Below are 57,671 nucleotides of genomic sequence, written 5' to 3'. Positions count from 1 at the left end.
AGAGATTGGTATAATTCCAAAAGAAATGGTGGAAGTTGATTTAGTATTAAAAAATGATTTTAAAGAAACTTCTTTTTATAAATCTGGTTTTATAATGCTAAATAAACGAGTTGAGAACAACCCAAATCAATTATTTGAGTACCATGAACCGCATATTAAGAAAAACCACTCATATAGCCTTAAAACATCTGTATCGCAGGAAACCATCATCTTTGATGAAGAAAAAATTAAGTATTTGCAACCAGTCGATAGGAAACTTCAAAACTATCAGCTTAAGACATGGGATACTACTTTATTAAAAAAAGCTTTAAATGCGTTTCCCTTTTATTACTTTGCCAATTTAAGAAGATTTTTCCCTTCTATAAAGTCAGTTGATGATTTTATAACTGATAAAAAGTATTTAGGAGAAGTTACTGTAACAGTATCAGGACTGGTAGATGATGTTCAAAAGTTATCATTACATAACCAATTTCAAATTGCGAAAAGTGTTGTTGGAGATATTGCAAATGAGATTAATATCAAGTTTGGAGATTATATTGGAACTAAGGTGTTCCATCGAGAACCCATAAGAAAATATTTTACGGATAAAAAGCTTTCATTTGCTCTTAATGAAGGTGATGCCGAAACTGGAAAAGCTACAATGCGCCCCGGTATAGCGGATAAGTTTTATGTTAATTTATCAGCTAAAGATTGGTATGTCTACAATGAGAACTATGGTTCTTCAGAAGAGAAATTTTTGATCAAATTTTTAGATGCAGAAATTGATAGTTTGCAGGAAAAATTTAAAGAGGTTTATTTACTTAGAAATGAACGCTTTTTTAAATTATATAGGTTTAGTGATGGTAAAGCTATGGAACCAGATTATGTATTATTTATGACCGATAAAGAAACAGAAGAAAACCTTATCTATCAATTATTTATTGAGCCCAAAGGAGAGCATCTACTTCAAAAAGATAGTTGGAAAGAAGATTTCTTAAAAGAGATTGAGAATGAAGCAAAAGTTGAATTATTTCAAAACGAGACGTTCAGATTAATTGGTATGCCTTTCTACAATGAAAGTTTAGGTAAAACAGATTTTAAAGATAAACTACAAATACTTTATAGTTAATTATATGGCACAAACGAAACCCAAATATCCGTTTATGACTTCTTCCGTAAATGAACTTTTTATAAGCCCACTTGTTAAAAAATACGGTGAAGAAAATGTGGTATGGCCAATTGTACTAATAAAAAATAAAACAAGTAATTCGTATTTATACGAAAAGTCAGAGCATTGTTCAATCAACTCACCTGATGATAATAGACCAACAAGTGCCTCTGGAAAAAAATCAATTTTTTTAGATTATTCGGTTAAAGAAAACAGACATATAATTCCTGATACTCCGGAATTAAATGTGTTAACTGGAAAGGAATTTAGTTGTAGCTATGATTGTATATTAAATAATGAAGAAATTGTTTCGGTTGATATAGATTATGTTTGGAATACTGGCGATAAGTGGAAAGCGATTGAGCTTACAACTTTATGGATGCCACTTAAGAGTGAAGAAGAGGCTATTCGGTTAGTAAAGATGTTTACAAGGAGACCATCTTGGAACGGGCCTCATGGTCCTCATGGAATTAGAACTCTAATAGACGCATCAAATGATTTAGGTCTCGAGTATTGGATGATTTGCGTTAATAGTGAAAAAGGTGTGTCAAATAATCTGGTTGTAGATGGTAATGCCTGTGGCTTTCCGCTTACACATGATAATATAGATAGAATTTTACGCCAAAACACTCCAGAGGATTTTCGTTTTGGGTCATTTAATAAATTAATAGAGTGGTTATAAAGAACAAAATTGTCAACTAAATAAGCCCCGCATATCAATAGATAGCGGGGCTTTTCGCGGAGAAAGAGGGAATTGTCTTCCATTTCTAACCGTTTGATATTGTTGAGTTTTAAAAACTTTTATAATCCTAGGTTCTCGCTTTTGCTCCTCTATTTTGACTTGCAAAATTTGAAATCTTATAAAACAAATATAATCAAATAAAATTTACTTGCAAAAACGATTGAAAATTAGATGTTCGATGATTGAACACGATTGTTTATGATTAACAATTAATATTCCATTAGTGGAACTGATTAATTCAAAACGATTTTGGTTTTTGTAGACTTGTTTTCGCCTTTAGGAAAAATTAAAACGAATGCATTATAAGTGTTATCAAAATAATGGTAAGTAAAGTCTACATTACCGTTCAAAGTTTTGAGATTAATTAAACCATTAGTCTTCCACTTCTTCTTTAAGAAAAGATGGTCTTTGATGAATTCCCATTTATAGCCAAAATTTTCAGGCCATTCAATTGAACCAAAATTGTTTAGAAAAGATTCTGAATGAAACGCATTCCTAAAATCTCCATTAGCAACTTTTCCTTTTTCCGATAAATTTTTAAGAATGAGTAAAGCGCATCTAAATTTTGATTCCTCAACATAACGTCTAAAAGTAGCATGTACAGATGCTCCAAAATGATTAGACAACTGTATTACAGAAGGCATACCTAATTCAAATTTTTTCACATGGTTTTCAAAGCGATCATTTTGAAAAAGTGTTACAGAGGCAAAATAGTTTGCTTCTTGTTCAAATTCTTCTTGTGTATCAGGGTCTAAAGTTTCATCATCATCTAAAAACTCTAAAGTTTTACTTTGCCATGGAAGTACATTATGGCCGGTTTCATGAAGTGTAACAAAGTTCTTTCTGCTACTTATCTGATCCATATCAAGATAAATAACTTTTTCGCGGCGGTCTAAAAATCCACGGATTTTTGATAACCCCGACTTTAATGCGTCGGAAAAATAAGAACTTTTGTATTTTTTTTCTAACGATTTTAAATCAATGCCTCCTGCAATATAAAGCTCTGAATGCTGAACAATTTTTTCGACTGGAGTCGGAAAAACATCAAGCGACTTAGATGATTTTAAAATGTCATAAGAAATATTGTCTATGTCTTTTTTAGAGTGTAGAATCATTAGCTTTCTTGTATCTTAAGAATTTAATAAAATCAACAACGTCTTGTGCTTCTTCATCTGTGAGTTTATCTTTATAAAAAGCTATCTCTTTTTCGAAAAATGTTTGCTTTGGAGGCTCAGTATCATCACTTTTTTCAATAATACCAGCTGCATGAAGTAATACGTTTAGATCAATTTTATAAACATTCGCTAACTTATATAGTATACTAGCGGATGGTTTTTTAATTTTTTCATTTTCTAACTGACTTAGATAAGCATTAGATATACCGGTTGCGTTTTCAACGTCCTTAAGGGTTAGGGAAACGTTTTCACGCGTACTTTTCAAGGTTTTGCCTAAAGTTTCCATGGTTATATTTTTTACAAAGTTATTAAAGATATTAATTATATCAAAGACTATGTTAATTTTTTTTAGAAAATTTTATCAAGCTACTTGTTTGATAAAATTAGATTGCATATATTTGCAACGTAATAAGTACTCAATCTAAAATTAGTTATGTCAAATGATAACAAAATAAATTAAAAAAACCCAGAACCGTTTGCACCGGTGCTGGGTTACATACGAGGGATAAAGTTTTTGCGGACTTCTTATTGACAGGCTTATCACCTAAGTCAACCCTTTTTTCGTGGTTACAAAGTTAGAAGTTTATTTAAACTATACAAGTCACCCCGATTTTTTTAGCACTTTGATGGCATAAAGTACTCCGCCACCACAGTAAAAGGAGGTAAACTTAAATATTCACTAAAAGTCGGGAGACGGTAAATCTAGCGAATTATGAAAAATAGCTTTAAATTAAACGACAAATTGTTTGAATCCAAGAATTCAAAAATTACAGGAAAAGAAGTTCTGTTAGCAGGAGGTCTTGAGCCAGTAGAAGATTATGAATTGCTGATTAAAGTCAATGAAAATGGCTATGAGCCAATTGAATTGACAGAAGTTACCGATCTGCACGGCGCGGGTCTTGAAGGCTTTTATGCAAAGCCATACGGAAAGTTGACCATCTTTGTAAATGAGAAGCCGGTTGATATGTCTGAAGCGTTCTCGACACCGAACAAAATTCTGGCTGCTGCCGGAAAAGTAGTTAAAGACTTTTATCTGGTACAGCAGGATGGCGAAGTGGAAATAGGCTACAAAAATGATAGGGAGCACAAAGTAGCCATAAAGAATGGCGCCAGATTTGTCTCTTATGAAGTTGAGATTATCGATGTTCATGAGCATTGCCAAAATGGGGTACCCGTTCCGCCTGACTGCAAGTATAAAATCCTGATTGATCGTGAACCGTACATTGTTGATGAGGAATGCCTGACAGGAAAGGAAATCCTTATGCTAACGCACAAGACACCTCCGGACAGGTTTCAATTGCGTCAGAAGTTTAAAGACGGCCGCGTCGTGACAATCAAGAACGACCAAAAGGTTTGTTTTACTGACCCGGGCGTTGAGAAATTCAAGACCATTCCTCTTGACCAAACAGAAGGTGAGGAAGCCGTCCTTAGGCGTGAATTTGACCTGTTGGAAGAGGATGAAACCTATCTGAATAGTTTGCAATTGCCTTGGGAAGCTGCGATGTTGGCGAACCAAAATTGGGTGATTGTGCATAACTATCCAATTGCTCCGGGTTATAATGTTGAAAGTGCGTCGATGGCCATCAGGATGACTGGTGGTTATCCGACAGCAGGATTGGATATGGTTTATTTCTACCCAGCATTGAGCAGAGCAGATCAGCAGCCTATCGGTGCTTTAACCCCGCATGTGCTTGACGGAAAGTCTTATCAGCAGTGGTCACGTCATAGGACATCAGCGAATCCGTGGCGCGCAGATGTTGATAATTTGAGTACCCATATTCCTTTGGCGGATTTTTGGTTGTTGAATGAATTTGAAAAAAGACCAAGCCGTGCATTATCAGCTTAGGATTGCGGGTAAGCACTATGAAAGTCTTCAGCAGCATCTCTTTCCCGGAGACGGGAAAGAGGCCGTTGCCGTCGCTTTGTGTGGACGGTATGAAAGAGATGGTATATCTGTCTTGCTTACGCATAAAATTGAACTCATACCCCATGATGAATGTGAACGTGATGCCCTTTTCGTTAACTGGAAGACGGAGCGCATCATTCCATTTTTAGAGGAAGCCGAAAAACACAACTTGGCAATATTGAAAATCCATAGCCACCCAACGGGTTATCCACAGTTTTCAAAAACTGATGATCAATCGGACAGCGAATTATTTACCTCCGTCTTTGGCTGGTGTGATTATGATGGTGTGCATGCTTCTGCTGTGATGGTTCCTGATGGCAGCATTTTTGGCAGGGTGTTCACGCATGATTTAAGAACATTTCCTATTGAAAAAATATCGGTTGCCGGTAACGTCATCAAAATCTTTGAAAACAAAAAGGCGGTTGAAGATGATTTTTCGTTGCGGACCAGGCAGGCATTTGGTGATGAGACGTATAATAAACTACGTCAGATGAAGATTGGTATAATTGGCTGTTCGGGTACCGGTAGTCCTACGATCGAACAACTCGTGCGTTTGGGGGTGGGCACGATAGTTATCGTTGATCCCGATACCGTGGAGAAAAAAAATCTCAACCGCATTTTAAACACCACTATGGAAGATGCTGAAAACAGCCGATTTAAAACTGATGTCCTTTATGATTCAATCGGTAAAATTGGATTGGGTACCGTTGTAGAGCGATACAATGTAAATCTCTATGATAGCCGTGAAGCGTTGGAAACGTTGATTGGCTGTGACGTGATTTGCGGTTGTGTGGATAGTGTGGATGGTAGGCACTTGATGTCACAGCTGAGCAATTTTTATCTTGTTCCATATTTTGACCTTGGCGTGCGACTTGATGCTGACGGAGCCGGAGGAATTAAGGCGATCAATGCTAGTATCCATTATATTCAACCCGGATGTTCGACTTTGTTCAGCAGGGGGCTTTACAATTCGCAAAGGTTGGCCGATGAAGCTTTACGCCGACAGAGTCCTGAAGACTTTGCGGCGCTTGAGAAGCAAGGCTATGTGCATAATGCCAATGTTGACCGGCCTGCGGTTATCAGCATCAATATGCAGATCAGCAGCATGGCTGTTAATGAGCTCTTGAACCGACTTCATCCCTTTAAAGATGAAGATCCGGAAAACTATGCAAGGATTATGATGGATTATACCGGTGGATGTATCATCAATCAGGCAGAGGATGAATTTGAGCAAGACAGCGCTGCTGCCAAATGGGTTGGCCGTGGCGACTGCCGTCCGTTTTTGAGAATGATGGAACTACGATGAAACTGCTGTCTAAAATATCGGGATGGTTAAGCAGTTTGTGGCACTTTGTGTTGGGCAGCAAGCCCCAGACAATACAGCCGCCGGAAGCTACCTCATTTTATCATGTTGATGTTGCAGAGGATTTACCGGAAATCATAGCGGATAACTCTATTTTTGTGATACAAGATGGCAATGAGCCAGAACTTTTAGCCTTTAAATGCCCATGTGGATGCAAAGAAAATATCCTGCTCAACCTTTTGGGCGATGCTTCTCCAAAATGGCATTTTAGAGTAACTGACAACGGAATCATAAATGTTCATCCGTCAATATGGAGAACTGTTGGGTGTAAAAGCCATTTTTGGATAATCGACGGAAACGTTAAGTGGGTCTAATAGAAAAGCCACTGTAAAAGTGGCTTTTTAAATTACTATATTTGAAAGTGCAACCAATTATGACTGAAAGAAATAAGATGGAAAACCAGCGACAAAAGGAAGACCAGAACGAATATGCCAAAAACATCAAGGGCGATATTAAATTCATACTTGATGTTGAGAGTGGCCGTAAGGGGTATTGGTGCCTGGGATGCGATGAAGAAATGCAGGCCGTGCATTTTAAGGTGGAACATTACCGATCTTATTTCAGGCACGATGCTAAGGATGTGAAGATTGAAAGGAAATGTACGTTCAGCAACCAAGATTTCAGGCACCGCTTGGCGATGGACATCCTGGCGAGAACCAAACGGATCAAGGTTCCGAACCTTTATAAATTTTCGCCGGATGGCAGTTCAAAGATCCTGCTGGAGGAGTCGAAATTCGTGGAAAGCCATTCTGTTAAGGCGGAGCTTAGTTTTTATGAGGATGACAACGGTCAGGTGCAATGGGGCAAAAATCTGGAGATTGATGAAAAGTATTTGCTGATACGACCAGATATTACTTTTTTTGACGTGCATGGAAAGCCCATACTGCTGATAGAGATTGTCGTCAATCACAAAATAAATGATGAAAAAAGGGTGAAGCTGAAACGCTTGGGAATTGATACAATCCAGATCACGGTACCAAAAGATTCTCCCGAAAATATTGCCAAGAGCCTAGAAATTACACAACACACCAAATGGGTTTATAATCATGTCGAACAAACCACCAATTATTTACACCTTTCCAAAGCAGATCGAGAAGGAATTTCATCAACTGATGCAGTCGAGATGGGATTTTTCAGAGAAACTTTCGCCTGCAGAGAAAGCCAAATTAAAAATCTTATACGAGCGATTACAAGGTGCTTGGAATCTCAATACTACCGAGGTACTGAGCAAGAATTTAGATCTGAGCTATCAAGAGTTGCGGGAAACACAAGCCGAGATCTCGCAAGACTGGAAGCGCTACGAGCTGAGCATCGAGGACGAGTTGAAAGACGATATTCAGAGCAGATTGCAGCGATTGAAGAAGACGAAAGACAATTCAACGTCGAACTTGGAGCAACTGAAGCAGAAGTTAGGCGAAAAGACTCAGAACTGGAGCAACGATATCTTGCAGAGAAAGGAAGCATTGAAGATCGAAGAAGAGAAATTGAAGAACTTAGCGAAGAATTCGGAAACGTTGAAGGAAAACAGAGAGCGCTTGACGCAGAGTCGAAAGCAATTGGAGATAAAATCCGAACAACTGATGAAAGAATCGAGACTGTTATCAGAGACAGAGGAAATATTTCAATCAAATTTGAACGACTTCATAACAAAGAACAATCAAGATTTGAAGATCTTGCAGCAGGATTTAGAAAAGCAACAGAAAATAGTCCAAACGACATTATCGGAGGAAAGCGAGCGCTTGAATCAAAATTTGAAGCAGATCGAGAAAGAACAATTGAAGCTATTAAGAACACGGATAGCCGAGGAAATTCCGAATTGTCCGAAGGAATTAAAAGAATATTTGCTGCAAGGGGAATTATCCTTAATTTCAATGAAAGAGAAATCGCTTATAAGAGAAACCGAACAGCTTATGACTGCTTTATGGACGGGACTTACAAAAGTTGGTTTAAATTATGATTTATACTTTGAAAAAGTAGATGAGTTTATAATGGGTAGGGATAATGAATAATTGTTTTCTTATGTGCCCATAAAGCCTTAATTAAAAATCTTGTGTTAAAAAAGCCGTTCTACATTTCTGCAACACGGCTTTCCCAACCAAACAATTAAACTACTTTTTCGCTTTCGCTTTCACAACTCTACCGCCTTTGACATAGCGATAACCTTTCTTCAATGTTCCGTCTTTTTTCACACCTTCTCGCTTGATTACACTACTGCATAGCCTTTTTTTGCGGAGATTCTTTTTTTGCTTTTCGATTTTGCTTTTTTACTTACCATGATTTTGAATTTAATTATTTGACTTTAAAGGATAATTTTCTTTTTTTGGGCTCGTTGACTACCTTCTTGTAGTACATCGAGTATTTCAAAGTGAGGTCATTGCCCCGGTTTTTCTCCAGTGTTGCAAAACGTTCTTTAGGGTCAGGATGCGAGGAACAATGAATTACAGAGGTCGGATTGTGTGCCATTTTATTACCGCCATACATTGCTCCATTTTCTTTTACCTGTGAAATGAAGCACCATATTATTTTCGGATAAGTAGTTCTTAAATAGTTGAGTTGGTCGGCAGTAATTTTTAAATCAGTAACCGAATCCGCTATTATGACCTTGACTATTTTGCAGAAATCCTGCAATTCCTCAAATGGTTTTTCCAAATAACCTTTTATGGCTACATACCGTCTTCCTTTCTCAGTTGTATTCCTGTTTATACTGTCTAAATTATCTTTGCTTTCGATACCGCCTTGCTCATAATCAATGTAGGCAACAGGTATTTCTTCTTCTCCAAAAGCATTGGCAATCTGCATGGCCAGTTGCGATTTTGAACTATGCTTATTACCTTTAATCAGAATGAGGGCTTTATGTGGCTGTTGCTTTTGCAGGAACTTCCCAATTTCGCCACCCAATACGAAAACACAATAGGAAGCAATTTACCTTCTCCAATACATTGCGGATGATTTTCATATTTATCAATTACCATTTGAGTAACTGGCAGGATAGTAATTTTTGAAGCACTTTCCGTTTTCTGACGATGCGTAAAAATCCATTTATCGCCATCAATGCCAATGCTTATTTAAGTTCTTTACATCGATATAAGCAAGATCTGTAAAACAGCTAAAAAGGAATATATCACGAACTAATGAAAGCCTGTCATTTTCCAAATCTTTCTCGATGATTTCCTGTATTTCTTCTTCTGTTAAATAAACCCGTTCAACCTCTTTAACTTTTGCTTTATAGTTTGCAAATGGATTTTTCTCAAGCCAATCGCTAGCTAAACAAATCTTGATTATTTTGCTGAAATTTTTAATGTACTTGACCGCCTTATTATTGGAACAATTTCTAACGCTTCTTAAATAAAATTCGTAATCAGTAATGAATGCATGGTTTATTTTAAAAATCTCAATATCTGAAACATTGTACTTCCATTCCAAAAACTCGATAGTGTGCTTTAAAGAAGTGGTGTAGCGTTCTAATGTTCCGGGAGCATATTCTTTACCTACCAATTCTTTTATCTTATTATTATGGTCTTGAAAAATTGGTACAAGCATACGCTGTTTCTCATCAGAGCCAAAAAGCAATTCTTTAAAGTTCTCAATGCTTAGATTTTCATTCTTATGGATTAATTCCATTTGAATATCCAATACTTTGGATTTTATAACATCAAGATAACTATTTATTAAACGGGCTTCCTCTGTCGTGCCTTTCGCTTTCGATGCTTCAGATGACCATCGCGGGAAGGCTCAATAAATTTCTTAGTGCTGAATTCGGTTCTATTTCCATCTACGGTTAGACGGACATAAATTGGAAATTGCCCTTTGGTATTCGCTTTGGTGGATTTTGCATAGAAATGCAGGCTTACTTTCGCTTTCATTTTACTGACTGATTAATTATTTATCAATTTAAATTCCTAATCCAAGCCAAACAAGATGTTTGCTGAATGAACTAGCTATTTAATTTATTCGCAAACCCAATGTTTGCATGGGTTAAGGGATTTTAGCGAGACCCTAATTTCTTAGTTTTTGTTAGGGCCTTGATTTAGTCCCTTTAGCGATAAGATTTGATGATAAATTTTGAAAGTCTGTAAAAGCAAAAAACCTCGAAAATCATAGGATTTTCGAGGTTTTGATACCATTTAGGATTTTATTCAGCGGAGAAAGAGGGATTCGAACCCCCGGACCTGTTACAGTCAACAGTTTTCAAGACTGCCGCAATCGACCACTCTGCCATTTCTCCAATATGTTGCTATCATTTCCTGATTGCGAGTGCAAATATAGAAACCTTTTTTGAGTTTCAAAACATTTTGGATGTAAAATTCAAAACATTTTTTAGCAACATTTTTAATTATTTCATTTTCTAGTGTTTACACCAAAAATAAAATTCTTTTATTTTTCTAGAATTCGACGTATTCCATAATTTCCAAACCATATCCAATCATTCCAACACGTTTTGTCTGCTCAGAATTGGATAATAATCGGATGTTGGTGATGTCGATATCATGCAGGATTTGTGCACCAATACCAAAATCTTTGTTGTCCATTTTTAATTGTGGCGCCTTAAAAACTCCTTTTTCTTGCAATCCCTTTAGTTCTGTAATGCGATTTAGGAGCTCGATAGGCTGGATTTCCTGATTAATAAATAAAATAGCACCTTTGCCTTCTTCATTGATCTTTTCGAACATTTTTTCCAGTTTCTGATCCGGATCGTTTGTAAGCGTGCCTAATATATCATTATTGACCTGAGTTGAATTGATACGGGTTAATATTGATTCTCCAATATTCCAACTTCCTTTGGTAAGGGCCAGGTGAACCTGCTTGTTTGTGGTTTGTAGATAAGCTCTTAAACGGAATGTACCAAAACGGGTCTCAATCTCGAAATCTTCTTTCTTTTGGATAAGACTGTCATGCTGCATTCTGTAAGCCACTAAATCTTCGATAGAAATGATTTTCAGGTCGAATTTTTTAGCTACTTCAAACAGTTGTGGCAAACGCGCCATAGAACCATCTTCATTTAGGATTTCTACAAGGATTCCGGCTGGTTTTAGTCCGGCAAGACGTGCCAGGTCAATAGCAGCTTCAGTATGGCCTGTTCTTCTTAAAACACCGCCTTGTTTTGCTCTTAGAGGGAAAATATGTCCTGGTCGGCCCAAATCTTCCGGTTTGGTATTATCGTCAACTAAAAACTGTATGGTTTTAGCGCGGTCATGAACGGAAATACCTGTTGTACAACCATGACCTATAAGGTCAACAGAAACTGTAAATTGGGTTTCATGCAGTACCGTGTTATTGGTAACCATCAGGTTGAGGTCTAATTCCTTGCAACGAGCTTCGGTTAGGGGAGCGCATATAAGTCCGCGGCCGTGAGTTGCCATGAAATTAATCATTTCAGGAGTCACTTTTTCTGCAGCGGCAATAAAGTCACCTTCGTTTTCGCGATCTTCATCATCAACGACAATGATGATTTTTCCTTGACGGATATCTTCAATCGCTTCTTCTATAGTATTAAGCTTTGTAATTTTATTCTCGGACATTATTTTGGTGTGTTGTTGTTTTTAATTCTGAATAGTTTCTGGAATACTCTCTGAATAGGTGAGAGGATGATATCCATGTTGATCAATCCAATGTCATTTGTAGCTCTGTAGGTCAGCAAGATAGCTAAAGGTGACAAAATAAACGAGGACATCCACGAGCCTAAAAAGGGCGAGATTCCGTTTTCCTGGGCCAGTTTTCGCCCAAAAGTATTGATAAAATGGAACGTAATAAAAATAAGGACAGCGAATACAATAGGTAATCCCAATCCTCCTTTTCGGATAATAGCGCCTAATGGAGCTCCAATAAAAAACATGAGCATGCAGGAGAAAGCAATGACAAATTTTTCATACAAAGCCAACCAATGGTTATTGATATTTTTTTGTTTGAATTCCATTTCTTGCTTTGTTCCTTCAATTGAGAATTTTGCACTCTCCAGGTTACCTACAGCAATTTCTAGTACCCTTGATTTTTCGGCTGTTGATAAAACACTTAATAAGTCTGTTACAACAGAATCCTTTTTAGGTTTAGTTACGGCAGCAACAGCATTATGATCTTTATAATTAATAATTCCGCTTCTTTGGTAGATATTTTCTGCAAAAGAAACCAAATCTTTGTTGAAGTTTTTGTGAAGCGAATCCAGAGTATAAGTAAGTTCGCTTACATTAAGCATAGTGTTGGTGTTTGTAATACTAGATTCGTCTCCAACAGTAGTCAATTTGGATAGGTCGATGTTGATAATGTCCTTCTTAAAAGAAGCCTTGATAAAAGGTACTCTATTGCGTTCTTCGTATTTTTTTGGAATAATATTTTCGTAATAATTACCATCAAATAATATCATCTGAAGCATAGAAGACTCTTCCTGATTTACCAATAAACCCTTTTTAGCCTTGATGACAATATTATTCCCTATACCGTTGGCTGCTTTTTTATGAATAGTAACTCCGCTTAGTTTTTCACCTTTGTCTCCTGATTTTTTGTTGACTTTAATGTTATATTCACCCACATCGCTAAATTGTCCTTCTGCAATAGCCATAGCGGGTTTGGTCTGGGCAATGTCTTTTCGAAGATTTAGGAATTTATATTCTGCTGCCGGGATAATATTGTTAGCAAAAAAGAAAGCTATGATACTTAAAAAAACGATAAATACCATTAGGCTTTTCATGGCTCTCTGAAGTGAGATTCCAGAGGATTTCATGGCCGCAAATTCGTAGTTCTCAGCAAGATTTCCAAAAGTCATAATAGAAGCCAGCAATATGGAAAGCGGCAAAACCAGAGGAATCATCTTTGGAGAGTAAAACAAAAGAAATTTTACAATCAGAAGTACATCCAGATCTTTTCCGGCCAAATCAGCGATAAAAAGCCATACAGCCTGAAGGATGAAAATGAAAAAAAGAATTACAAAAACCGTAGCTAATGTCTTCAGGAATGTCGTTAGAATGTATCTGTCAAGAATTTTCACCGATGTATCAATCTAGTTTGTTGATATAGTAATTAGGGTATTTACTTTCCGCAAAGGTAAATTGATTTTTTGATAATGGCTGATTGGTTTTAAAAGAATTAACAGTGATTGTAGTTTTTGATCCATTCTTTCCTACTTCCATAAGGTTATAGATGTGTTTTGTCTGTACATCTATGCCCAGATAGATTTCTTTTCTTTCGTCTTTAGAGCTGGTAGGAACTAATTTCACATATTGAATTTTTCTACCACGTACGTTTTGCAGTATATCCCAGGAATATTTGAATCCGTGGTTAAAAAATGTCAGCATTTTTGAAGGCGTTACTGCATCTTCTTCATTTTCGTCAAATTTTGAAATGCTTATTTCTTCGTCTTCAGGAACAATATTATATATTTTTTTTCCGTCGTAAATTTTAGTTACTCCCATGAAGTTCAATACATATTTATTGCCTTGCATGATAACATTTCCTTTGCTTTCCTGATTCAGATTTTCCTTCGGATTCGTCAAGGAATATTTGAAATCAATAGAAATATTATCATAGCTTTTTACTTTGGCAGATACTTCGTCCAGCAGAGTTCTCGCTTTTTGGCTGTTCTGTGCCTGGATAGTAATGGAGATAAAAAATAATGCAATAATGGGTAATAACCTTTTCATTTTAAAAATCATTTTGCTCATTGTTAAAGAATTGGTCAAGAGAATTCAAGTCCGGGATGTTAACGCTTCTGGCTTTGCTTCCCTCAAAAGGGCCCACAATTCCAGCGGCTTCCAACTGATCAATTAATCTTCCGGCACGGTTGTAACCTAGCTTTAGCTTGCGTTGTAGCAATGAGGCTGAACCTTGCTGTGCTGTAACAATGATTTCGGCAGCTTCCCTGAACATAGAATCTCTTTCGGATATATCCACATCAAGTTTAATGCCATTTTCTTCCCCAACATACTCAGGAAGGAGATATGCGTTAGGATAGGCTTTTTGCGAGCCTATAAATTCGGTGATTTTTTCTACTTCTGGTGTGTCTACAAAGGCGCACTGTACGCGGATTACATCGTTACCATTGGTGTATAATAAATCCCCGCGTCCAATAAGCTGATCGGCACCCTGCGTATCTAAAATAGTTCTGGAATCTATTTTTGAAGTAACGCGGAAAGCAATCCTTGCAGGGAAGTTCGCTTTGATTATACCTGTAATAACATTAACCGATGGTCTTTGCGTTGCAATAATCAAATGAATACCAATTGCTCTTGCTAACTGCGCTAGCCTTGCAATAGGAGTTTCGACTTCTTTACCAGCAGTCATGATAAGATCCGCAAATTCATCCACTACCAAAACGATATAAGGCAAGAATCGGTGTCCGTTTTCCGGATTTAGTTTTCTTAGCTTAAACTTTTCGTTATATTCTTTAATGTTACGCACCATGGCGTCTTTTAATAAAGAATAACGGTTGTCCATTTCAACGCAAAGCGAATTCAATGTATTGATTACTTTAGCATTATCTGTAATAATAGCCTCTTCCGTATCAGGAAGTTTGGCAAGATAATGGCGTTCTATTTTGTTGAACAATGTAAGTTCTACTTTTTTAGGGTCGACCAAGACAAATTTTACTTCGGCCGGGTGTTTTTTGTAAAGCAATGAAGTCAATACGGCATTCAATCCGACTGATTTTCCTTGTCCGGTAGCACCCGCCATCAAAAGGTGAGGCATTTTGGCCAAATCAACAACAAACGTTTCGTTAGAAATTGTTTTACCAAGCGCAATTGGAAGTTCCATTTCTGCCTCCTGGAATTTTGCAGCTCCGATAACACTTTTCATAGAAACCATTGTTGGAGTCTTGTTTGGTACTTCAATACCAATGGTTCCTTTTCCAGGAATTGGTGCAATGATACGAATTCCTAAAGCGGATAATGACAAGGCGATATCGTCCTCCAGGCTCTTGATTTTTGAAATTCGGATACCGGCTTCCGGAACAATTTCATATAATGTTACAGAAGGACCAACTGTAGCCTTGATTTGGGCAATTTCAATTTTATAGTTTCGTAATGTTTCAACAATCCTGTTTTTGTTTTCCTCAAGTTCTTCCTGATTGATTGTAATTCCTCCATTGGAATATTCCTTTAAAAGATCCAGGGTTGGGAATTTATAATTCGATAAATCCAGTGTTGGATCAAATTCTCCAAAGTCAGCAACTAATTTTGATGCCAGGTTCTCAATAACCGTGTCTTCATCGGCAAATTTCTCGATTACGAAAGCATCATCATTTGTTTCGATAATTTCCGGTTCGTGCGAATGTACGGGAGCTACCGGAGGTTTAACAATAGGTTCGATTGTTATATGCGATGGATTATTAATTGTAGGTTTTAATGCTTCCTTATTGATTTCAAACTGGGAAACAGGTTTTAGAGTAGGCTCTTCAATTTCCTCTTCATCCTCTTCTTCAATAATATCTTCTTCCAGAATTTCGTCTGTCAATTCTTTTACTGCAACTGGAGCGACAACAGATTCTGCTATAGCTTCTTCTTCGGCTTTTCTCTTTTTGGCTTCGAAATAGTTCTTGATGCTGTCCGGCGAAACTTTCATCTTAAAGATCAAATAAACAAGAAGCCCAAAAACCAATAGTAGCAAGGTACCTGCTTTTCCAAGATAATCCTGAATAAAAAGATTCATTTCGAAACCAATCACACCACCTAATTCAGGCAGAAAATCGGCAAAAAATCCAAATAATATTGAGATAATGATAATGGCAAACAAATCCCAAAACCAGGTATTTTTAAGTTTTTTTACCGGCAAATCCAATATGAGATACATTCCGGTTATAAAAAATAATCGTACCAAAAGAAATGAAGCGACACCAAATCCTTGGTATAAGAATAAATTAGCAAGGTAAGCACCAAATTTTCCTAACCAATTTTGGACTTCTATTGATCGGTCAGCCAAAGCATCTACAGCACTTTGGTCGTATTGACCATATAAGAAGAAGGATATAAAAGCAAGCAATAGGGCAATGGAAAACAAGACTAATAAAGCTCCAAAGATTACTTTGTGCTGTCTAGTCAGTTTCCATGTTTTTTTCTCAGAAGATTGAGAATCCGTCTTGCCAGCTGTTTCTTTTTTTGTCGTTTTAGCCATTAAAAGAGGAGATGATTAGATGTAAAAATAAATAAATTTTCTACAAATTTTGAAATTTCGGTATATATATGATTAGGCCAACAGCAATGGCGGCGACCGCAGCAAAAAATACGGCTCCGGCAGCGACATCCTTTATAAAACCAATTTTGTCATGAAAATTGGGATGAATAAAATCGGCTATTTTTTCTACAGCCGTATTCAGTCCCTCGATACTTAAGACCAGTCCAATTGCCATCGTCTGGAACAGCCATTCCGTTTTAGAAATATTAAAATAAAATCCCGCAACTGTTATTGCAATTCCCAGAAAAAACTGAACCATAATACTATGCTCGGTCGAAACTAGTTTGTATGCACCACGAATGGCATACTTAAAGCTTTTTAGCCTGCCGGTTACAAAAGAATGGTCTGTCTTCATATCGTGTTATAATTTATAGTACTGCCAAGGCACTTTCGTAGTTAGGCTCATTGGCAATTTCAGAAACCTGTTCTGTATGAAGTACGGTACCGTTTTCATCAAGAACGATAACTGCACGGGAATGCAGTCCTGCCAAAGCACTATCAGCAATTTCCAATCCGTAGCTTTTCCCAAAACTTCCATCTCTGAAATCAGAAAGGTTGACTACATTGTCCAATCCTTCCGCACCACAGAAACGTTTCTGTGCAAAAGGCAGATCTCTTGAAATACAAAGTACAGTAGTATTCTCCAAGCCGCTTGCCTTAGCATTAAAATTTCTGACAGAAGTAGCACAAGTTGCAGTATCAATGCTAGGGAAAACATTCAGGACTAATTTTTTTCCTGCAAAATCAGAAAGCGACACAACGCCCAAATCTTTATTCACTAATTTAAAATCAGGTGCTTTTGAACCTACTTTTGGTAATTCACCGCTTGTTTTTACTGGATTTCCTCCTAATGTTACTGTTGCCATTTTTTTAAATTTTATAAGGTTCAAAAGTATGAAAAATATATTTGTTAAAAGGACTGAAAATAAAAAACTCTCCCATATCATAGAAGGGCAGGCAATTTGCATGCAGATAGATTATATCAGAAAAAGTAATGCAGGCTTGTATCATGATATGATTTAAAATACAGAATAGCAGTGACAAATACTGATTTGTCTTGGAAGGAAAATATAAAAGTCCCTTGCTGTTTTTTGCAAGGGACTTTCTTGTTTATGGCTTTATAAGCCGGGCTTATTTACGCTTACGGGTTTGTTTGGCCTCTAATTTTTGTTTTATTTTTTCTTGCTTCTTTTCTTTTAAATCAACTGTCGGGGCTTTTAAATTTTTTCCTTTAGCCATGATTGTAACTTTTTAATGGTTATGAATAAAACTGTATATTAACGAAATAGTACAACCTATAGAAAAATATACCTGCGAGTTAGGGGCGGGCATGAGAATGCCTGCTAAAAATATAGCGGTATAGATTCAGGTTTTTTTAAGCACACTCGCGGGTGCTTAAAAATTCGGGAAGATGATTTTAGATTTGCGAATTTGAAATACAGTTCGGTTAGCCACCAAAGGAGCCAACCCTACAGCAACTGGTGCCTGGAGAATAGAAAAACTTTTTATAGGGAACAATTTGTTTGTCATAACAAAAAGAGGATTTCTAAGTTGGTTACATTACAAACATATTGATTTTTCAGGATATTCCAAATTTTTAATGCTGCAAAAGCTGTTATTTGAAAAATGTAGAGAAAATAAAAAAAACGCTCCCATAAAGAGAGCGAATTTTATAAGGCAAAAAGGATTTATTTGTCAATGGAGCCAAGAACCCGCTGCATAAATTTATTCAGCGCTTCCTTTTTATCTGTACCGTCTTTTATCATCTTATTGACTTCAAGCGCACCGTACATATTAGAAATCAATTCCCCGATCACATCCAGTTCCTCATCTTTGAGTGATGGAACCTCGGTCAAAGCCTCAAGCACCTCGATTGTTTCGATAATATAATCCTGATCGTTTTCTTCAATAAATTGAGTTAAATGTTTGATAACGGGTAATTTCATATTTGATTTCTTACGTTTTTTAATGGTTCAATTAAGCTATTTCATTTACCAATTCTGATAAAACTTCTGCTTTATTTGTCTGTGTCTGGTTTACAAGCTGCCCGTTTACGAAAGTTGCGAATGTAGGCAGGTTGGACACGTTAGCCAATTTTCTGGATTCTGGTGAATTTTCAGCATCTACCAAAACAAAAGTCATACTTTCGTTTTCTGTAGCCAGTTTTTTAAATTTCGGCTTCATGATACGGCAGTTTCCACACCAGGAAGCTGAATATTGCACGACAACTTTTTCATTAGAATTTACTAAATCCTGTAGTGTGTCTTCGTTTAAATCAATTAACATAGCAATTTTTTTATGTTTATAGATTGCCGTCTTTATAATGTCATGCAGACGGCAATCGGAATTGTTATTAGTTATTCAAGTATGAAGCAACACCTTCTCTGGTAGCAAACATAGCTTCTTTTCCTTCTTCCCAGTTAGCAGGACATACTTCACCTTTAGTTTGTACGTGAGTATAAGCATCAACTAGTCTTAGGTATTCAGCAACGTTTCTTCCTAATGGCATATCGTTTACGCTTTCGTGGAAGATTTTTCCTGTCTCATCAATCAAATAAGTAGCTCTGTACGTTACGTTTGAACCTTCGATGATTACTGAATCTGTTTCTTCGCTGTAGCTTGTAGATTCGATGTCTAAAATTCCAAGAATGTTAGCAAGGTTACGGTTAGTATCCGCTAAGATTGGATAAGTAACACCTTCAATTCCTCCGTTGTTTTTTGGAGTATTCAACCATGCAAAGTGCACTTCGTTTGTGTCGCAAGAAGCTCCAATTACGATAGTGTTTCTTTTTTCAAACTCTGGCAATGCAGCTTGGAAGGCGTGTAATTCTGTTGGGCAAACAAAAGTGAAATCTTTTGGGTACCAGAACAATAATACTTTTTTGTTGTTGTTTACTGCTTCTTCAAAAATGTTGATTTTTAGATTATCACCCATTTCTGAGATAGCATCTACTGCAATGCTTGGGAATTTTTTTCCTACTAATGACATAATTATTTGGTTTAAAAGTTATTTTTTTCTGATGCAAAACTACACTTATGATTTGCTTTTACACATAGAAAATTATTATATATATTTATTTATCGATAGTTTAAGGCTATTGTTTTCGGTCTACTGAGAATTTTCTAATTTTTGATTTCTAATTTTATTGAATTCGCAGTTTTGGCATTTTTCTTTTTCATAAATCCCATTATTAAGTTTGGTTTTATATATTTGTTTTTGGTTAAAATTTAAACCATAGAAACAGATTCTACACAAAATCAATTAAATACGCACTTCCATATATGAGTTTTTCCAGTTTATTTAGAAAAAAGACAGTACAGGATATTTTAAAGCAGGTTGAAAAAAACGAAATAGACGGACACAGTTCATTAGGAAAACACCTGACAGCAAGAGATTTGACTGCTTTTGGAATAGCAGCTATAGTAGGTGCCGGAATTTTCAGTACTATCGGAAAAGCCAGTGCTGATGGAGGCCCGGCAGTTATCTTCTTATTTTTGTTTACAGCCCTGGCTTGTAGTTTTGCAGCTTTCGCTTATGCTGAATTTGCTTCCATGGTACCTGTTTCGGGTAGTGCCTATACGTATTCGTATGTTGCTTTTGGAGAATTGATTGCTTGGGTTATTGGCTGGGCGCTGATTATGGAATATGCCATCGGGAATATTACCGTAGCCATATCGTGGAGCGATTATTTTACAGGATTACTCGAAAGTGGTGGGCTCCATTTGCCCCAATGGATACAGATGGATTATCTTACGGCTTCTAATGGTTATACAGAAGCAACTGCCTTAATGCAGGGCGGAAAGACATTTGCCAATCTTGATGCGGGATTACAGGATGCTTATACAGCCTGGACAACCTCGCCTGTAATTGGTTCATTTCACTTCGTAACTGATATTCCTGCTTTGTTTATTATTGTTTTGATAACTGCTTTGGTATACAGAGGAATGAAAGAGTCCAGAAATGCCAGCAATCTAATGGTTGTCGTAAAACTTTGTGTTATACTTTTGGTAATTGCAGTAGGTGTTTTCTATGTCGATACGGCGAATTGGGATCCGTTTGCTCCTAATGGCGTAAATGGCGTATTAAAAGGAGTTTCTGCCGTGTTTTTTGCGTATATCGGTTTTGATGCTATTTCTACAACAGCTGAAGAATGCAAGAATCCGCAACGCGATCTTCCAAGAGGTATGATGTGGGCAATTATTATATGTACGATATTATATATTGCAATAGCTTTGGTACTGACCGGAATGATAAAATACAACTCCCTGAATGTGGGCGATCCTTTGGCATTTGTATTCGACAAACTGAATTTGAAATGGATGTCAGGAATTATCGCGGTAAGTGCTGTTGTCGCTATGGCCAGCGTATTATTGGTGTTCCAGATGGGACAGCCTAGAATTTGGATGAGCATGAGCCGTGACGGTTTACTGCCGCAGAAATTTTCAAAAGTGCACCCTAGATTCAAGACACCTTCATTTGCTACAATCGTAACCGGCTTTGTAGTTGCTATTCCTGCGCTTTTTCTAAACCTGACTATGGTTACAGATTTGTGCAGTATCGGAACTTTATTTGCCTTTGTACTGGTTTGTGCGGGAGTTTTAGTATTGCAAAATAAGCCTAATATTCCTCGTGGGAAGTTTAAAACACCGTATGTCAATTCTAAATACATTATTCCGGTTTTATTGCTTGCAGGAATCGTTTATTCGTTTACCTACAATAAAAAGAAGACAATGGATTTTGTGACGAATGTACCGCAAATTAACAGTCCGGCTTCGATAGTTACTTCTTTGAGTAAAACTGAAACAGAAGAAGTATATAAGTTTTTGGTTGAAAACCACAAAGAAAGAGTATTTAACAAGACTACGGATTTAGAAAAGATATTAAGTGATTTTCATGAGAATGAAACAGAATATATTGCTGTTGTTGAATCACTTCCAATAGACAAATCACTGAAGTATGAAACCGGTTTTGCCTTATTCAAACATAAAATTCCTATGTGGATTTTCCTGACCGTTTTGGTAGGCTTGGCTATATGGGCTTTCCGCCAAAATTTATCTCTGATTCCATTATTGGGATTAATCTGCTGTTTGTATATGATGGCAGAATTAAGTGTCTGGAACTGGATTTATTTCTTTATCTGGTTGTTGATTGGACTTGCAATTTATTTTGGTTACAGCCGAAAACACAGTAAGCTGAATTTTATAAAGGAAAATTAAACAGAAATAAAAAAGCCGGCTTAATCAGCCGGCTTTTTTATTAGTAGAACTATTTCTTCAAATACAAGAAGAAATAATCTGCAATCTTTTGATTTAAGTGGATTCTGTCTCTGCCGCTCACGTTATGTTCGTGTGTAGGATATAAGAAATAATCAACTTGTTTTCCTTCTTTGATACAGGCCTGGATAAATTCCATACTGTTTTGCTGTACAACTACAGGATCTTGTGCTCCGTGAATCATCAACAGATGTCCTTTCAATTGCTTGGCTTTGTTGATAACACTTGCTTTTTCATAACCTTCCGGGTTTTCTTGCGGCATATCCATATATCTTTCACCATACATTATTTCATAATATTTCCAGTCGCAAACAGGACCTCCCGCAACACCTACTTTGAAAACATCACTATGATTCAAAAGCAGGGAAGTAGTCATAAAACCACCAAAGCTCCACCCGTAAACTCCAATTCTGTCTTGGTCTACAAAACTTTTTGATTTCAGGAATTCAATTCCTTTCATCTGATCAGCCATTTCATTTTGTCCAAGATTTCTATGGATAACATGCTCAAAATCTCTTCCTCTTGCATCGCTTCCTCTGTTGTCTACCGTGAAAACTACAAATTCATTCTGAGCCATAAAGAAATCAAACAGAGAGGCTCCACCAAGCCATTCATTTTGTACTAATTGTGCGTGTGGACCACCATAAACATATACCATTACCGGATATTTTTTAGTAGCGTCAAAATTAGCTGGATAAATCAGACGTCCGTTTAATGGTGTTTTGCCATCAGCTGAAGTTATCGTTACCAATTCCATCTTTGGCAGATTAGTTTTTCCTAAATAAGGATTGACAGATTTGATTAAGTTGGTAGACTTGTTAGTTTTTAAATTTACAATAGCTATGTCGTTTGGAGTAGTTACACTTGTATATTGGTCGAACAATAATGTTCCGTCGCTACTAATACTGCCAGCATGCATCCCTGAAGTAGTAGTCAGTTGTGTAGTTTTTCCTGATTTTAAATCAACTTTAAAGAATTGTCTGTCCAAACCGTTATTTGATGTTCCGATGTAAAATACATTCTTTCCTTCTTTGTCAAAATCCAATAGGGTAGTGACTACAACATTGTTATAACCTAGTTTTCGAACTTGTTTGCCTTCTGTATTGTAAAGATATAATTGTTCAAAACCGTCTTTTTCGCTTCGGTATAAAAATTCAGTAGTAGAATTTGGAAGGAAAGTCAGGTCATGCAACGGCTCAACATAAGTAGAGGCTTTTTCTTCAAATAACGTTTTTACCAAAGTTCCGGTCAAAGCATCATATTTGTTTAATTTCAAATGATTCTGCTCTCTGTTCAATACTCCAATATAAACGAATTTTCCACTAGGATCCCAAGTAATACAAGTTAGGAACTGCTCTTTAGGTTCGCCAGTTTGTAAGGTTACTGATTTTTTAGAATTTACATCATAAACAACAAGAGTTACCTCTTCGCTTTTCATACCCGCCATTGGGTACTTGATGTTTTTGTTGGTCGCAATCCGTGCACTAAAGTCAGTGAGCGGATAATCGGCAACCATGGTTTCATCTTTTCTGTAATAAGCCAGCTTATCATTTTTAGGGCTCCACCACATTCCGCGGTTGATTCCAAATTCTTGTCTGTGTGTATAATCACTACCGTTAACGATTCCGGCATTTTCATCAGAAGTTATGCTGATAGTTTGTCCTGAATTTGTAGTGATTTTGATATTGTTATTATCAAGCCATGCGGCATATTTTCCATCAGATGTAATAGTCTGGTTTCTGCCTTCAGAAGAAAAAGCAACACCATTTTTGACTTCTTTTTTATCAACATCAAATTGGATAAGGTATTTGGAATTTTTCCCGTCTACTTCAAATTCCAGAGTGTTTTTGTCAATCCAGGTATAAGAATATGGGAACATCCTTAATTGGAATTCGTCAGTAGAAAATTTGTTTTTCAAAGCCGCCTGAAGGTCTGCTTTTGTCAAAACAGTTGTTTCTGCCCAATTGCCTTCTTCACTTTTTGAAATTAGTTTTGAATACGAATTATCCAAATAAGTTATTGCTTTTGTGTCTTTTCTCCATTTCGGGGCAACTAAATTTTCAACGGCAAAATTTCGATACTGTCCAAAAGTAGCCTCTTCAATAGTCAGGTTTTTTTGGGCATAAGCCACAATCCCAGCCAGAAGGAAAGCCGATAAAAAAAATGTTTTTTTCATGTTGTTAAAATTAAAGTCGCTAATTTACTCAAAATAGTAGTCGTGAGAATGAAAGATTGTTACAAATATTCCTTAAAAAAGTAATGATATCACGAGCTCTATAAGATTTTGATTTTTTTGAACGCGGATGCCACAGATTACACAGATTTACACAGGTTTTTTTAAGAAGTAGCTAAGAATCCGCGAAATCGGCGAAATCGACAAAATCCGCGTTCTTAAAAGGTACATGATATTGTAAAAAAAATGCCTTTATAGTCCTGTTCGGAACTAAAAAGGCATTGCGGTTTATATTTAGGTTGATTAGTTTGCTAAAGCAATAGATTTGTCTAGTATTCCTAATTCTTCCATACAGGTTCTCATCATGGAATAGGTCCTTTCGATATCATTGTCCAAACCAATTGAAAAACGAATTAGTCCATCAGTCAATCCCATTTCAGCCTGTTCTTCCAAAGGAATTTCGCTTGATGTAGAAGTTCCAGGTGCGCTGAATAAGGTTTTATAAAACCCTAAACTTACAGCTAGATAGCCCAGATTTCGCTGTTGCATCAATTCCATCAGTTCGTTTGCCTTGTCGAGTGTACCTACGTCAATTGTCATCATTCCTCCAAAACCATATTCAGGATTAATCATGTTTTTGTATAATTCGTGGCTCGGATGGCTTTTTAATCCAGGATAAACTGTTTTTAATCCATCTTTCTCAAACTTTTCAGCAAGATAAAGAGCATTGTGACTATGCTGTTTGATTCGGATATGAAGCGTTCTTAGGTTTTTCATAACGCTTGCTGAACGGAGACTGTCCATTGTAGGTCCCAAAAGCATACTTGCGCCATTGTTTACATTTTTCAAGCTATTTACGAATTCCTGCGAAGCACAAGCTACACCACCAACCGTATCACTACTTCCATTGATGTATTTTGTCAAACTATGAATTACGATATCCGCACCTAACTTTGCCGGAGCAACAGACAACGGAGAAAAAGTATTATCGACTACTAACTTGATGTTGTGTTTTTTTGCAATCTTAGCCAAACCAGCAATATCAGCAACTTCCAGAAGCGGATTGCTGACAGTTTCACAGTAAAGGACTTTAGTATCAGGCGTAATAGAGGCTTCAACGACATCTAACTTTGTAATGTCTACAAACGTAGTCTTGATACCGAATTTAGGTGTAAAATTCTTTAAGAAAGCATAAGTACCGCCGTAGATTGTTCTGCTGGAAACAATATGGTCGCCCATACCGCATAATTGCAATAATGTTGGCGTAATCGCACCCATACCGGAAGCAGCCACATTAGCAGATTCTGTACCTTCCATAGCAGCCAATGCCTTGTCAAGATATAGGTTACTCGGTGAGGAATGACGGGAATATAGGTAGCAGCCTTCGGCATTGCCTTCAAAAGTGTCAAACATGGTTTTTGCCGACAAAAATGTATAAGTAGAAGAATCAGAAATAGAAGGATTGACACCTCCAAATTCTCCAAAATATTGTAAGTCTTGAATATTGTCTGCTGGATTGAAATCTTTCATATGAATGGTAATAGTTAAGAATAAAATAGATACCAAAAAAACAATCAAATAAATAATAAATCAATAATAGGCTTAAAATTTAGATTATTAAACTATAAATAGTAGTTTTGATAGTTTTTTTAACCAAATGATATTATAAATTTTTTTATAAACCGAAAATCCATCAACAATGATATTAGATGTTACAGACAAAAAACTTTTAAAACTTCTACAGGAAGATTCTAAGCGAACCACTAAAGAGCTTTCACTGAAACTGGATCTTTCTGTTACGGCAGTTTATGAACGCATAAAAAAGCTTGAAAGAGAAGGAATTGTAAAAAAATATGTGGCTCTTCTTGACAGGAATTCCATTCAAAAAGGATTTGTTGTTTTCTGTCACCTGAAATTGATGCAACATACTAAAGAATTTATTTCCCAGTTTGAGAAAGAGGTCGTACAGCTCAATGAAGTTCTGGAGTGTTTCCATGTGAGTGGAGATTATGACTATATATTGAAAATCTGTGTAGAAAATATGGAAGAGTATAGAGAGTTTATGGTTACAAAATTGACAAACCTACAGCATATTGGCAGTACGCATAGTACGTTTATGATTGGTGAAGTTAAGAACACCACCGCTTTTGTTTTTTGATTTTAAAAAGCTAAATAAACGCTAATGTGTTTGTAATCATTGGTTTTTAAATGTTAAAAAGCTATTTTTGAGAGAACCACAAAAAGCTTTATATGCAAAATCAATTACAACAAGCCACAGTTGACAAATATGTAATCAATCCGTTAAAATCATTTATAAGCAATTCTGTTATGGGTGGTGTAGTGCTTTTGGGTGCTGCCATTATCGCTATTATTTTAGCAAATTCGCCGTGGTCAGAATCATTTTTAGGATTTTGGAAAAACAGAATATCGATTGGGTTTAATGATACTGTTTTTTTAGATTATGATTTGCATCATTGGATTAACGATGGTCTGATTTCTATATTCTTTTTTGTTTTGGGATTGGAGCTGAAAAGAGAAATGGTAGATGGTCAATTGTCGGGTGTCAGAAATGCAATCCTGCCCATTATAGTAGGGATTTCCGGAATGATTTTTCCCGCACTTATTTTTTTTCTTTTTAACGGGTCTGATACCGAAGTAATCAAGGGTTGGGGAATCCCTATGGCCTGTGATATTGCTTTTGTGCTGGGAATTTTATATTTATTAGGTGATAAGGTTCCGGTGTCTGTGAAGATATTTTTTACAGCTTTTGGAATTGTGGATGATATTGGTGCTGTTTTAGTGATTGCCTTAGTCTATACCAATGAAATTTCGTTGTGGAGCTTGGGATTAGGACTACTCTTTTTTGTTTTGCTGATTTTAGCCAATAAGGTAGGAGTCAGGAGCACACTCTTTTACGGTATAGTAGGTATTATTGGAGTATGGATTCCCTTTTTGCTTTCGGGTGTCCATGCCACAATAGCTGCCGTGTTAGTGGCTTTTACCATTCCTGCTACTACTAAAATAAGTGAAAAGGGTTTCCTGTCTAAAATAAAATCATATTCAGGAGAACTAGACGAAGCGGAATCGTTCTCCGGTGTTACACTGACTAAAAAGCAGTTATCTATTATAAAAAAAATGAAATCTATGACAAAACATGCTACGCCACCATTGCAGCGTCTTGAGCATAGTCTACATCCTGTCGTTTCTTTTATCGTTATGCCAATTTTTGCTTTGGCAAATGCAGGAGTTGTATTTGATATTGACTTTGCAGATTTGTTTTCAAATAATATCTTTTTTGGTATAGTGGCAGGACTGATAATAGGAAAGTTTCTTGGGATTTTTGGAATTACGTTTTTGTTGCTTAAGCTGAAAGTGGTAAAGCTCCCAAAGAAAATGACTGTCCATCACCTTTTGGGTATCAGCATTTTATCCGGAATTGGTTTTACGATGTGTCTTTTTATAACGACACTTGCTTATGATACTCAGCAACATGTTACACAGGCCAAGATAGCTATATTTGCCGCTTCTATATTAGCCGGAATTTCAGGATATATTTTGCTTAATCGAAAACCTAAAAACGAAACGGGCAGGATTAATGTTTAATATATAGTTTAATGAGTAGCAGTCTGATTATTATATATTTATTTTGTTAAAGTTTTAAAGTATGTGGAAAATCGTAAAAATAAAAAAACGTAAATGATTATATTTGAGATTATTAACTTAACCACATTATTGTTATGAAAACAAACATTTTAAACATCGCTGGAGTAGAAGTACTCTCAAAAGAAAACTTAAAAGCAATTAGAGGACAAGAGTCGGTAGATATGTCTATAGATTTGTCTTTATGTGGCTGCTCGTGTAGTGGTGCTGTTACAGGTCCTAAATATTGCGTTTATTATATTGGCTGCCCGCAAGTATACACCTGTGGACAATCGGCAATATAACAGATAAAAAAAATAGAAGAGCTGCCCGGGAGAAATCTCGGGCAGTTTTTTTATCGCCTTCAAATTAAAAATAGGGGCTGTAGGCACTTTAAAAATGGCTGAAAGAAAGGAAGAAAACTTTTAAACGACGAAGCGCTTCCTAGAACAAAAAAACTTCCTTAATTTTGTGTCACAAATTTTAAAAACACAAAAAAACTATATATCATGAGTTCATTTGACGTAGTCGTTATAGGTTCAGGGCCTGGTGGATATGTTGCTGCAATCCGTGCTGCACAATTAGGTTTCAACACCGCAATCATTGAAAAATACAGCACTTTAGGAGGTACTTGCCTGAACGTTGGATGTATTCCGTCAAAAGCATTGCTTGATTCTTCCCATCATTATTATGATGCTGTTTCACATTTCAAGGAACACGGAATCGAAATTAGTGGAGAAATAAAATTCAGCATTGAGCAGATGGTTGCCCGTAAAGGTAATGTAGTAGACCAGAACGTTTCGGGAATCAAATATCTGATGGATAAAAACAAAATTACTGTTTTCCAGGGAGTTGGTTCTTTTGAAGATGCAACACACATCAATGTAGCCAAAGCTGACGGTTCGTCTGAAACTCTTGAAGCAAAATATACGATTATCGCAACCGGATCAAAACCATCTACTTTGCCATTCATCAAAATTGACAAAGAAAGAATTATCACATCAACAGAAGCTTTGAATCTGAAAGAAGTTCCAAAGCACCTGATTGTTATTGGTGGTGGAGTTATTGGTTTGGAATTAGGTCAGGTATACCTACGTTTAGGAGCTCAGGTTTCTGTAGTTGAATATTTAGACCGAATCATTCCGGGTATGGATGCAGGCTTGTCAAAAGAATTAACAAAAGTTTTGAAAAAGCAAGGAATGAAATTTTATACCTCACACAAAGTAAAATCAGTTGAAAGAAACGGTGAAGGTGTTCAGGTACAGGCAGAAAATGCAAAAGGAGAAACTATTACGCTTGATGGTGATTACTCTTTAGTATCTGTAGGGCGTCGTCCGTATACTGACGGATTAAATGCTGAAAAAGTAGGTGTGAAAATTACAGAAAGAGGACAGATTGAAGTAAATGACCATTTACAGACTTCAGTTTCGAATATTTATGCAATTGGTGATGTAATCAAAGGCGCTATGTTGGCTCACAAGGCTGAAGAAGAAGGTGTATTTGTAGCAGAAACTCTTGCAGGACAAAAACCACATATTGATTACAACCTGATTCCTGGAGTTGTATATACTTGGCCTGAAGTTGCTGCTGTTGGAAAAACAGAAGAGCAATTGAAAGAAGCAGGAGTAGAGTACAAAGCAGGCAGTTTCCCATTCAAAGCATTAGGACGTTCTCGTGCAAGTGGTGATACAGACGGTTTTGTAAAAATCCTTGCCGATGCTAAAACAGATGAAGTTTTAGGAATCCATATGATTGGTGCCAGAACAGCCGATTTGATTGCTGAAGCAGTTACAGCAATGGAATTTAAAGCTTCTGCCGAAGATATTGCAAGAATGAGTCACGCCCACCCAACGTATGCGGAAGCTGTAAAAGAAGCGGCACTAGCTGCAACCGACAACAGGTCTATTCATATGTAATAGTTCGGAAATACTATAAAAAAGCCTGTTTCTTAAAGAAACGGGCTTTTTTATGCCTGATAATGCTTTTAAATAGCAATTATTTTTCCAACTAAATCGTAATTTTGCCTTAAACAAAAGCATACTTGAGAACATCCGTTATAGTAGAGGTCCAAAACCCAAAAGAATTCAAACAGCAACTTTTAGGCTGGTCCGGACAATTCCGTGAAGCACTGTTTTTAGACAGTAATGATTATAGCCAAAGTTACACTTCCTTTGATGCAGTACTTGCTGTCGATGCTTTTACGTCAATACAAACGGACGAGCATAATGCTTTTGAAGACCTAAAGCAATACCAGCAAACTACAAAAGATTGGCTTTTTGGCTATTTGTCCTATGATTTGAAAAATGATACGGAAGATCTTGTGTCTGCCAATTTTGATGGACTGCATTTTCCGGATCTCTTTTTCTTCCAGCCTAAAAAACTTTTTTTCTTGAAAGGAAATCAACTTGAAATTTGTTATCTCAATATGTGCGATGATGAAATAAGGGAAGATTTGGAAGAAATCAAAGAACAGGCTATTTCGGAAAGTCATAATCCAGATAAGGCAGGAGAAAAATTAAAAATCCAGCAGCGTATTTCTGAAGAAAGATATTTAGAAAAGGTTTCGGATATGCTGTCGCATATCCATAGAGGCGATATTTACGAAGCCAATTTCTGTATGGAGTTTTTTGCTGAAAACGCAACAATTGACCCTATTGTGACCTATAAAAGTTTAAATGAAATTTCGGAACCACCATTTGCTGTATTTTTTAAAAATAACAAACAGTATCTTTTATCAGCTTCACCAGAAAGATACCTGCGAAAAGAGACTGACAAGATCATTTCACAACCAATAAAAGGAACGGCAAAAAGGCATACTGATTCCGAAATAGATGAAGATATAAAACAAAATTTGCTGTCCAATGAAAAAGAACGCTCGGAAAACATAATGATTGTTGACCTGGTGCGAAACGATTTATCACGAACAGCTGCAAAAGCTTCTGTTACTGTTGAGGAATTATGCGGAGCTTATACTTTTAAACAAGTACATCATCTAATTTCAACGGTAGTTTCAAAAGCGGAAAAGGAAAAATCTGCGGTAGAAATAATCAAGACTACTTTTCCAATGGGAAGCATGACGGGTGCTCCTAAAATATCTGCCATGAAAATTATTGAAGACCTGGAAGAGACCAAACGTGGACTTTATAGTGGGGCTGTAGGATATTTTACACCGGAAAATGATTTTGATTTTAATGTAGTCATCCGAAGCATATTGTACAATCAGCAAAACGGATATGTTTCTTTTTCTGTTGGAAGTGCGATAACCTCGTTGTCTGTTCCAGAAAATGAATATGAAGAATGCCTGCTGAAAGCTAAAGCCATGCGTGAAGTATTGGAATAGTGATGCGCTAGGTATTCACTTTTCCTTTTTATATCTTTGGGGATGCTTTTAGAATTTCAAAAACATTTAGCTGAAAACCTTGCTTTCTTAAAAGAAAAAAAACTACTGCTGGCACTTAGCGGCGGCCTTGATAGCATGGTTCTGGCACATTTGCTAAAAGAATCAGGCTGTACTGTGGTACTAGCACATTGCAATTTTCAACTTCGCGGAAATGAAAGCGATGGTGATGAAAAATTCATCCGAGATTTTGCTTTAGAAAATAATTTTAAATTATTTGTAACCCGTTTTGATACAGAAAGTTTTGCGTCTGATAATAAACTTTCAATTCAAGTAGCGGCTCGACAACTTCGATACATTTGGTTTTATCAACTGCTTGAAGAAAACAATCTCGATTATATACTCACGGCACATCATCTGGATGACAATCTGGAGACATTTTTGATTAATCTGACACGAGGTACGGGTCTTGATGGCTTAACGGGTATTCCTGTTCAGAATGATAAAATTGTGCGTCCGCTTTTGAATTTTAGCCGGGAAGAAATCCTAAATTTCGCTTCCGAGAATAAAATCGGGTGGAGGGAAGACAGTAGCAATTCATCAGACAAATATCTCAGGAATAAATTGCGACATGATATTGTCCCAATCTTGAAAAGCCTAAACTCTTCTTTTTTAGATTCCTTTCAAGATACACTAAATAGTTTACTGCAGGCAAAATCTTTAGCCGATGATGCTTCGGTTTTGGTATACAGGCAAGTTGTTTCCGAAAAAGAGAAGCAGAAGCATTTTGCTATTTCAGAACTGAAAAGGCTGCCCAATTATCAGGCTTACTTGTATGAATGGCTCAAGCCTTTCGGGTTCAGGGCATGGAAAGATATTTATGAACTTATTGAAGCCCAATCCGGTAAAATAATCTTGTCTGAAAACTATAGATTATTGAAAGATAGAGAACATCTTATCTTAGAACCAATTATAGAAAAAGATACTGCCATTTATGAAATAATTGGTGATGAAATTAAGTTGCCAATACACCTTAAAATATCGACTGCTGACCAAATAATAAAGCCTTCAGATTCCAATTCAATTTATGTAGATAAAGAAACGTTAAAGTTTCCATTGCATATCAGAAAATGGCAGGAAGGTGATTATTTTTGCCCTGCTGGGATTGATGGGAAGAAGAAAGTAAGCAAGTATTTTAAAGACGAGAAAATGTCTTTATCTGAAAAAGAAAATACATGGCTGCTGATTTCTGACCATAAGATTGTCTGGATTATAGGAAAGCGTTCAGACCAAAGATTTTATGCAACTAATACAACTCAACAAATATTAAAAATAGAGACCCTAAAATGAAAAAAATAAGCCTTCTGTTGTTCTTTTTCTTCGCCTTTGTTTCTTCTCATGCGCAGATTTTAGATCCTGTAAAATGGACTTCCAAAATTGAAAAACTATCCGATACAGAATACCTAATGACTTTTGATGGTGTAATCGAGCCAGAGTGGCATATGTATTCTCAATTTACGCCAGAAGGCGGTGCTTTGCCGTTAGAAGTATTAATGAATAATGGCGAGGGGAATTTTGAACCAGTAGGAAAAGCAGATGAAAGCAAAACAAAGACAGCATTCAATGATGTTTTTAAAGTAGACGAGATATTTTTTGAAAATACGGTACAACTAAAGCAGAAGATTAAGATTACTAATAAAGACAACAATCTTGTCCAGATTGAATTATCATATCAGGTATGTAAGAAAGTCTGCATCCAGCAAAATAAATACTTTGAGTTTGATCTGAAAAGCCTTGCTGCTCAAGAAGTCAAAACTTTTTCTGAACCGGTCGTTAACGACGTGAAAAAAAAGGAAGCGACAGTAACAGTACAAAAGCCCGCAAAAGAGACTGAAAAAGGACTTCTGTCTATTTTTCTAATTGCTTTTTTCTCAGGTTTTGCTGCCTTACTAACGCCGTGTGTTTTTCCTATGATTCCGATGACGGTAAGTTTTTTTACCAAACAGAGCAAAACAAAATCACAAGGAATCAGGAATGCTATCTTATATGGTGTTTCTATCATTTTGATTTATGTGATATTAGGTTCATTGGTTACAGCAATTTTTGGAGCTGATGCTTTGAATGCACTTTCTACCAATGTGTGGTTTAACATCATTTTCTTTATTTTACTGGTGTTTTTTGCTACTTCTTTTTTAGGTGCCTTCGAAATTGTTTTACCTAATTCCTGGGCAAATAAAGTTGACAGACAGGCAGACAGAGGAGGTTTTATAGGTATCTTTTTTATGGCTTTAGCCTTGGCAATAGTTTCATTTTCCTGTACAGGACCTATTGTAGGATCACTTTTAGTGGAAGCTGCTTCTAAAGGCGGGATTGCGCCAATTGTAGGTATGGTAGGTTTCTCTTTGGCTTTGGCACTTCCATTTATGCTTTTTGCCTTATTCCCAGGCTGGATGAATTCACTTCCGAAATCTGGAGGATGGCTTAATACGGTTAAAGTTTCCTTAGGATTTCTAGAGTTGGCTTTTGCATTCAAATTTCTTTCAAAAGCAGATTTGGTTATGCAGACACATTTGCTTGAAAGAGAAGTGTTCTTGGCAATATGGATTGCAGTATTTGGTGCCTGGGCATTCTACTTATTTGGAAAGATAACATTGCCGCATGATAGTCCGCTGACGCATATTTCAGTAGGAAGATTTTCGTTAGGTCTCTTAGTGTTGTCGTTTACGATTTACCTTATTCCAGGGCTATGGGGTGCGCCGTTAAAAATTATTAGTGGTTTCCCGCCGTCTATAACGTATAGTGAGTCTCCCTATGGAGTTGGGAACTCCAAAGGAGGTGGAACTTCATCTGGTGAAGCACTTCCGGAAGGAGCAAAATTAGCGGTTCACGATATTGTAGCTTTTACAGATTATGAACAGGGAGTTGCCTATGCTAAAAAAGTAAATAAGCCAATTTTACTGGATTTTACCGGATTTGGCTGTGAAAACTGCCGTAAAATGGAAGACTTTGTATGGTCTGACAATAAGATACAGTCTATTCTTAAAAATGATGTCGTGCTGATTTCTTTATATGTTGATGAAAAGCAGGAGCTAGAAGAAGTTGAAAAATATATTTCTAAAGAAACTGGAAGAAAAATCAAAACCAAAGGAAATAAATGGAGTGATTTCCAAATCACAAGATATAAGGCAAATGCACAGCCTTATTATATTATTCTCGATTCTGAAGGAAATGATTTAAACGAAGGAGTAGGATATACTCCTGATAAAGAAGAATATGAAGTCTGGCTGAAATCAGGAATCTCTAAGCATAAAAAAGGGTGATCGCAAGATCACCTTTTTTTCTTTTAAGATGCAGATAGTTCTCGCGTTTGTCTTTTGAATCCGCTATCATTTTTGCAGATATCAACAATAGCTTGTTGTGTCCATGGAATAGTTGGGTTTGAACAGTATTGGTTACCGTTTTTGCAGGTAACAGTCCATACTTTATCAGTACCACCACTGATAGTTTTTTGTTCTGATTTTTTTAACTCAGTAACACCATTTAAATTTAAAACTTTTTCTAACATAAAAATTACATTTAAGAGTTATACATTCTCAGATATAATTTTTTATTAAACAAAAACCTACAAGAAAAAATATTTTTATTACTGATTTCCAATGAGTTTTCGGGCTGCAATTTGTACCGGATCCCAAACTGGTGAGAATGGTGGGGCATAAGATAAGTCCAAATCGATAATATTTCGTAACGTGAGTTTGTTCGTAAGGGCTACTGCTAATACGTCAATTCTTTTTGCTGCGCCTTCCTCTCCGATAATCTGTCCACCCAATAGTTTTCCTGTTTTTCTTTCGGCTATGAGCTTTACGCAGATATCTTTAGCATCAGGATAATAATGTGCTCTTGTTTTAGATTGTATGGTTGCTGTAATATAGTCTATCCCTAATGATTTTGCTTCCTTTTCCAGTAGTCCGGTTCGGGCTACTTCATAAGAACAGATTTTACAGACACCAGTGCCTACAATACCAGGAAAAGTAGCTTTTTGTCCCAGAATGTTTTTTCCGGCAATTACTCCGGTTTTATTTGCAACGGTTCCTAAGGATACATAAAACGGCTTTTTACTCACCAGATGGAAAGTTTCGGCACAATCGCCGGCAGACCATACGTTCCGGATATTGGTTCTTTGTGTCCTGGAAACTTTAACTGCGCCTTTTTCAGACAGTGCAATTTTTGAATTTTTAAGGAAAGCGGTATTCGGGCTTGTTCCCATTCCTAAAATGACGATATCGGCTTTTAGTTTTTGCTTATTGGTCACAACGGCAGAAACGGTATTGTTTTTTACTTCAAAATGTTTGAGCTCTTCTTTGAGATAAATCGTTACACCCAGTTTTTCCATAGTTTCCCGAATTGTCTTTCCCATGTCAGGATCAAGGGTATTCATGATTTCTTCAGAACGATTGATTAAAGAAACCTTCAGTCCTTTGATAAGAAGCGCTTCTGCCATTTCGAGTCCGATATAGCCACCACCAACAATCACGGCGTTTTTCGGTTTGGAGTTTTCTATAAACTCATTGATTTTTATTCCGCTTCTTAATGTAGAAACACCAAAAACACCATCAGTGTCCCTATTTTCTACGTCAGGACAATAGGCTTTTCCTCCGGTAGCAATCAGCAGTTTGTCATAACTTTCCCAGAATTGTGTTTTTTCAAGGCTGTTTTTTACCAGAACCCTATTTTTGTCCGTATCCACTTCAACTACTTCATGCAAGATACGGGCATCGATGTCATACTTTTTTTTGAATTGTTCTGGAGTTCGTATAATCAGTTCTTCTGAGGAACTTACTTTTCCTGAAATAAAATAGGGAATACCGCAAGCAGAATAGGAGGTGTATTCTGATTTTTCAAATACAATTATTTCAATTTCTTTGTCTTCCCGGCGCACTTTGGAAGCAGCGCTCATTCCGGCAGCATCGCCGCCTATTATAATAAGTTTCTGTTTTTTCATAAAATAAAATCAGCCAAGATGCTTAAATATAAACATTTTGGCTGATATAAAAAAGATAGGAAGAGATTTACTTTTTGAGGAATACTTCGAATTGGGTTCCTATGCCTAATTCTGATTCGATTTCTATTTTTCCGTTTAATTTTTGCACCATCTTTTGTACGGTTGAAAGTCCGATTCCGGTTCCTTTTGTTTCAAATCGGTCGGTTTTTCCTAAAGTTTCAAAAATATTGAAGATTTTATGATGATTAGCCTTGTCGATACCGCAGCCATTGTCTTTGATGGAAATGATATTATAATCTTCGGTTTCGGAAAAATCAATATGAATGATGCCTTTCGGCTTATCATTGTATTTTATACTGTTGCTTATCAGATTGTAAAAGATTTGCCCCAATGCCATTTTGTTCGAACGGATCTTATGGTTCTTTTCGGGAAGGACAAACTGGAACTCGTTTTTAGTATCTAATATGTCAATAAGATATTGCATAAAATCATTTAATCGGATGCTTTCATTTGTAATAACCTGTTCGTTATCATATTTATAATATTCAAGAATAGCATCAACCAGTTTTTTCAACTCTTCTGATGACTTGTATATATAACTAAGCATCTGCATTCCGTCTCCGTCAAGTTGGTCATGGTTGCTTTCCTGAAGTAGTTTGGTCAGCATCATGATGTTATTCAAAGGAGATTTGATGTCATGCGAAACAATAGAGGCAAACTGCTCTAAATCTTTGTATTTAGAAAGTAGCATGTTATGATTTTCCATCAATTGGAAATTCTTCTTTCTTAATTCCAATAGATTGATAACCTGATTGGCTAATTTTTCCAAGGCTAACAGCTGAAAATTATCCAAATTTCTGGGTTGATTATCAACAACGCATAACGAACCTAAGGCATAACCGTTGGGATCTACCAAAGGTACGCCTACATAGCAGCGAACATTTGGAAAGCCTATAACTGAAGGATTATCATAAAAACGATCGTCTTCCAATGAATCAGGAACAATCATCATTTCGCGTGGATTATTGAGCGTATGGGCACAAAAAGAGGTGTCTCGGGCTCCTTCAGAAAACTCAAGGCCAATTTTCGATTTGAACCATTGACGGTCCTTATCAACTAGCGTAATTGTTGAAATTGGGGTATGGCAGATTTCTGATGCAAGCTTAACTATGTCGTCGAAATCTTTTTCCGGAGCGCTGTCTAATATTTTATAGGCCAACAAGGCATCAAGACGCTCCTTTTCATTGTGTGGTATTTGAGGAGAAATCATCGGAAGCGAATAATAGGTTGTTTATTATACTTATACGAAAAAAATGGGTTAATGGTTTTTTAGTTTTTTAATAAAAACATAAAAATATTCTATTTATAATTCAGTTCAACATTTATTATTGAGTTTAACAGCTTTGTATTCAAAATTTTTCCTGCTTCTAAATAGGAAATTTAGTATTTTAGTGTAATTAATTTATATACGCCATGTTAGTAAAAGTTTATGGAAGCGCCGTTTTTGGTGTTGAAGCCACAACAATCACCATTGAAGTAAATATAGATAAAGGCATAGGCTACCATTTGGTAGGACTTCCTGATAATGCCATCAAAGAAAGCAGCTATCGCATTGCTGCGGCATTAAAAAACAATGGCTACCAACTGCCGGGAAAGAAAATCACTATCAACATGGCTCCAGCCGATCTTAGGAAAGAAGGTTCTGCCTATGATCTTACTTTGGCTATTGGTATTCTTGTCGCTTCGGGACAATTACAGTCTGATGAGGTTGACCGTTATATTATCATGGGTGAGCTTTCACTAGACGGAAGCCTGCAATCCATACGTGGTGCTTTGCCCATTGCAATTAAGGCGAAAGAAGAAGGCTTTAAAGGTTTTTTTCTGCCAAAGCAGAACCTGAAAGAAGCTGCAATTGTTTCGGATTTAGAGGTGTATGGAGTAGAAAATGTACAGGAAGTTATTGACTTTTTTGAAGGGAAAGGAAATATTCAACCTGCTATTTTTGACACCAGAGAAGAGTTTTATAAGACGTTAGACTTTCCGGAATCTGATTTTAGCGACGTAAAAGGGCAGGAGTCCATCAAACGTTGCATGGAAATTGCTGCTGCCGGAGGGCATAACATCATATTGATAGGGCCACCTGGTGCCGGAAAAACAATGTTAGCGAAACGTTTGCCAAGTATATTACCACCTATGACATTGCGTGAAGCGCTTGAAACTACAAAAATTCATAGTGTTGCCGGAAAAGTAAAAGAAGCCGGACTGATGAACCAGCGGCCGTTTCGAAGTCCGCATCACACCATATCAAACGTGGCTTTGGTTGGAGGCGGTAGCTATCCGCAACCCGGAGAAATTTCAATGGCCCATAATGGCGTCTTATTTTTGGATGAATTGCCAGAATTTAAACGGGAAGTATTAGAAGTCATGCGCCAACCTTTGGAAGATAGGGAAGTTACTATTTCAAGAGCCAAATTTACGATAACGTATCCGTCATCGTTTATGTTGGTTGCCAGTATGAATCCAAGTCCAAGCGGATTTTTTAATAATTCTGAATCTTCTATTTCGTCATCTCCCCATGAAACGAGCCGTTATCTGAACAAGATTTCGGGCCCGTTGCTGGACAGAATTGATATCCATATTGAAGTAACGCCAGTTCCTTTTGACAAGTTATCTGAAGAAAGAAAAGCAGAAAGTAGTGCCAGTATCCGGGAACGAGTCATTAAGGCAAGAGAAATTCAAGTACAACGGTTTTCAAACTATGAAAAAGTAAATTACAATGCGCAGATGTCTACACGCCTGATACGCGAGTTTTGTATATTAGATGAAAATTCAAAACAGTTACTAAAATCAGCTATGGAAAGACTTAATCTTTCAGCTAGAGCCTATGATCGGATATTAAAAGTGGCGCGTACAATAGCCGATTTAGAGAATGTTACAGACATAGCTTCTCATCATATTGCAGAAGCAATTCAATACAGAAGCCTGGATAGGGAAGGTTGGTTGGGATGATAATTCTAAACAGCTTAAATAGTGTCTATTTGTAAAAATCTATTTCTTTTGCTAGCATATTATTGATTACTTCGTGTTTTTCTTCATTATAGATCGATGGAAAAGAGTTTTTTACGTCTCTTAGCTTTTTCTGAATTTTAATTAATAAAGGCAAAGGTTTCCTTTCTCCTTTAAAAATAAACCCAACTCTATCATTATCAAATAAATCATAAGCGATGGCGGTATCGATAGAAGAAAATATATAAGAAAATAAAAGACTTCGTTGGTTTAAAATGGAACTAATATCATCAATATAGTGCCAGCTTTGTTCATCGGATAGTGCATTTGCTAATATTTCTTTTTCATCCAAATCCCAATTTTCCAATTCATTCTGTAAATTCAGCCAGGAGTTTTCTGTATATCTTATGAGTATAAAAAATAGCTCATTATTGCCATTTCCTAATGCCCAATAATCAGAATCCCGGTCTTTATATTCTTGAATATAGTGTAATATTTCAGATTTTCTGCTCATGCTTACGATTTAGCATTTATTATGCCAAATTAAATCAAATTTATTTCAAGATGGATATCAAGAGGTTCAAGCTCAAATAAATCCAAATCAATTTGTTTGGCGATAACAGCACCTTCATTCCTGTAAAAATCTACAGTTGCTTTGGTAGGTGTGGCGGAAATATAGAGTTTTTTTGCTCCAAAATCCAATGCGATTTTTTTACATTTTTCTACTAGCTTATGGCCAATTCTTTTTCCTCTGTAATTCGAGCTCACATATAAGATATCCATTTTACAATATTCCGAATGAATTCCTCTTTTTTTATTCTCAACAGAAGCCACACCTGCTATGTTTTCGCCATCAAAAGCACCAATAATTTTTCCGCCTTCTGAAAGGATACGGTTTTGTGATTCGATAATATATTCTAATTCTTTCGGTTCAAAAGCAGTCACCACACAATGTTCAGGTTTAAGAACAAGTTCTCCGTTTGTGTATTCGTAGATTTCATGAATTGTTTCTGAACGATCAATTTCTTTGATTATAATCAATTCAGCCTTTTTTAGTTCTCTAAAAGTAAGTTCCATACTCATTTTTCAAATATAAGAGATGTACAGTCATAAAAAAAGATCCAGTTTTGGATCTTTTTTGTTTTCTATTTCTTATCTGTGTCTGTCAAATTTGTTTTTCCTTTTTTTAATAGGAAGTATAAAACATGTCCGGCAAAAAATATAAACTGTGCTGTAAAAATATCGTAGAAATTACCGGCTAAATCCTGATGTCCATTTATGAAAAGCATCGTTGTGGCGGTCAGAAATATAAATTGAATGATGCTCCAAATTAAAATTGTTTTCATGGCTTTTATTTATCTGGTTATTAATTGCTTATTTTTCAAATATAGGATATATATATACATAAAAAAAGGATTCAATTGAATCCTTTTTCTTTTATCGTATTTCAGCAAAAGTATCGCCTTGCTTTATGTCTCCGGTTTTAAATCCTTTATTAAACCAATACATTCGCTGTTCTGATGTTCCGTGCGTAAATGAATCGGGAACAACCTGTCCTTGCATTTTCTTTTGAATAGCATCATCACCCACGGCATTTGCGGCACTTAAGGCTTCTTCGATATCACCAGGTTCCAGGATCTGTTTCATTTGTTCGTTATAATGTGTCCAAACACCAGCATAAAAATCAGCCTGCAGTTCTAAGGCTACGGAAAGCTTATTGGCTTCGGCTTCACTCAGTCCTTGCTGCATCTGTCTCATTTTGGCTGAAGTTCCTAATAGTGTCTGTACGTGATGGCCAATTTCATGAGCTACTACATAGGCCACTGCAAAATCGCCTCCTTTGGCTCCAAATTTTGATTTTAATTCATCAAAGAAAGTCATGTCCATATACACTTTCTGGTCGCCCGGACAATAAAACGGGCCGGAAGCTGAGCTGGCACCACCACAGGCAGTACTTACTTGTCCGCTAAATAAAACCAGTTTAGGGGCCTTATAAGTCCAACCGTTTTCTTTAAAAATTTTCGTCCAGACATCTAAATTGTCTATAAGCAAAGCATTAATAAATTCTCCTTCTTCTTTTTCTTTAGCTGTCAGTTCTCTGGACTCAGTAGGAGCTGACTGACCTTGCTGCATCTGTTCTAAAATAGGAGCCAGATTCTGGGCGCTTTCTCCACCAAACATATTTATTAATAAGATAATAATTCCAATCAGTCCGCCACCGGCAACTACTTTGCCTGTTGAACCCAGACCTCGTCTGTCTTCCAGATCGTCACTTTTTCTTCTGCCTTGCCATTTCATGATTTTCGGTTTTTATACAAATTAAATACTTTTTTGAATAAAAAATAAATATTTATGAGTATGGCCTAATAAATCTTTTTTATTTGTTACTAATTCAACTAATAAGATACCTGTTCCAAACCTGATCTCCTAATTTCTGAATACCATAACCTAAATTTTCAGTTTCTATTTTTTGAGAGGAATTATCTTCAAACGTCAGGTGAAGGCATATTTTTTGGTTTTCTTCACAGACATTCCACGTGCCCTTGTATTCTTGAGTATTCTTATTGGGTAGATAGAGACCTCCGCCAGATACGCTGCTAAAGGATTCCAGAATATAGAGTACGGTAAAGTCAGGATATAAAAAAATAGCATATTTTGTTTCTTCATACCAGCCGCCGCCGGAATAATCTTTATCGCTGTTTGCTTTTTCAAGACGCAAGACTCTATTAGATAAAACAGCTTTCATTTGGTTTATTGCTGGGTTCATAGTATACGATTTTGTTGTTTTTATTTTTAAGCAGAGTATTTGGCATAAGCCTTCATCAGCTTTTCATCATATTTGTTGGTTTTATAGCCTTTGCCATTGTATCTAAGGGCAAATTCTGCCCAATTTTTACTCTTTAAGATTCGAATTAGATTGTTCTGTTCCAGAAACAGCCCAAAAGCTTTTAAGTGCTCGCCTTCGTTTAGATACATCTTTTCTACAAATTCATCTATGCTTGTATATCCTAATGATGGAGCATTGAATCCCATGATTTGATACAATCCCCATGAAGCTGATGAGTAGGCGGCTTCCCTAAAAAGAGTATCCGGATTTATGTCTGCGGCTTTTTCTAAACGGTCGTATTCGCCTTTTCCACCCACATAATATTTTTTAGTATAACTTTGATATAAAATATTTTGAGTGTCATTATTTGCATAATTACTACAATTAATATTTCTCCGTTCCAGTTCTCTCCAAAAGACATGTCCTTCAAATAAAATCTTCGGACGTCCGTCAATAAGAAAGCCTTTTCCGCCACTTTCTACTTCATTTACTGCTTTGACAATAGCAAGCTCCAGGTTGTGGAAGTTGGCAAAATCAATAAGATCCTGTTCCGAAAGTAGCTTGTAATTAGAAGCATATTCAACATCGGCAATTTCTAAGAGTTTCGACCAGGTTTTTATTCCTACAACTCCATCAACAACTAGCGAATGGTTGGATTGGAAATCCCTAACAGCAGCATCTGTCTCGGGACTAAAATAATTGGAAACCAGAATCGGATATCCTAATTTTTGTAGCAGCTCGTTCAGGTAATTAACTTCTGCAGATTTTGTTCCTAATTGTATCGTTTTCATTGGTTGATGGTTATTTTAGATGAGGTTGAGTAATCAAAGACGTGGTTTGGCGATTTGACAAGATTATCGTTTTTGTCGAAATAGTTCACTTTATATGATAAAAGCGTATTATTTGAAATACTGTTCTTGACAATAAAATTGAATAATACGGGAGTAGAGAATTCAGCTTTTAGTTTTTCAATTGTAAATCGGTTTCCGGTTTCTCCAACAACCAACTCAATGGTAATTTTATTGGTTGTTTGTTTCTGCTTTTTGATTTCAATCTGAATGTAACGGCTGTAGCTGGTGGATTGGGAAACAATCTGGCTGAACTCGGAACTGATATCTTCAATACTTTCAAAATCAAAGAATATATTTTTAACTACAGATGATTTATTGTTAGGATTTAAAGCGATACTATCTAAAACTTTACTCTCACTGCTGATTAAGTCGGGAAATTTGTTGAAATACGTACTGTTGAAATAAGCAGCGTTCTCATTATTGACAAATAGTATGGAATTGAGCCTGCATTTGGAAATCGATTTATTGCTGATTTTGATTGTTTTGGAGGTATTGTCAATTATCGATTCAATCATTTCGCCAATCGTTTTTTCGAGATTCAGCTCAATAATGCTCGTGTCTTTAATTTCTTTATGCCTGAAATTGATGTTTGCGAATTGAGAAATAGTATTATTTAGTGCATTGATCAGGATGCTGGCTTCAGACAGATTTTCTGTAGACAGGTTGAACAGGAAATGTTTGCCATCTGTAGAGATATCGGACTTTTGGAGGAAATAATTCCCGCTGATTTCATAATCGGAGCCGATGTCATTCGGAAAAAGAAATTGGACTTTTTCAAAATAATCGGCCTTATCACCGTCGATATAATTGTTCTGTAACAATTCGATTTTCAGTTTGGCCAAATCAAATTCAGATAGGTTAGGTCCTAAGGCAAACTGAAAGCTGATTTTAGAAATTTCTTCCTGTGTGCTAGTTCCTTCTTCATACGCATGAAAAATGGTAGAAATGCACGGTTTCATCGTGTCCAGATCTCGTGAAAGTCCGTACGTTTTTGAAATAAGCAAAAAAGTATTGGGTTGTAATGTTGATTTGTAAACGGAAAGCTTACTGAAATGGATGCCTGGAATAAAAATCTGCTTGAATTGGGAAAAATCTTCGTTAAGGTTAAACGGATTGTTGATAAAGCCGCCGCCAATAGTTTTGTAAAGGCTAGTGGCAGGATCAGAAGATAAGGGATAGTTTAGTAGCTTGTTGACACGTAAAAGAAAAGTACTTTTTACCAATTCTGCCTGCACATTGGTATCCAGGTGGTTTTCTTTTTGGATTTCCAATATTGACCGTCTTGAAACCATACTGTTTGGAGAATCTGACTTGATAATGAGCGGATTGCTTAAGATAGAGGCTTTTGTTGGCCTGATGTTTTCAGTTCTTGTCTCGTTTCCGAAGAATTTCAGGTTTTTTAATGTGTTGATATTTCGGGCTACTAAAAAATTCTTCCTGAACCTTGAATAACCTTTGAATTCAAAAAACAGGTCGATATTGCTTTTTAAATTTTCAATTTTGGTAATCAGATTAAGGAATGCTATTTTGACGGCTTCGTCTTTTAAATCAAACTGGATTTCATTTTTTTCTGGGATTACGATACCGTTAATCTTAATACTGTCGTCTTTTACTTTCAGGTTTAAAATGGCTTCTTTTAAGTTCAAAACAATGTTTTTTTCATCGGCTTTTAACTGCTTGTTTTTGATGGTATATTTTAGCGTTACTTTTCCCATAAGTCCACTGTTTTTCCCAGATTTATCCAATACATTCTCATAATAAAAAAGTGTATCGTTGTTGGGCGCTATTTCAATTTCAGGAAAGAACAGGGTGATAGTACTATCACTATAATCTTTGAAGGAAGCATTTTCGTCAATTGTCGTATCTCCATCAATCAATGGGAAATATTTGTTGAGTGAAAGGATGTCGAGTAAAGGCCTGTCAATTGCAATGGAGTGAATGATTGGATGTTCAATCACAGTAAAAGACTCCTTAGGCTTGACAACAGTGGCAAACGAGTTGCTTGGCTTTGCAGGTTCGAGATTGAAGCGGTTAGTAGGAACCAGTTTTGTTCCTTCGAGTTTAAATGTATTTAAATCGGGCATGATTTCTAATTTTGAGGATCTTGTTTTGTGTCTTTAGTAGACAAAAGGGACATTCGTCCCTTTTGTATCTGTCTAAAAGAAGATTATTCCATGAATGGAGCTCTTATTTTTTCGATGTCTGCATTCTGTGCATCGGTTCCAGATGGAATTTCAAATAAGATATCGCCTTCCAGATAATCTATTTTTTGATAATCTGTCGATATGCTGACTTTTTTAGATTTTTTACCAATTTTGCCCTTACAGGTATATTTTACCTTGTATTCTGTAGGTTTGATGTTATAATCTAATTCATACCAAGCCTTATATGGAAGCATTTCCTCATAATTATCTGCCGTGAATTTGAACTTTTTAGTCGCCATTTTGTCTGCTTTGAATGTTACTTCCATAGTATCAGATTCAAACAATTCTTCGGTAGACAGGTTATAATTAATCATGTTCTGAACCAGTAGTGGAATGAAGATTTTAGTGCCTTCAAATTCGTACTCGTTGACAGTATCTTTTAGTTTGACACGTTTGTCTTTTTCATACATGATATTTTGTCTTATTTTGACTTTGCTCGCTCCATTATTCTTTACGAAGTCAAAAACGAAGGCATTTTTTTCTTTGGATTTGTCGTTCCATGTAGCAGGGAAGATGGCATCGATTTCTTTGCCGGCCCTGCTGGTAGTTCTTACATACGGAGTACCTTCAGGAGCAATCATTCTTCCTGAGCTTTTCCAGATGATTCTTCCTTTAGAATCCGGATAACCCACTTCAATAGAAACCTGGCTTACAGGGCTGTCATTGACAATATCGCTGTCTTTGTCTAATTTGATTAATCCTCCGTTTAAAGAAGCAATTACCTGTATTTTTGAGAAATCTTCGTCCAACTGGATTTCTGAAATGTAATTCTTTAATTCGTTCTTGGCTTCTGTACCTGATTTCAATGTCAGAGGCGTAAGGTTACCGCTGATTTTCGAACTCAGGACTTCAATAGACGAGAATCGGATACTGTCTGTGAAATTCACTTCTCTTATTTGTTGTCCGGATTTTAAACTGAATCCCATGCTGGCACCTTGGTTCCATATATTAAGAAGCTTTTCTGATTCTGAAGTTTCTGTACCAAAATTTTTGTCGGTTGGGTCCAGGATCTGCTTTCTCAATAATTCAAAAGCAAAATCTCTCGCCTTAGTCATTAGCTGTTCTTCAACCTTTTTTCTTTCGGCATCAGAGAACTGGTTGTCTGTAATGATTTCAGTTGTGATACCACCTTCGGTTACAATTTTTTCATATTCATTTTCCCAGTTTACGCGGAACCAGCTAATTCCGGCACTGAATTTAGAAGAAAAATAGGTGTGCACCTTTTTAGCATTTACCGTAACCTTAATTTCAGTTGTTGGCATATAAGCCTTATACTTTATATTGTTTTCAACAACCAGGTTGTTTGTGCCGTTTTCTAAGGCGCTCCTAACCAATGAGGCGCTATTTCTTCCCATCAGGATAGAAAGAGCATTATCACCTAATCCAAAAGTAGTTCCGTTTCCTTCTCCCTGAATATTAAACGACCACGGGTTTGATCCGCCAAAAGGGTTATTTTGAGACTTTTCGCCAACCACATGCATGGCAATAGTGTTTTCTGTTAGCTGTATCGGTCTTACATTTGTTGCATTAAAGTCTTTATCGACGCCTCTAAGGAAAGAGAATAGTCCGAATAGTTTTGAAGTTCTCTGGCTTTTGTATTCGGCATCCAGTTTAATTTTTAATTTGTCGATTGCTTTTTTAAGCAGTGCTTCCGGCAAGTCAATTGTACTGGTAAGCGTTGTATAGGCTCCGGCTTCTTCTTCAAGACCTTCGGCGCCAATTACAGTTGTGCCATCCGCTTCAGATTTAAATACCTGCATAGAGAACTTGAATCGTCCGTCAGGATGTTTTGATAGTCTTGGATACTTAGGATAATAATAAAACTGCATTGGCAATCCGTTATCTCTTAAAAGCATGTTGTTTGGATCTGGAGAAAATAGGACTGCGAAATCTGCTCCATCTTCTTTCTCCAAAAGGATTTCTACGGTTCCGGCTCCAGCATGTGGGTAGCCAAGAGGGGTTACTTGTGACATTTTTTTTAATTTAATTATTAGGTTCTTACTCTTTAAAGGTTTTTCAGATTACACCTCGTCTTTTTAGTTAAAAATCGACGATGTAAAATTCATATTTCGCAATTCGTTGTAAAAGAGCATATTGCCTGATTTTTTTTAGATTATTTCCTGTAATTTTATTGTAGACATTTTCCCAGTAAGAGAAGGAAGAAGGGCTTGATAAAAAAGGGGAAAATTCCCCTTGCTATATTATCCCGATTAGGGTAGTTTTGGCGATTATTAACAACTTAAACTTGAAAGACATGAAAAGCTCAAAAACTATTTTTTTAGCTGGATTATTTTGTTTAACTTTTTTCTTTCAATCGTGTAGTGAGGATCGAATTTATGACAAGCCAACACAATTGATTTCTAATGAGATGGCGTCAGAGATGCATAAGATCTACAACTCAAAAGCTTTGCAGTCAAAAGCTGGGGATAGTATAAAAGAAGATGCGAATGCAGTATGGTATTCTGTTGAAGAACTGGAGAGGTATATCAATTATATCAAGACAGAAGGAATTAATAAAGGATATAAGGTAGATGGAATCAGATTGTATCTTGGAAGATATCCAAATGACCCGAAATATGCTGAAAAAGCAGGAATGACGACAATATTTTTATCACCAACCGGAGCTAAAGCCGATATGCAGAAATCAGGAATGCTGAATGTTTCGACTAATATGCAGGAAGAACCTCATTATGATATAACCGATCTTTCAGTTATGAATTACGGATCAATGGGTAATCCTCCTAAAATGACATATCCTTTCAGAAAATAATGTTAGAGGACTTAAGATTTTATTGCATTTACTTGGCTTTATTAGCGGGAATTGTAGGATTGTTTTTTTACTACAAGCTTCCCGGTAATAAGGCTAAGTCTTTGTTAGGTATGATCTTTTTTTCTGTCCTGACGGAGTTTGTTGGCAGCAACCTTACCAAATGGACTGGATGGATTAATTATGGTGTATATAATTTTTATATGCTTGTTAGTCTTTCTTATTATTTAATTCTTTTAAAATGCCTGTTAGTTGATCGCAATCATAGAAGATTAGCCGATATATTCCTAACTGCCTTTATACTTTTTTACTTCGCTAATTTTATTTTCATCCAAAAAAATATTTCCGAAACATTTACTTATAGTTTTTCATTAGGTGTACTGTTTGTCCTGATAATGTCCTGCTTATATCTTGTGGAAATATTTAATTCAAAAAAAATATTGAATTTCGGCAAATCAGTTTTTTTTTGGTTTATCTTAGGCGTCCTGCTTCTTCACGTGCCATATTTGCCTTTTATGTTGGCTATCAAATGGTTCCTGATAGAAAGTAATGAAAGTGTTTACAGTCTTGTGCTGTTCATTCTCAATGTCTTGATGTATGGTTGTTTTATAATTGGATTTATATGGAGCGAAAAGAAATACAATTACTAGTTATTTCCTTAAGTATTGTCTTCTTTACCTTATTAGTGTTAATCTTGGTGCTCTTTTTCTATTTCCACAAAAAGAAAACCAATTTTTTGATAGAAAAAATGGAGGCTGATCTACATTTTCAATCGGAATTGGTGAAATCAAGAATAGAAATGAAGGATCAAACACTGACAGAAATCAGTAGGGAACTTCATGATAATATAGGCCAGATTTTATCTGTAGCGATAATGCAGGTCAATATGTACATACAAAATCAGAAGGCCATGACTAAAGATGAGCTTAATGATCTTAAAGACATATTGGGCAAATCATTAGACGAAATCAGAACCTTGTCAAGAATTATAAACAGGGACAATTTGTTGGAATCCAGTTTTTTAGAAGCCATACAATTGGATTTGGAACGTATTCAAAAACTAAAAAGAATAGATTGCTACTTTAGCATAAACGGTGATTTTCCTGAAATAAATGTTGAGCACGAGCTAATTATATATCGAATTTTTCAGGAAGCGATTCTCAATATCTTAAAGCATTCCCATAGCGAGATTATTGATTTTCAGATTGACTGCCTGGACCATGACAACATAAAAATCAAGCTGATTGACCACGGTATCGGCTTTAATTCAAAGAAGAAAAACAGCGGTTCAGGATTGAATAATATACATGTCAGGGCAAAGCTTATAGGAGCTTCAGTTTCTATAACATCTGATAGTTCAGGAACTGTGGTAGTATTTACCTATCCTAAAAGAATTAATCATGAAAACGAATAGAAAAAATAAGGTTATCATTGTAGATGACCATTTGCTGTTTTCACAATCTTTGAAATTTCTGATTAATAGTTTCAGCGATTTTGAAGTCACGCATAGTTTTGGAAATGGCAAAGAGTTCATACAGTTTCTTCAGGAAGAAGAAAACCTTGATATTGAAGTAGATCTGATACTTTTAGATGTCAATATGCCTATTTTGGACGGATTGTCAACTATGGTCTGGCTGAAAGAGAACAGGCCGGATTATAAAGCAATAGCGCTTTCTGTAAACAATGAAGAAGATATCATCATCCAGATGATTAAGAACGGAGCTAAGGGTTATCTGCTAAAAGATACAACTCCGCAGATTTTTTATGATGCTTTGAAAACCGTAATAGAAAAAGGATATTTTTTCACTGAAATGGTTTCCGGTATTCTGGTCAACCGAATCGATAATGAAGACAAAAAGCTGGAGTTTAAGGAAAAAGAATTGGATTTTATCAAGAGAGCCTGTAGTGAAAAGACTTATAAAGAAATAGCAGATGAAATGTGCCTGAGTCCTAAAACGATTGACGGTTACAGGGAAAGCATTTTTGCCAAGCTGGAAATTAAAACCAGGATAGGTCTGGTTTTGTATGCTATCAAAAACAAAATCGTTTGTGTATAAACAAAAAGCTCCATCAACTGATGGAGCTTTTTTATTTTATATCGGGATAGATTAATACTCTGAAGAGTTTCCTATTTCTTCCAGTTCATTTTTCTCTTCAATTCCTATGACATTTGCATAAATAATGTATTGAACAGAATAAATTAATGGGATAGAGAAGATAATACCAATACAGAAAGCAAAAACTCCCAGTAAGGCTAAAATTACGGCAACAAGCATCAATGCCAAAAGCATGAAGAAATTTTTTGAAACCAACAACAGGCTTCCCTGTATGGCTTCTATAGCTTTTAAGTTTCCAAAAATAATCAATGGAGTAGTGAACAAAGTCAACAGCAAGAAGATATAGCTGATGAACGATCCTATCATAGAATATCCTGCCATTTCTAGTGCAGTGCTGATAGCATTACTGCAAAGCCCGATTAATACGCCAACAATGATGATTTCTTTAAGATATTCGCTTTTATAATAATAGAAAAGCGTAGAAAAGTCAAAATCTTCTTTTCTGTCTGCAAGATGGGCAACTCTAAGGATACCTGCATAAAACGGTTTTATAACCGCTACAGCTATTACGCCTCCTACAATGGTAACAATTATTCCGGCGGTAGAAAAATTCTGGATTTGAAAATCTGCTATATCCCTACCAAAAGCATCCAATCCGATGAATATTCCGGCAAGTCCAATTATGATTCCAATGAATACGATTGAAAGAAGCAATATTCCTGCTCCTGTAATCCAAACGATTTTTTGGTAATTATTAAATGCTTGAGAAAGTAGATCTCCAAACTCCACCACATAACCGTGGTGTCTGATTTCTTCGATTCTTTCTCTGGTTGTAGTATTTTTTTGCATAGTAAGTACGTCGATTTATAGCGCGAAAATAGTCAATATTTTGTAATTTAAACCAAATCAGAACCATTTCAATAATTTTCTGATTATTTTTAGTTTATTTCCATAAGGCGCATAACGGAGCGGTATGTCAAGCCATGTGGCTTTTTTTACAATTGACTTCTGATGAGAGAAGGTATCATAGCTTTTTTTACCATGATAAGCGCCCATACCGCTGTTGCCAACACCGCCAAAAGGCAGTCTTTTATTTGAAAAATGTACGACCGTATCATTAATACAGCCTCCTCCAAATGAAAATTTCTGGATAATACGTTCCGCAAAAGCTTTGTCATCTGTAAAAACATATAGTGACAGCGGTTTTTCATATCTTGAAATTATTTTTTCCAAGTCGCTTTCACTTTCATAAGAAATGAGTGGGAGCAAGGGACCAAAAATTTCATCTTTCATAATGGTGTTGTCCAAAGCAGGTTCATCAATGAGCGTTGGAGCTATATATAGATTTTCTTCATCATAAATGCCTCCTGCGATTGTTTTTTCTTCGTCTATCATTCCGACCAGCCTGAGGAAGTGTTTTTTGTTTATGATTCGCGTAAAATCGGGTGAAAGTTTAGGATCTTCACCATAGGCATTTACAATTTCCTGTTGTAGCAAGCGAATGAATTTTGTCTTGATCCCTTTATGAATAAGAAGATAATCAGGAGCAATACAGGTTTGTCCGGCGTTAATGAATTTTCCCCAGATAATGCGTTTTGCAGCCATTTGAAGATTGGCGCTTTTGTCAATTATACATGGATTTTTTCCACCTAATTCTAAAGTAACTGGCGTAAGGTTTTCAGCAGCAGCTTTTGCGACTTCTTTGCCTATTGCCGGGCTTCCGGTAAAGAAGATATAATCCCATTTTTTGGATAGCTGACTTTTGGCAATTTCTGCATCTCCTAAAACGGCAACAGCCTCTTTGACGTCAAAAGTTTCTCGTATTATTTTAGATATCAGGCTTGATGTATGAGGTGTTAATTCAGAAGGCTTCAGTACAATAGAGTTACCGGCTGTATAAGCTGCAATCAGCGGACAAATGGCGAGTTGAAAAGGATAATTCCACGGAGAAATAATTAATGTTTTTCCATAAGGTTCTGTATAGATATAATCGGAAGAAGGAAAATTAAGAATGGAAGCCCGGACTTTTTTAGGTTTAGCCCAGGCATGGATATTCTTTATAGCATCTTTTAAATCAGACTGCACTACATTTATTTCGGTCAGATAGGCTTCAAAAGCGGGTTTTCCGAAGTCTTTGTAAAGTGCCTCTATAATATCATTTTCATGAAGCGAAATGACATGTGAAAATTTCTTAAGTTTTTCTTTTCTGCGATTAATTTCCTTATCGTTCATAAATTCTTAAATTATTGTAGTCCGAAACGGAAGCCCAGATAAAAATCTGCCTGTTCTCCGTCATTAATCAAAGCCGTAACTATAGAGCTTGATCCGATAAAGAAACCTCCTGCCCTAAATCCTAATCCTGTTGTAAATCCTGAAATTTCATTTGATGCCAATGGAGCAAATACTTCAAAGTTTTCGGTAGAATATCGAGGAGTTACTGAAAATACATTTTGGGCGGTAACCTGGTCGTCTTTGTCGTCTTTGTTAAATTTTTGCTGGCCAAAAACGGTGACATAGAAATCGGGGATTATCTTAACGTCTGCATAGGCCGAGAAAACAGTTGGAAGTTTTACTTTAAAATCGCTGCTGTTTGAAGTAGCAGTCAGATAACCGCTCGAAAGGAGGATATCTTCGATTTCCTTAAAGCTGCTTAAGCTTTCAAATTGGTTCAGGTTGAGTGACTGGCCGGCAGGAACGTTCAATTCGTAATTGTTGTTGCTATTATTATCTGATTTAAAAGTCATACTTCCTATATTGCGTACGGCAGCACCGGCATTGATTTTATAGCCGTCGTTATCATCTTTCCATTGGTAATTGACTCCTATATCGGTAGCAAAACCGTTTAATTTCCCAAAAAGAGAACTGGTATAATTGCCAAAATCTGTAAAATCGTCGGCTAAATCTCCGGAATAAGAAATATTCATTCTTGCCGAAGCATCTGTCATATTAACATTACCAAGATTATTTGTAATAGTACCGGAAAATTTATCAAGTCCTAAGTTAGCATAGGAGCCAGGGAAGAGGAGTTTTAAGGTTACACCTACGCTAAATTTATGTTCGTCGGTTTCGTATACATTTCTGGCAACTCCAAAGGCTACTTCTCCCCAGGTAGTTCCATTGGCGCGCTGATTCTTATTGCTCTGAATCGTAGAAGCACCAAAGATACTGCTTAAGGCACCATTTGTGACAGCATCACCAATAGTTGGATCAACGTCTGTAAAATTTACTTTTCCATAGGCTTTAGTATTGAATGAAAAAGCCCATTTGTCTATTTTCATTGCAAATGCAGGGCCATAGACTTCGCCATCAAAACGAAGATCGACATCTTTGTTTCCTTCAAAAAGTTTTTTTTCTAAGTTGTCACCGCTTACAAGGTCATTAAAACCCAATCTGTTGTTGGAAAGGTTGAAACTTAACGAAAAGACTCCAACTTCATATTTTGTTTTTAAGTTGGCAAGCTCAGCAGGGTTAGTGCTTGCATTTAATAATCCGCCTCTTCTGGAAGTGGTAATTCCCGAAAAATGGTCTTGTGCAAAAGCACTCGTGCCAATTATGAGGCACAATACAATTGGTAATTTCATAGGGTAAGTTTTTTAGTTAAAAGTATAGATTTTTTGTATTGGGTATACTAAATTAACGTAAAAAACTAATCTTTATTCTTAAAATATTTAGATTGCCTTCCAAATTGGGTCATTGGGAACAGGAGCGATTATTTCTAATAATTCTTTGGTTACCGGATGGATGAGGACGAGCTTGCGGGCATGCAGATGAATGCCACCATCAAGATTGCTTCTGTCGGCTCCATATTTCAGGTCACCTTTGATTGGGCTTCCTATAGCAGCTAATTGCGCCCGGATTTGATGGTGTCTTCCGGTATGCAAATTAATTTCTAAAGCGTAATAGTTATTGAGCTCACGGATTATTTGGTAATCAAGGCTCGCTATTTTACTATCAGGAACTTCTTTGATATGTGCCTTTGAAGTGTTGTTCTTTTCATTCCTTTTCAGATAATGAACCAGCTTGGCAGAGACTTCTGCGGGTTTGTTCTTGACAACAGCCCAGTATGTTTTTTGTGTTTCTCTATTTTTAAACAATTCATTGAGTCTGGAAAGTGCTTTGGAAGTGCGGGCAAATACTACAATTCCGGTAGTGGGTCTGTCTAACCGATGAACAACACCCAGAAAAACTTCCCCCGGCTTATTGTATTTTTCCTTGATATATTCTTTTACTATATCGCTCAGTGGTTTGTCGCCGGTCTTGTCTCCCTGAACAATATCGCCGACACGTTTATTGATGACAATAATGTGATTGTCTTCGTGAAGGATTTGAAGATTATTCTTTGTAGAAATGGTTTTCATTGTTTTTTGAAGATTAGATTTTCGGCGGCTCGATAGTTCAAATAATCAAAAAACGATTAGTATTGTTCTTTTTCGCTTGGGAAATCACGTGACTTCACGTCTGTAACATACTCTCCAATGGCACGAGTCATGTCATCATACAGGTTCATATATCTTCTCAAAAATCTAGGACTGAATTCATTGTTCATTCCAAGCATATCATGGATAACCAAAACCTGACCGTCAACGCCACCTCCGGCACCAATTCCTATTACAGGTATGGAAATGCTTTGTGCTACTTTTTCGGCTAATTTTGCAGGTATTTTTTCCAATACTAGGGCAAAACAACCTAATTTTTCAAGCAATTTTGCATCTTCCAGTAATTTTTCTGCTTCAGTTTCTTCTTTAGCACGGACCGTGTAGGTTCCGAATTTATATATAGATTGTGGCGTCAATCCTAAATGTCCCATTACAGGAATTCCTGCATTGAGGATTTTTTTGATGGAATCTTTGATTTCGCTTCCGCCTTCTAATTTAACAGCATGGGCACCGCTTTCTTTCATAATTCTGATAGATGAGCGTAAGGCTTCTTTTGGATCAGACTGATAGCTTCCGAATGGCAAATCAATAACGATCAAGGCACGTGATGCAGCTCTGACAACACTGGAAGCGTGATAAATCATCTGGTCAAGGGTAATAGGCAAGGTAGTTTCATGACCGGCCATTACATTTGAGGCAGAATCTCCAACCAGAATTACATCAACTCCGGCAGAGTCGACAATTTTTGCCATAGTGAAATCATAGGAAGTTAACATTGAAATTTTTTCACCGTTAGCCTTCATTTCAATCAGCGATTTGGTCGTGATTCTCTTATAATCTTTTTTTGCAACAGACATAGTGTAGGAATTAGAAGATGTAAATGTACAAATTGCTTTATTTACCATTGCCACACAACCTAATAATTTTTTATGCTAATTTTATCTCCCGTAACTTAAAAAGATGATGATGCGAAAATTATTACTGTTTGTTTTCTTTGTTTCCTTCCAGTCACTAATGGCGCAGGAAGCCGAAATCCGCCAATCAATAAAAACTTTTTTTGAAGGCATACATACCAGAGACAGTCTGAAAATTAATTCTGTTAGTGATGAAGACCTGATGTTGCAGACTGTAGTGCAAAGTCCAAGAAGAAACAAAGTTATAGTCACAAAAGCTGCTGATTTTAAAAGATACGTTGCAACAATTCCTAAGGAAACCAAATTTGAAGAAAAACTACTTTCTTATACTATTAAGGTTGACGGAGGAATGGCTCACGTTTGGATACCTTTTGAATTTTATATCAATGGAGAATTAACCCATAAAGGTGTAAATTCAATGCAATTGTTTAAGGATAAAGATGTATGGAAGGTTATTTACTATGGTGATAGTAAAATCAAGATTTAAATTAGCTATTGCTGATTTTGAGCGTAATGACAAATTCGCTTCCAAATCCGAAATTGCTTTCAACCGAAATCGTACCACCTTGGGCTTCGATAAATTCTTTGCTAATGGCAAGCCCGAGGCCGGTTCCTTCTTTTTCTGATCCCGGAATACGGAAATATTTGTCAAATATCTTGTTCTTGTATTGGGGAGAAATACCTATTCCGCTGTCTTTTACCGTAATCTGAAAGACATTTTCTTTTGCTTCTGCACCAATAAATATGGTTGAGTTTTCATAAGAATAGCGGATAGCATTTGAGATGAGGTTCGTGACTACCCAGGTTGTTTTTTCCTGATCGGCTTTTATTTCAGGCAGTAATTCAGGAATATTCAGGCTAAGGTTGATCTTTTTTTGCTCTGCCAATATTTTTGTGGCTTCTACGGCATCGGAAATTATTCCAGCGGGATTGCAATTTTCTATTTTTAGCTGTGTTTTTCCGGTTTCTACCTGCGTGATGTTTAGCAATTCTCCCGTTGTACGGAGCAATCTTTTAGTGTCATCTTTAATGCTTGAAACCAATTGTTTCTGTTCTTCGTTTAAATTCCCGATACTGCTGTTTTCCAGTAATTGCAGGCTCATTTTCATCGAAGCGATTGGTGTCTTGAATTCGTGAGAAACCATGGCTATGAAATTGGTTTTGGCAAAATCCAACTCCTTATAAGCGGTTACGTTACGTAGTATTATAAACGAACCGATATGTTTTTTTTCTTCTTCTCCAGTAGGAAGAATATGTATAGGTACTACTTGCTCTTCAAAATAGCTTTCTTTATTATCAGCATAGATTTTCATCGTTTCTTGTGGCTTTTCGATAGTTCCGTCAACAAGATGTTGTAATAAGGAGCGAACCAGATCATTAGAGATGGCAACTTCACTGGCGGCTTTTCCGATGATGTTCTCTGCTTTTAGACCGGAAATTTTTAAGGCTTCTTCATTGGCAAATAAAATTAAGTTTTTGTCATCGAGCCCAATAACCGGGTCCTGCATATTGTTTATGAGTGTTTCGACCCGTTTTTTCTCCATCATCAATCGGGCAAGGTTGCTGTCGCTATATTCCTGTAATTTTTCTGCCATCGTATTAAATGACCGTGCCAGGTTTCCAAATTCGTCATGTGTTTCAAAATTGACACGCTGTGAATAGTTTTTTGCTGCAATCTGACGTATGCTTTCCGTAAGGTCTTTTATAGGATTTGCAATATCGCTAGGCAGGTTGACCAATAAGATGAGAGCAATCAAAAAGCAGGTAAGGCCGGTAATTGAAATCCAGAGTATGGCGCTTTCTGTTGTATTTTGCGCCACGATGCTTTTCCTTTGGATAGCATCCATGTTGATTTTCATGATATCGTTGAGGTCTTTCCGAATCTGGAGCATAATTGTCTTATCCTCCGGCTCTAATTGTAATGTCTTTACGTCTTCTATTAAATTTTGAGTAAGTTCTTTTTCACCTATTTCCGTGATGTTCTTACCCTGTAATTGTAAAAAGTGATTGAAATTTTCGAAAGATTGTTTTTCGCCTTCAATCTTATCGAGCTCTTTCATCATGTTTCGGGAATAGTCTAAGGAATTGTAATTCGCTACAAGGATGTTTTCTGTATCGCCAGCAATGACATGTACTTGTCGTACTGCCAGAGCCACAAGCAATATGATAAGAAGAAATAGAAGCCCGAGTCCGAGTCTTAATTTTGTTTTTATACGCACAACTTAAATAGTTTATAGTGGATAGTTTTTAGTTTATAGTTGGAGTTACTGGTGTGTAATTTTAGTTGATAGTTGAATTGGTCGTTATAGTTTTTAGAGGATAGTCTTTAAGTCTTTCATCTTTCATCTTTCGTCTTTGATCTTTCGTCTTTAATCAGGGTTTGTTCTGGATGTTTTTACAATTGAGGTTAGTATTTTGATGAGCTCGATACTGTCTGTGTGAACGGATAGATATTCTTTTTCTGATAGATAGTTTGTTTCAAAAAGCAAACGCAGCCAATATTCAGTTTCCTGGGCTTCTTTTAGTGAAATGTTCATCTTATTACTAAAGTCTTTTTTTGACGGGGCCTGTAAAGCCTCACAAATATTTGCGCCTATTGAAGTTCCACTTCTGACTAATTGCTTTGATAGGATAAATTCTTTTTTATTTTCTGAAATATGCTGATATAACTTCACAATCCTTACGGCAAATACAAATGATTTGTCTTTAACAATACTATTTTTCATAATCATTTTTTTATGGCTTAAACTAACTAT

At 36.4% G+C, this 57,671-nt stretch carries 53 protein-coding genes and 1 tRNA gene (1 of these 54 running past the window's edge); 19 read left to right on the top strand and 35 right to left on the bottom strand.

Annotated features, from left to right (window positions below):
- Both ABH942_RS12505 and ABH942_RS12500 read left to right on the top strand, forming a co-directional pair.
- Positions 1-1,108: the 3' end of a DEAD/DEAH box helicase family protein gene (locus tag ABH942_RS12505; protein ID WP_370032445.1), read on the top strand. It extends 1,493 nt beyond the left edge of the window; only the last 1,108 of its 2,601 coding nucleotides appear in the window; its start codon lies beyond the left edge, outside the window; its stop codon occupies positions 1,106-1,108.
- Positions 1,109-1,142: 34 nt separating this feature from the next.
- Positions 1,143-1,829, top strand: coding sequence for a hypothetical protein (locus tag ABH942_RS12500; protein WP_370032443.1), 687 nt, complete (start codon positions 1,143-1,145; stop codon positions 1,827-1,829).
- 293 nt (positions 1,830-2,122) lie between these two features.
- Here ABH942_RS12500 and ABH942_RS12495 read toward each other — a convergent pair whose 3' ends face one another.
- On the bottom strand, positions 2,123-3,004 hold the full coding sequence (locus tag ABH942_RS12495) for an ImmA/IrrE family metallo-endopeptidase (RefSeq protein ID WP_370032441.1): 882 nt from the start codon (positions 3,002-3,004) through the stop codon (positions 2,123-2,125).
- Positions 2,988-3,350: a helix-turn-helix domain-containing protein gene (locus ABH942_RS12490; RefSeq protein ID WP_370032439.1), complete on the bottom strand. Its 363-nt coding sequence runs from the start codon at positions 3,348-3,350 to the stop codon at positions 2,988-2,990. Before ABH942_RS12490 ends, ABH942_RS12495 begins: the two co-directional genes overlap by 17 nt.
- 426 nt (positions 3,351-3,776) lie before the next feature.
- Here ABH942_RS12490 and ABH942_RS12485 point away from each other — a divergent pair, with 426 nt between their 5' ends.
- The 4 genes from ABH942_RS12485 to ABH942_RS12470 are packed head-to-tail and all read left to right on the top strand — an operon-like array spanning position 3,777 to position 8,290.
- Entirely contained in the window at positions 3,777-4,910 is a 1,134-nt protein-coding gene (locus ABH942_RS12485) for a multiubiquitin domain-containing protein (protein ID WP_370032437.1), read from the top strand.
- The gene (locus ABH942_RS12480; protein ID WP_370032435.1) at positions 4,876-6,276 is read left to right on the top strand and encodes a ThiF family adenylyltransferase; all 1,401 of its coding nucleotides are present in this window, start codon (positions 4,876-4,878) and stop codon (positions 6,274-6,276) included. Before ABH942_RS12485 ends, ABH942_RS12480 begins: the two co-directional genes overlap by 35 nt.
- A complete protein-coding gene (locus ABH942_RS12475; protein WP_370032433.1) occupies positions 6,222-6,647 on the top strand; it encodes a DUF6527 family protein in 426 nt (141 codons plus the stop codon). The genes ABH942_RS12480 and ABH942_RS12475 overlap by 55 nt, the downstream gene beginning before the upstream one ends.
- Before the next feature lie 59 nt (positions 6,648-6,706).
- Entirely contained in the window at positions 6,707-8,290 is a 1,584-nt protein-coding gene (locus ABH942_RS12470; protein WP_370032431.1) for a hypothetical protein, read from the top strand.
- A 332-nt stretch (positions 8,291-8,622) separates the two neighbouring features.
- Here ABH942_RS12470 and ABH942_RS12465 read toward each other — a convergent pair whose 3' ends face one another.
- From ABH942_RS12465 to ABH942_RS12405, 13 genes are all read right to left on the bottom strand, one after another.
- The gene (locus ABH942_RS12465) at positions 8,623-9,132 is read right to left on the bottom strand and encodes a hypothetical protein (protein WP_370032429.1); all 510 of its coding nucleotides are present in this window, start codon (positions 9,130-9,132) and stop codon (positions 8,623-8,625) included.
- Positions 9,133-9,381: 249 nt separating this feature from the next.
- Complete coding sequence (locus ABH942_RS12460; protein ID WP_370032427.1) at positions 9,382-9,954, bottom strand: site-specific integrase; 573 nt, start codon at positions 9,952-9,954, stop codon at positions 9,382-9,384.
- A gap of 47 nt (positions 9,955-10,001) precedes the next feature.
- Positions 10,002-10,196, bottom strand: a complete 195-nt coding sequence (locus tag ABH942_RS12455; RefSeq protein WP_370032425.1) for an Arm DNA-binding domain-containing protein — start codon at positions 10,194-10,196, stop codon at positions 10,002-10,004.
- A 277-nt stretch (positions 10,197-10,473) separates the two neighbouring features.
- Positions 10,474-10,558 (bottom strand) — tRNA-Ser (locus tag ABH942_RS12450).
- 157 nt (positions 10,559-10,715) lie between these two features.
- Positions 10,716-11,852, bottom strand: coding sequence for a 3,4-dihydroxy-2-butanone-4-phosphate synthase (ribB, locus tag ABH942_RS12445; RefSeq protein WP_370032423.1), 1,137 nt, complete (start codon positions 11,850-11,852; stop codon positions 10,716-10,718).
- The gene (locus ABH942_RS12440; RefSeq protein WP_370032421.1) at positions 11,852-13,312 is read right to left on the bottom strand and encodes an LptF/LptG family permease; all 1,461 of its coding nucleotides are present in this window, start codon (positions 13,310-13,312) and stop codon (positions 11,852-11,854) included. The genes ribB and ABH942_RS12440 overlap by 1 nt, the downstream gene beginning before the upstream one ends.
- Positions 13,313-13,319: 7 nt before the next feature.
- Positions 13,320-13,964 carry an outer membrane lipoprotein carrier protein LolA gene (locus ABH942_RS12435; protein WP_370032419.1) on the bottom strand — a complete coding sequence of 215 codons (645 nt, stop codon included), beginning with the start codon at positions 13,962-13,964 and terminating at the stop codon, positions 13,320-13,322.
- Position 13,965: 1 nt separating this feature from the next.
- Positions 13,966-16,431, bottom strand: a complete 2,466-nt coding sequence (locus ABH942_RS12430; protein WP_370032417.1) for a DNA translocase FtsK — start codon at positions 16,429-16,431, stop codon at positions 13,966-13,968.
- A gap of 40 nt (positions 16,432-16,471) precedes the next feature.
- Positions 16,472-16,846, bottom strand: coding sequence for a diacylglycerol kinase family protein (locus ABH942_RS12425; RefSeq protein WP_139999547.1), 375 nt, complete (start codon positions 16,844-16,846; stop codon positions 16,472-16,474).
- A 13-nt stretch (positions 16,847-16,859) separates the two neighbouring features.
- Entirely contained in the window at positions 16,860-17,357 is a 498-nt protein-coding gene (tpx, locus tag ABH942_RS12420; RefSeq protein ID WP_370032415.1) for a thiol peroxidase, read from the bottom strand.
- An 822-nt stretch (positions 17,358-18,179) separates the two neighbouring features.
- The gene (locus ABH942_RS12415; protein ID WP_056066510.1) at positions 18,180-18,437 is read right to left on the bottom strand and encodes a hypothetical protein; all 258 of its coding nucleotides are present in this window, start codon (positions 18,435-18,437) and stop codon (positions 18,180-18,182) included.
- Positions 18,438-18,468: 31 nt separating this feature from the next.
- Positions 18,469-18,777 (bottom strand): co-chaperone YbbN, encoded by a 309-nt coding sequence (locus tag ABH942_RS12410; protein WP_139999551.1) that lies wholly within the window; start codon positions 18,775-18,777, stop codon positions 18,469-18,471.
- A gap of 67 nt (positions 18,778-18,844) precedes the next feature.
- Positions 18,845-19,480, bottom strand: a complete 636-nt coding sequence (locus tag ABH942_RS12405) for a peroxiredoxin (protein WP_139999553.1) — start codon at positions 19,478-19,480, stop codon at positions 18,845-18,847.
- Between the two features lie 293 nt (positions 19,481-19,773).
- On the opposite strand from ABH942_RS12405, the gene ABH942_RS12400 reads away from it, so the two are divergent.
- Complete coding sequence (locus ABH942_RS12400; RefSeq protein WP_370032412.1) at positions 19,774-21,708, top strand: amino acid permease; 1,935 nt, start codon at positions 19,774-19,776, stop codon at positions 21,706-21,708.
- Positions 21,709-21,757: 49 nt separating this feature from the next.
- Here the strand turns inward: ABH942_RS12400 and ABH942_RS12395 are convergent, their stop codons facing one another.
- Together ABH942_RS12395 and ABH942_RS12390 are read right to left on the bottom strand one after the other, a co-directional pair.
- A complete protein-coding gene (locus ABH942_RS12395; protein WP_370032410.1) occupies positions 21,758-23,941 on the bottom strand; it encodes a DPP IV N-terminal domain-containing protein in 2,184 nt (727 codons plus the stop codon).
- 300 nt (positions 23,942-24,241) lie between these two features.
- Complete coding sequence (locus ABH942_RS12390) at positions 24,242-25,468, bottom strand: aminotransferase class I/II-fold pyridoxal phosphate-dependent enzyme (RefSeq protein WP_370032408.1); 1,227 nt, start codon at positions 25,466-25,468, stop codon at positions 24,242-24,244.
- A gap of 169 nt (positions 25,469-25,637) precedes the next feature.
- Between ABH942_RS12390 and ABH942_RS12385 the strand changes: the two genes are divergently transcribed.
- The 7 genes from ABH942_RS12385 (at position 25,638) to ABH942_RS12355 (ending at position 34,234) form a co-directional block, all read left to right on the top strand.
- A complete protein-coding gene (locus ABH942_RS12385) occupies positions 25,638-26,096 on the top strand; it encodes an Lrp/AsnC family transcriptional regulator (RefSeq protein ID WP_370032406.1) in 459 nt (152 codons plus the stop codon).
- Between the two features lie 92 nt (positions 26,097-26,188).
- A complete protein-coding gene (nhaA, locus tag ABH942_RS12380; protein WP_370032404.1) occupies positions 26,189-27,541 on the top strand; it encodes a Na+/H+ antiporter NhaA in 1,353 nt (450 codons plus the stop codon).
- Between the two features lie 134 nt (positions 27,542-27,675).
- On the top strand, positions 27,676-27,882 hold the full coding sequence (locus ABH942_RS12375; RefSeq protein WP_370032402.1) for a hypothetical protein: 207 nt from the start codon (positions 27,676-27,678) through the stop codon (positions 27,880-27,882).
- Between the two features lie 204 nt (positions 27,883-28,086).
- Complete coding sequence (gene lpdA, locus ABH942_RS12370; RefSeq protein WP_370032400.1) at positions 28,087-29,493, top strand: dihydrolipoyl dehydrogenase; 1,407 nt, start codon at positions 28,087-28,089, stop codon at positions 29,491-29,493.
- Positions 29,494-29,618: 125 nt separating this feature from the next.
- The gene (locus ABH942_RS12365; protein ID WP_370032398.1) at positions 29,619-30,917 is read left to right on the top strand and encodes an anthranilate synthase component I family protein; all 1,299 of its coding nucleotides are present in this window, start codon (positions 29,619-29,621) and stop codon (positions 30,915-30,917) included.
- Between the two features lie 42 nt (positions 30,918-30,959).
- The gene (tilS, locus tag ABH942_RS12360; protein ID WP_370032396.1) at positions 30,960-32,264 is read left to right on the top strand and encodes a tRNA lysidine(34) synthetase TilS; all 1,305 of its coding nucleotides are present in this window, start codon (positions 30,960-30,962) and stop codon (positions 32,262-32,264) included.
- The gene (locus ABH942_RS12355; RefSeq protein WP_370032394.1) at positions 32,261-34,234 is read left to right on the top strand and encodes a cytochrome c biogenesis protein CcdA; all 1,974 of its coding nucleotides are present in this window, start codon (positions 32,261-32,263) and stop codon (positions 34,232-34,234) included. The genes tilS and ABH942_RS12355 overlap by 4 nt, the downstream gene beginning before the upstream one ends.
- 23 nt (positions 34,235-34,257) lie before the next feature.
- Here ABH942_RS12355 and ABH942_RS12350 read toward each other — a convergent pair whose 3' ends face one another.
- The 3 genes from ABH942_RS12350 to ABH942_RS12340 all read right to left on the bottom strand — a co-directional run bounded on the left by ABH942_RS12350 (position 34,258) and on the right by ABH942_RS12340 (position 37,183).
- A complete protein-coding gene (locus ABH942_RS12350) occupies positions 34,258-34,479 on the bottom strand; it encodes a hypothetical protein (RefSeq protein WP_370032392.1) in 222 nt (73 codons plus the stop codon).
- Between the two features lie 78 nt (positions 34,480-34,557).
- Complete coding sequence (locus tag ABH942_RS12345) at positions 34,558-35,913, bottom strand: CoA-disulfide reductase (RefSeq protein WP_370032391.1); 1,356 nt, start codon at positions 35,911-35,913, stop codon at positions 34,558-34,560.
- A gap of 67 nt (positions 35,914-35,980) precedes the next feature.
- Positions 35,981-37,183, bottom strand: coding sequence for an ATP-binding protein (locus tag ABH942_RS12340; RefSeq protein ID WP_370032389.1), 1,203 nt, complete (start codon positions 37,181-37,183; stop codon positions 35,981-35,983).
- 203 nt (positions 37,184-37,386) lie between these two features.
- On the opposite strand from ABH942_RS12340, the gene ABH942_RS12335 reads away from it, so the two are divergent.
- Positions 37,387-38,922, top strand: a complete 1,536-nt coding sequence (locus tag ABH942_RS12335; RefSeq protein ID WP_370032387.1) for a YifB family Mg chelatase-like AAA ATPase — start codon at positions 37,387-37,389, stop codon at positions 38,920-38,922.
- Positions 38,923-38,947: 25 nt separating this feature from the next.
- Here the strand turns inward: ABH942_RS12335 and ABH942_RS12330 are convergent, their stop codons facing one another.
- The 8 genes from ABH942_RS12330 to ABH942_RS12295 all read right to left on the bottom strand — a co-directional run bounded on the left by ABH942_RS12330 (position 38,948) and on the right by ABH942_RS12295 (position 46,774).
- Positions 38,948-39,433 carry a hypothetical protein gene (locus ABH942_RS12330; RefSeq protein WP_370032385.1) on the bottom strand — a complete coding sequence of 162 codons (486 nt, stop codon included), beginning with the start codon at positions 39,431-39,433 and terminating at the stop codon, positions 38,948-38,950.
- 29 nt (positions 39,434-39,462) lie between these two features.
- Positions 39,463-39,996: a GNAT family N-acetyltransferase gene (locus ABH942_RS12325; protein WP_370032383.1), complete on the bottom strand. Its 534-nt coding sequence runs from the start codon at positions 39,994-39,996 to the stop codon at positions 39,463-39,465.
- 68 nt (positions 39,997-40,064) lie between these two features.
- The gene (locus ABH942_RS12320; protein ID WP_370032381.1) at positions 40,065-40,265 is read right to left on the bottom strand and encodes a hypothetical protein; all 201 of its coding nucleotides are present in this window, start codon (positions 40,263-40,265) and stop codon (positions 40,065-40,067) included.
- Between the two features lie 91 nt (positions 40,266-40,356).
- The gene (locus ABH942_RS12315) at positions 40,357-41,217 is read right to left on the bottom strand and encodes a neutral zinc metallopeptidase (protein ID WP_370032379.1); all 861 of its coding nucleotides are present in this window, start codon (positions 41,215-41,217) and stop codon (positions 40,357-40,359) included.
- A gap of 94 nt (positions 41,218-41,311) precedes the next feature.
- Positions 41,312-41,686, bottom strand: a complete 375-nt coding sequence (locus ABH942_RS12310; protein WP_370032378.1) for a hypothetical protein — start codon at positions 41,684-41,686, stop codon at positions 41,312-41,314.
- A 26-nt stretch (positions 41,687-41,712) separates the two neighbouring features.
- A complete protein-coding gene (locus ABH942_RS12305) occupies positions 41,713-42,537 on the bottom strand; it encodes an N-acetylmuramidase domain-containing protein (RefSeq protein ID WP_370032377.1) in 825 nt (274 codons plus the stop codon).
- A complete protein-coding gene (locus ABH942_RS12300; protein WP_370032375.1) occupies positions 42,534-44,681 on the bottom strand; it encodes a hypothetical protein in 2,148 nt (715 codons plus the stop codon). The genes ABH942_RS12305 and ABH942_RS12300 overlap by 4 nt, the downstream gene beginning before the upstream one ends.
- 83 nt (positions 44,682-44,764) lie before the next feature.
- Complete coding sequence (locus ABH942_RS12295; protein ID WP_370032373.1) at positions 44,765-46,774, bottom strand: hypothetical protein; 2,010 nt, start codon at positions 46,772-46,774, stop codon at positions 44,765-44,767.
- Positions 46,775-47,055: 281 nt separating this feature from the next.
- On the opposite strand from ABH942_RS12295, the gene ABH942_RS12290 reads away from it, so the two are divergent.
- The 3 genes from ABH942_RS12290 to ABH942_RS12280 all read left to right on the top strand — a co-directional run bounded on the left by ABH942_RS12290 (position 47,056) and on the right by ABH942_RS12280 (position 49,625).
- The gene (locus tag ABH942_RS12290) at positions 47,056-47,571 is read left to right on the top strand and encodes a hypothetical protein (protein WP_370032372.1); all 516 of its coding nucleotides are present in this window, start codon (positions 47,056-47,058) and stop codon (positions 47,569-47,571) included.
- A 796-nt stretch (positions 47,572-48,367) separates the two neighbouring features.
- On the top strand, positions 48,368-48,982 hold the full coding sequence (locus ABH942_RS12285) for a sensor histidine kinase (RefSeq protein WP_370032370.1): 615 nt from the start codon (positions 48,368-48,370) through the stop codon (positions 48,980-48,982).
- Entirely contained in the window at positions 48,969-49,625 is a 657-nt protein-coding gene (locus ABH942_RS12280) for a response regulator (protein ID WP_370032369.1), read from the top strand. The genes ABH942_RS12285 and ABH942_RS12280 overlap by 14 nt, the downstream gene beginning before the upstream one ends.
- Positions 49,626-49,676: 51 nt before the next feature.
- Here ABH942_RS12280 and ABH942_RS12275 read toward each other — a convergent pair whose 3' ends face one another.
- The 5 genes from ABH942_RS12275 to panB form a co-directional block, all read right to left on the bottom strand.
- The gene (locus ABH942_RS12275; RefSeq protein WP_370032368.1) at positions 49,677-50,474 is read right to left on the bottom strand and encodes a hypothetical protein; all 798 of its coding nucleotides are present in this window, start codon (positions 50,472-50,474) and stop codon (positions 49,677-49,679) included.
- A gap of 57 nt (positions 50,475-50,531) precedes the next feature.
- Positions 50,532-51,857: an aldehyde dehydrogenase gene (locus tag ABH942_RS12270; RefSeq protein WP_370032366.1), complete on the bottom strand. Its 1,326-nt coding sequence runs from the start codon at positions 51,855-51,857 to the stop codon at positions 50,532-50,534.
- Positions 51,858-51,868: 11 nt separating this feature from the next.
- Positions 51,869-53,206 carry a hypothetical protein gene (locus ABH942_RS12265; RefSeq protein WP_370032364.1) on the bottom strand — a complete coding sequence of 446 codons (1,338 nt, stop codon included), beginning with the start codon at positions 53,204-53,206 and terminating at the stop codon, positions 51,869-51,871.
- 87 nt (positions 53,207-53,293) lie between these two features.
- On the bottom strand, positions 53,294-53,983 hold the full coding sequence (locus tag ABH942_RS12260; protein ID WP_370032362.1) for an RluA family pseudouridine synthase: 690 nt from the start codon (positions 53,981-53,983) through the stop codon (positions 53,294-53,296).
- A gap of 56 nt (positions 53,984-54,039) precedes the next feature.
- The gene (gene panB, locus ABH942_RS12255; RefSeq protein ID WP_370032360.1) at positions 54,040-54,858 is read right to left on the bottom strand and encodes a 3-methyl-2-oxobutanoate hydroxymethyltransferase; all 819 of its coding nucleotides are present in this window, start codon (positions 54,856-54,858) and stop codon (positions 54,040-54,042) included.
- A 109-nt stretch (positions 54,859-54,967) separates the two neighbouring features.
- Here panB and ABH942_RS12250 point away from each other — a divergent pair, with 109 nt between their 5' ends.
- The gene (locus tag ABH942_RS12250) at positions 54,968-55,402 is read left to right on the top strand and encodes a nuclear transport factor 2 family protein (RefSeq protein WP_370032358.1); all 435 of its coding nucleotides are present in this window, start codon (positions 54,968-54,970) and stop codon (positions 55,400-55,402) included.
- Between the two features lies 1 nt (position 55,403).
- Here ABH942_RS12250 and ABH942_RS12245 read toward each other — a convergent pair whose 3' ends face one another.
- Both ABH942_RS12245 and ABH942_RS12240 read right to left on the bottom strand, forming a co-directional pair.
- Positions 55,404-57,134 carry an ATP-binding protein gene (locus tag ABH942_RS12245; RefSeq protein WP_370032357.1) on the bottom strand — a complete coding sequence of 577 codons (1,731 nt, stop codon included), beginning with the start codon at positions 57,132-57,134 and terminating at the stop codon, positions 55,404-55,406.
- A 150-nt stretch (positions 57,135-57,284) separates the two neighbouring features.
- Entirely contained in the window at positions 57,285-57,641 is a 357-nt protein-coding gene (locus ABH942_RS12240) for a four helix bundle protein (protein WP_370032354.1), read from the bottom strand.
- Positions 57,642-57,671: the final 30 nt, after the last annotated feature.

This window comes from Flavobacterium sp. 28YEA47A, from assembly GCF_041262125.1.
Lineage (GTDB): Bacteria > Bacteroidota > Bacteroidia > Flavobacteriales > Flavobacteriaceae > Flavobacterium.
Note: the sequence above shows the minus strand (reverse complement) of the source record. Positions and strands in the feature narration are given on the sequence as shown.

Bases quoted from the DNA above. Each gene is read 5' to 3' on its own strand.
- ABH942_RS12415 (WP_056066510.1), bottom strand. From the start codon at position 18,437: ATGAAATTACCCGTTATCAAACATTTAACTCAATTTATTGAAGAAAAC.
- ABH942_RS12455 (WP_370032425.1), bottom strand. From the start codon at position 10,196: ATGAAAGCGAAAGTAAGCCTGCATTTCTATGCAAAATCCACCAAAGCG.
- ABH942_RS12405 (WP_139999553.1), bottom strand. From the start codon at position 19,480: ATGTCATTAGTAGGAAAAAAATTCCCAAGCATTGCAGTAGATGCTATC.
- ABH942_RS12335 (WP_370032387.1), top strand. From the start codon at position 37,387: ATGTTAGTAAAAGTTTATGGAAGCGCCGTTTTTGGTGTTGAAGCCACA.
- ABH942_RS12250 (WP_370032358.1), top strand. From the start codon at position 54,968: ATGCGAAAATTATTACTGTTTGTTTTCTTTGTTTCCTTCCAGTCACTA.
- ABH942_RS12275 (WP_370032368.1), bottom strand. From the start codon at position 50,474: ATGCAAAAAAATACTACAACCAGAGAAAGAATCGAAGAAATCAGACAC.
- tilS (WP_370032396.1), top strand. From the start codon at position 30,960: ATGCTTTTAGAATTTCAAAAACATTTAGCTGAAAACCTTGCTTTCTTA.
- ABH942_RS12485 (WP_370032437.1), top strand. From the start codon at position 3,777: ATGAAAAATAGCTTTAAATTAAACGACAAATTGTTTGAATCCAAGAAT.
- tpx (WP_370032415.1), bottom strand. From the start codon at position 17,357: ATGGCAACAGTAACATTAGGAGGAAATCCAGTAAAAACAAGCGGTGAA.
- lpdA (WP_370032400.1), top strand. From the start codon at position 28,087: ATGAGTTCATTTGACGTAGTCGTTATAGGTTCAGGGCCTGGTGGATAT.
- ABH942_RS12295 (WP_370032373.1), bottom strand. From the start codon at position 46,774: ATGTCACAAGTAACCCCTCTTGGCTACCCACATGCTGGAGCCGGAACC.
- ABH942_RS12340 (WP_370032389.1), bottom strand. From the start codon at position 37,183: ATGATTTCTCCTCAAATACCACACAATGAAAAGGAGCGTCTTGATGCC.
- ABH942_RS12430 (WP_370032417.1), bottom strand. From the start codon at position 16,431: ATGGCTAAAACGACAAAAAAAGAAACAGCTGGCAAGACGGATTCTCAA.
- ABH942_RS12310 (WP_370032378.1), bottom strand. From the start codon at position 41,686: ATGAACCCAGCAATAAACCAAATGAAAGCTGTTTTATCTAATAGAGTC.
- ABH942_RS12465 (WP_370032429.1), bottom strand. From the start codon at position 9,132: ATGCAGATTGCCAATGCTTTTGGAGAAGAAGAAATACCTGTTGCCTAC.
- ABH942_RS12410 (WP_139999551.1), bottom strand. From the start codon at position 18,777: ATGTTAATTGATTTAAACGAAGACACACTACAGGATTTAGTAAATTCT.
- panB (WP_370032360.1), bottom strand. From the start codon at position 54,858: ATGTCTGTTGCAAAAAAAGATTATAAGAGAATCACGACCAAATCGCTG.
- ABH942_RS12385 (WP_370032406.1), top strand. From the start codon at position 25,638: ATGATATTAGATGTTACAGACAAAAAACTTTTAAAACTTCTACAGGAA.
- ABH942_RS12330 (WP_370032385.1), bottom strand. From the start codon at position 39,433: ATGAGCAGAAAATCTGAAATATTACACTATATTCAAGAATATAAAGAC.
- ABH942_RS12470 (WP_370032431.1), top strand. From the start codon at position 6,707: ATGACTGAAAGAAATAAGATGGAAAACCAGCGACAAAAGGAAGACCAG.
- ABH942_RS12400 (WP_370032412.1), top strand. From the start codon at position 19,774: ATGAGTTTTTCCAGTTTATTTAGAAAAAAGACAGTACAGGATATTTTA.
- ABH942_RS12425 (WP_139999547.1), bottom strand. From the start codon at position 16,846: ATGAAGACAGACCATTCTTTTGTAACCGGCAGGCTAAAAAGCTTTAAG.
- ABH942_RS12500 (WP_370032443.1), top strand. From the start codon at position 1,143: ATGACTTCTTCCGTAAATGAACTTTTTATAAGCCCACTTGTTAAAAAA.
- ABH942_RS12490 (WP_370032439.1), bottom strand. From the start codon at position 3,350: ATGGAAACTTTAGGCAAAACCTTGAAAAGTACGCGTGAAAACGTTTCC.
- ABH942_RS12495 (WP_370032441.1), bottom strand. From the start codon at position 3,004: ATGATTCTACACTCTAAAAAAGACATAGACAATATTTCTTATGACATT.
- ABH942_RS12395 (WP_370032410.1), bottom strand. From the start codon at position 23,941: ATGAAAAAAACATTTTTTTTATCGGCTTTCCTTCTGGCTGGGATTGTG.
- nhaA (WP_370032404.1), top strand. From the start codon at position 26,189: ATGCAAAATCAATTACAACAAGCCACAGTTGACAAATATGTAATCAAT.
- ABH942_RS12435 (WP_370032419.1), bottom strand. From the start codon at position 13,964: ATGAAAAGGTTATTACCCATTATTGCATTATTTTTTATCTCCATTACT.
- ABH942_RS12290 (WP_370032372.1), top strand. From the start codon at position 47,056: ATGAAAAGCTCAAAAACTATTTTTTTAGCTGGATTATTTTGTTTAACT.
- ABH942_RS12345 (WP_370032391.1), bottom strand. From the start codon at position 35,913: ATGAAAAAACAGAAACTTATTATAATAGGCGGCGATGCTGCCGGAATG.
- ABH942_RS12375 (WP_370032402.1), top strand. From the start codon at position 27,676: ATGAAAACAAACATTTTAAACATCGCTGGAGTAGAAGTACTCTCAAAA.
- ABH942_RS12300 (WP_370032375.1), bottom strand. From the start codon at position 44,681: ATGCCCGATTTAAATACATTTAAACTCGAAGGAACAAAACTGGTTCCT.
- ABH942_RS12320 (WP_370032381.1), bottom strand. From the start codon at position 40,265: ATGAAAACAATTTTAATTTGGAGCATCATTCAATTTATATTTCTGACC.
- ABH942_RS12305 (WP_370032377.1), bottom strand. From the start codon at position 42,537: ATGAAAACGATACAATTAGGAACAAAATCTGCAGAAGTTAATTACCTG.
- ABH942_RS12260 (WP_370032362.1), bottom strand. From the start codon at position 53,983: ATGAAAACCATTTCTACAAAGAATAATCTTCAAATCCTTCACGAAGAC.
- ABH942_RS12475 (WP_370032433.1), top strand. From the start codon at position 6,222: ATGGGTTGGCCGTGGCGACTGCCGTCCGTTTTTGAGAATGATGGAACT.
- ABH942_RS12240 (WP_370032354.1), bottom strand. From the start codon at position 57,641: ATGAAAAATAGTATTGTTAAAGACAAATCATTTGTATTTGCCGTAAGG.
- ABH942_RS12315 (WP_370032379.1), bottom strand. From the start codon at position 41,217: ATGAAATGGCAAGGCAGAAGAAAAAGTGACGATCTGGAAGACAGACGA.
- ribB (WP_370032423.1), bottom strand. From the start codon at position 11,852: ATGTCCGAGAATAAAATTACAAAGCTTAATACTATAGAAGAAGCGATT.
- ABH942_RS12285 (WP_370032370.1), top strand. From the start codon at position 48,368: ATGAAGGATCAAACACTGACAGAAATCAGTAGGGAACTTCATGATAAT.
- ABH942_RS12350 (WP_370032392.1), bottom strand. From the start codon at position 34,479: ATGTTAGAAAAAGTTTTAAATTTAAATGGTGTTACTGAGTTAAAAAAA.
- ABH942_RS12265 (WP_370032364.1), bottom strand. From the start codon at position 53,206: ATGAAATTACCAATTGTATTGTGCCTCATAATTGGCACGAGTGCTTTT.
- ABH942_RS12325 (WP_370032383.1), bottom strand. From the start codon at position 39,996: ATGGAACTTACTTTTAGAGAACTAAAAAAGGCTGAATTGATTATAATC.
- ABH942_RS12460 (WP_370032427.1), bottom strand. From the start codon at position 9,954: ATGGAATTAATCCATAAGAATGAAAATCTAAGCATTGAGAACTTTAAA.
- ABH942_RS12280 (WP_370032369.1), top strand. From the start codon at position 48,969: ATGAAAACGAATAGAAAAAATAAGGTTATCATTGTAGATGACCATTTG.
- ABH942_RS12355 (WP_370032394.1), top strand. From the start codon at position 32,261: ATGAAAAAAATAAGCCTTCTGTTGTTCTTTTTCTTCGCCTTTGTTTCT.
- ABH942_RS12270 (WP_370032366.1), bottom strand. From the start codon at position 51,857: ATGAACGATAAGGAAATTAATCGCAGAAAAGAAAAACTTAAGAAATTT.
- ABH942_RS12390 (WP_370032408.1), bottom strand. From the start codon at position 25,468: ATGAAAGATTTCAATCCAGCAGACAATATTCAAGACTTACAATATTTT.